We start from the raw sequence: 57,671 nt of genomic DNA on the forward strand, positions 1-57,671 counted from the left end.
ATGCATCCAAATAACAACAGGTAAACTGTCTGTTGGTTTAATGTTTTCTGGTGTGTAAACATCTAATTTAAGGGTGTCTAATCCTTTTGTTGCGTATGTAAAAGTTTTCATGTTTTGAGCTGGACTTATAAAATAGGTTAATACAAGAACTAGTATGTATAGGTTTTTCATAAAACGTATTAAATTCTAAATTTAGTCAAATAACAGATTTTTATGTTAATTATTTTAATTTAGCAATAAATATATTTTTCTATGGATTATTTTGTGATTGCATCAACATTAGTGCTTATTTCTGCCATTTTTGGGTATATAAATGTGCGGTTTTTAAAAATGCCTAATACTATAGGCTTAATGTTAATTACCATTGTATTTACTTTAGGAGTGTTTGCACTAAGTTATTTTGACGATACCCTATTAAATGCAGAAAAATTTATAATCAAACAGATAGATTTTAAAAGCATTTTATTAGACGTTATGCTAAGTTTTTTACTGTTTGCAGGTGCTTTACATACTAATTTTGAGCAACTTAAAGTACAACGTTGGCCAGTGTTTGCGTTTGCGACTTTTGGTGTCTTAATCTCGACATTTTTAGTTGGAGGTGCTATGTTTGTTGCACTACCAATTATAGGTTTACATATAGATTTTATATACTGTTTATTGTTTGGTGCATTAATTTCGCCAACAGATCCAATTGCTGTTTTAGGGATACTAAAAAAAGCAGGTGTACCTAAAAAATTAGAAACCAAAATTGTTGGAGAATCCCTTTTTAACGATGGTGTTGGTGTTGTTATATTTTTAACCATTTTTAAAATTGCTGATTTGGGTATTGACAACGTTAGCGCTATAGAAGTTGTGGAGCTGTTTGGTGTTGAGGTGCTTGGTGGGATTGCATTGGGTTTAGTTTTGGGTTGGATTACGTATAGATTAATGAAGTCTATTGACGATTATGATATTGAAGTTATTATAACCTTAGCTGCTGTAATGGGAGGAACTGTTTTGGCACAAAAGCTACATATATCAGCACCTTTAGCAATGGTTACTGCAGGTTTGGTAGTTGGAAATGATACCGTTAGAGATAATGCTATGTCAAAAACAACTGAAACTTATGTCGATAAGTTTTGGGAGTTGTTGGATATTCTTTTAAATACCATTCTGTTTGTTTTAATAGGAATGGAGATGTTAGTGTTAACCTTTAAATTTGAGTATTTAACTGCCGGTTTATTAGCAATTCCTTTAGTTTTAGTGTGCAGATATATTTCGTTATTGGTCCCAATAAAATTCTTTGAAAACAAGTTAGACTTTGTTCCAAAAACTAACCTAATTATGACTTGGGGTGGATTACGTGGCGGAATATCTATAGCGTTGGCATTAGGCCTTACAGAAGTTATGGAGCGTGATTTAATTTTGGTAATTACTTATGTTGTGGTTGTCTTTTCTATATTAATACAAGGAATGACCGTTGGTAAATTGGTTAAAAAATTAGAAATTAAATAGGCTTTATGCAAAACTGGATTAGTCTATTATCTGATTTTAAGGCAAAACAACAACCCATTGCTTTTATTACTGTTTCCAAATGTCTGGGGTCAACACCTTGCGTTGTTGGTTCTAGAATGATAGTGACTAAAGACAAACAGATTTACGGAACTATAGGAGGAGGGAAGCTAGAGTTTAAAGCTATTGACGAAGCAATAATTGCTATTAATGATAACAGAATTATAGCGTCCAGTTACACTTTAGGACCAGAGTTTGAGCAATGCTGTGGCGGGAAAGTCGAATTTATTATAGAACCTATGAATCAATCGCCAGAGTTATTTTTATTCGGAGCAGGACATATTGGAGTAGAAATCTGCAAACTTTTAGTAGACACGCCTTTTAAAGTTAATCTTATAGATTCTCGAGACGACTGGTTTTCTAATCTAGAGTTAGATGCTAGTATCGCAACACATCAAACTACCGAAACTGATTTTAAAACGTTTAAGGATGTTGTAAAATGGGGTAGTAACAGCTACGTTTTAGTGTTAACACATAATCATGCAATTGACTTTGATATTATAGCAATGGCGTTACAAAATCAAACTAAGTTTTTGGGGTTGATTGGCAGTAAAACTAAAAAAGTCAGATTTAACAATATGCTTATTAAAGAGATGGTTATTCCTGAAGGTATGACTAATGTAGTTTGTCCTATTGGTTTAGATATTGGAGGTGATACACCAAAAGAAATAGCTATAAGCGTTGTTGCTCAATTATTACAAGTACATTATAAATCTATACTTAAATAGTAATAAGAACTGTCATTCTTAGCAAGGCGAAGAATCTTTAAATGAAAAAAAACAAATCAATCATAGATAAATTAACTGCGCTTTGGGCTTTAAACGAGTCCGGTTTAGGTGGTTTTTTACATGTGTTTAATTCGCCATTCACAGGTTTGATAGTTGGTGGTGTTTCAATATTACTAATTAGTTTAATTGCTTTTTATGCTAAAAACAAATGGCAAACTATTTTAAAAGCATTGGTTATTGTCTTGATTATTAAAATGGCAGTAAGTCCATATTCTCCATTCGGAGCTTATGTTGCAGTCAGTTTTCAAGCGCTTTTTGGTGCGTTTTTATTTTCTAACTTTTCTTGGAAAGGTTTTGTGCTATTGGTTTTAGGGATGGTGACTTTTTTAGAGTCCGCATTGCAAAAACTAATAGTGCTAACAGTGGTTTATGGTACTGGTCTATGGGAAGCTATTAATATTTATGGCTCTTGGGTTCAGAAAAAGTTATACTTTGTGTCGGAAACCTCTACCACTTCTTTTTTAGTGACGTTATATCTTGTAGTATATGTTGTTTGTGGACTATTAGCGGGTGTCTTTGTTAAAAGTATTATTAAGATAATAGCAAGAAAACCTGAAGTTGATTTTTATTTAGAAACAATGCCAAAAGAATCAGAAAGCACTAAAAGAAAAGTACCCTTTAAAACCAAAGTTATTTGGGTTTGGTTAATTACGGTTGCCATAATTGTTTTAGGGTTTTCAATATTTGGAGGTGCTCTTTTTGGGTGGCAAAAGGCTATTTATATCGTATTCCGTAGTTTTCTTATTTTAATGCTTTGGTATCTAGTAATTGGTCCTTTTTTATTAAGATTGGTTCAGAAATACTTAAGTAAAAAGGAATCTAAGTACCAGCAGGATATTACCAATGCCATGGATTTGTTCCCTTATTTTAGGCAGATTATTTCCTATACTTGGAAACAAACGCAGCATTTAAAAGGATTCAATCGATTTAAGTTTTTTATGGCGAATAGCATTTCTAATTGTATTCATTTTAAAACGCCTTCGGAATGATTTATATCCTCACGGGAGTAATACGATCAGGGAAGACTACAGCGCTGTTACATTGGTCTAAAAACAGGAGTAATGTTGATGGGTTATTGTGTCCCGACGATGCTAATGGAAAACGTTATTTTCTGAAATTAAAAAGTAAAACTATTTTTAAGCTTGAAGCTGAAGCTGAAGCTGAAAATGAAATTAAAGCTATTGTTGCAATAGGGAATTTTAAATTTTTGCGATCGGCTTTTAATGAAGCTAATCACTATTTGATTTTAGAAGCTTCTAAAACAGAACGTCAATATTTTATTATTGATGAAATAGGAAAGTTAGAATTAAAAAATGAAGGCTTGCACGTTTCAACCAAAGCTTTGGTTTCTCAGTTTAAATCTAATGATAACACACATCTTATTTTGGTAGTCAGAGATTATTTGTTGGATGCTGTTTTGAAGCATTATGGTATAACTGAATGTTCTATTCTGACTACAGAGGATTTAGAAAATTTAATCTAACTAAAAATAGTTTCGCCTAAAGCGTAATAAATCGCCATTATTGCTGAGTATATTGCACTTCCAAGAAAACGCCATTTTAACTTAAATCTATTTTGAATCAAGTAATTTGCTAAAAACGAAATAGGAATATTTACCAAAAAGGACCAAAAGGCAGTTTGGATAAGGTTAAATCCAATGTCATTAAATTGAGCAGAAAACAATTTGATAAACAATAAATGTCTTGCAACCCAAAGTGGATTAAAATATGCTATGGCTAAACCTGTTTTAGATAATACAGCGCGTACACCTTTTAAGTCTTTAGTTTTTTTTACTATCCAATCAAAATAGTTAGGGATTTCAAATGCGTAAAAAGTGGCGCCAACAAATGCCATTCCTAGCAGTCTGTGCCAAGAATACTCGTCAACAATTAAAGCTGCTATTGTGTCTCCAGCACTATAAATTAGTGCACCCTTTAAGATGTTTTGTGTTTTGTAATGTAGTGCGATAAGGCGTTTATTTTAAATCGGATTGTAGTAAGCAATAAATTTCGCTATCCAAAAATTGACCATTGTAATAAAAATTTTCTCTAAATAGAGCTTCTAATTTAAAGCCAAATTTAAGTAGTAGTGTTTTTGAATTGACATTTTCAAGATTAACATTGGCTGAAAAACTGTGAAGATTTAAATCTTTAAAACCAAAATTAATTAGTGTGGTTAAGGCTTCTGTCATATAGCCTTTACCCCAAAAATCAGGATGTAAAATATAACCAATTTCTCCTCTCGAGTTTTGTTTGTCGATGTGGTGAATTGCGAAATCACCAATAATAGTATTGTTTTCTTTTTCAATAATTGCCCAAGTTATTCCTTTTCCTTCTTTAAAAGCTTTTATGTAGCCTTCAATTCTTTGTTCAGTATCTTCAATACGTTTTGGTATTGTTGTGTCCATGTATTTAGAGATCGCTTTATTGCTTCTTAGATTTAAAAGCGTTTGCGCATCTTTTTTTGTGTAAGCTTTAAACAATAGGCGTTCGCTTTCTAGTTCGGGGAAAACATCGAAAACGGACTTATTTATATTTGTTTCTTCAATCATTTAGGCTTTTCTATACAGACTCATTAATACCTTTTCAGGAGTCATTGGCGCGTTAAATTGCATGTTGTAGTTTGGATTAAACGCTTTTATAGCATTCTGAAGTGCAAAATAAGCACCAATCCCATACATTAAAGGAGGCTCTCCAACAGCTTTAGATTTTAATATAGCCATGTCGTTTCCTTCAGTTTCTACAGGAATCACTTCTACTGTTTTGGGTACAGAAAAAATATCTGGAACTTTATAGGTAGAAAGTGCATTTGATAATAATCTTCCATCTTTATTATAAGCAATCTCTTCCATGGTCATCCAGCCAATTCCTTGTATTAAAGCACCTTCTACTTGACCTAAATCAATACCTTCACTCATGCTTTTTCCGTAATCGTGTACAATTTTTACACTATCAAATTCGTAAGTGCCACGCATGCAATCTATAGTGGTAGTTGTTATTGCGGTTCCGTAAACGTGATAAGCAAAAGGATGTCCTTTTTCCTTGGTTTTATCAAAGTGAATTTCTGGAGTCGCATAATGTGCGTTTTCAGTTAAAGCAACACGTTTTAACATGGCTTTGCTGACTAGCTCTGTCCAAGTTAAAGCTGATTTTTTGTTGTTGATATAAACAGATTCTTCTTTTAGAGTAATGTCTTTTACTGAAGCTTTTAAGTCTTCCGAAGCCACAATTTTTAATCTTTCAACTAAAGCATTACACGCCATTAAGGTTGCTTTTCCGTTTAAATCTGCGGTAGAACTTGCAGCAGATGGCGACGTATTGGCAACACGCGTTGTATTGGTTGTTTCTATTTTAATTTTTTCAATAGGAATAGAAAACACATCCGCAGCAATTTGCATCATTTTGGTGTTAACACCTTGGCCCATTTCCACAGCAGCAGTACTAATACCAACGCTTCCGTCTAAATAAATATGAACCAAAGCACGTGCATGATTCATTGGTGTGTTTGTAAACGAAATACCAAAAGTAATGGGCATAAACGCTATTCCTTTTTTGAAACTTGTATTGTTTTTATTAAACGTTTCGACCGCTTGCTCTAAAGCTTCAATATTAAATATGTTTTTAGCAGAATGCCATGTGTTTTTGGCTTCTACTTTTTTAGCGATTTGTCCATAAGAAAACGTGTCGTTTTCATCTAACAAATTCGCTTCTTGAATTGTTCGTGTTGGTACACCAATTTCATGAGCAGCTTTTGCAATAGCAGATTCGATTACAAACATACCTTGTGGACCTCCAAATCCTCTAAACGCTGTGTTTGGCGGTAAGTTGGTTTTACAACTCAACACTTTTGTTGTTACATTAGGTATGTAATAACTGTTGGTTGCATGAAATAAAGTACGCTCAGCAATTGCAGGAGATAAATCTGCTGCTGCACCAGAGTTTTGCAAAAACTCGGTTTGATACGCTATAATTTTTAAGTCTTTTGAAAGTCCAATTTTATATGTGCTTTCATAAGGATGGCGTTTTCCGGTCATGCGTAAATCATCATGACGATTTAGTATCAGTTTTACGGATTGATTTAAGTGGTGTGCAGCCAAAGCAGCCATTACAGCCCAAGGCGTTGCTTGATCTTCTTTACCACCAAATCCGCCTCCAAGTCGTGTTACATCAACTTCAATTTTATGCATTGCAATGCCCAAAACTTTAGCAATAGTTTTTTGCACAGCTGTCGGTCCTTGCGTGGAGGAAGTTACTTTTATATTTCCGTTTTCTTGTGGTTCTGCGTAAGCACCTTGTGCTTCAATATATAAATGCTCTTGTCCGTTAGAAAATGTTTCGCCTTCAAAAACATAGTCACAATCTACAAATGCTTTTTCAGTATCACCTAAACTAAAAGAGCGTGGTGCATTAATAAAACTGCCTTTTGCTTTAGCTTCTTTAGCAGTTGTAATTACTGATAAGTCTTCAATTTCAATATCAATTAAATCACGTGCTTTTCTTGCAATAAATTCTGATTCTGCAACAATTAAGGCTATTGGCATGCCCCAAAAGTGGACTTCATCCTCTGCAAATAAGGGCTCGTCAGGAATAATACCACCAATTTCATTTTCACCAGGAACATCTTTATATGTAAAAATACGTTGTACGCCTTCTAGAGCTTCTGCTTTAGAATAATCAATACTTTTTATTTTTCCATGTGCTTTTGGCGAGTCAAACACGACCGCATGAAATGTCCCTTGTCTAATATTAACATCGTCAACATACAATGATTCTCCACGGACATGCGTGTAAGAGTCTAAGTTTTTGATGCTTTGTTTTAATGATTTTGAAACAGCATCTAATTTAGTGTCTAATACTTTATTTGGCTTGTTTTTATGCATGTTGTACAAAATCGTTTAAGGTGAATTGCTTCGGGAATAACGTTGTAAAATGAGCAAAAAATAATTGTCGTCCTAACAAACGTTTGTAGTCAGTTGTCCCACGAACATCACTAATTGGACTGATTTCATTTTGAAGTATTTGGTTAGCTTCAATTATAGTGTCTAAAGTCAAAGGTTTATCAACTAAAAAGGCTGAGGTCTCATGCAAATATTTTGGAATTGCAGCAACACCTCCAATGGAAACATGCGCTTCCGATATCGTTTTGTTTTCGATTGAAAGATGTATTGCAGAATTGACACTAGCAATATCTAAATGTGTCCGTTTGCACACTTTTTCAAAATTGAAAAATGACTGTTCTGTTGGTAATTTAAATTGAATGCTCTTTAAAAGTTCACCGTCTTTTAAATCGTAAGTTTTGTACCCTTTGTAAAAGTTTTTAAGAGCAATTGTGCGTTCTTTTTCTGCGGAATTTAATATTGTAATATTACTATTAAGCGACAGGAAAAAGATAGTCATGTCCCCAATTGGCGAAGCGTTTACTAAGTTTCCTCCAAGCGAAGCCATGTTTCTAATTTGTTCTGAAGAGACTAGCTTTAAGTGGTTTCTTAAGTTTGGTAAAATACTATTTAACTCCGTATGATTCCATAAATCTGAAACCGTTGCATTGGTTCCGATCGTGCAAATACCATTTTCAATGTTAATGCCTTTTAAATACTCCTTTTCGGCAATTAGATGTACAGCGTTATCTGCTAAATGATCCGCTTGTTGGACGTATAAATCCGTGCCTCCAGAAACATATTTCCCTTTGGGTTGATTTAAATCTTTAGCTTCAATGTCTTTTAATCGTTGTGGGATGTTTTTAAAATATTCAGGAATAAATTGATTTTCAATTAACCAATTAAATGTGGTGTTTGTATTGTTGTCTAGTTTTTTGACAACTTGATGCGCTGCTTTTTCAATTGCTTTGTATCCTGTACATCTGCAAATATTTCCGCTTATTGCGTCAATTGCATTAGTATAATTTTTATCCGAATGTGATAATGCAAATCCTGTTAAGGCAACTACAAAACCAGGCGTGCAAAATCCGCATTGTGTGGCGTAATTTGCTTTCATGGCTTCTTGAGTTGTGGTTAATTTGTCTTTAAGATTTGTGCCTTCAACTGTAAGAATGTGTTTGCCATGTGCATTTCCTAAAGGTGAAATACATGAGGTAATACTTTGGTATTCTATAGTGTCACCATGACGTGTTCCTACTAAAAGGGTGCAGGCGCCACAATCTCCTTCGCGACAACCAATCTTTGTTCCTGTTAAGCGTTGTTGATAACGCACAAAATCCAATAAAGTGGTTCCGGAATGTTCCGAGGTATTTATGGTTTTGTTATTTAGGATGAAGGTTATCATGAGGTTTGTTTTAATTGATTTTTAATTATAAATGAATTAAAAATGTAATGAGGTCGTCACTTCGAGTGAAATTCCCTTTTTGGAATTTTGTATCGAGAAGCCCTTTTTTGAAAATATTCTCGATACATTTCGACAAAAAGTCGAAACACTCGAACTGACGTCATTGTTTATTTAGTATTCAGTTTTATCCATTTTCTTAGTCCATTCTTGAAAAGGCTCTAATGCAATGTCGCGTGCTAATTGCTCAAACGGGATACTTCTTTCTGCGTATGGTAATGGGATTTCTTTGTAAATAAATTCATCATCAAAACCAATATTTGCAGCATCTACTTGATTACTTCCGTAATATACTTTGTCTGGTCTAGCCCAATAAATTGCACCTAAACACATTGGGCAAGGTTCGCAAGAGGTGTATATTTCGCAACCATCTAATTGAAACGAGTCTAAATTTTTACAAGCATCTCTAATAGCGGTCACTTCTGCATGTGCAGTTGGGTCGTTAGTAGAGGTTACTTTATTGTTTCCGCGTCCTACAATTTTTCCATCCTTAACAATAACACAACCAAATGGTCCGCCTTCATTGTTGTTCATTCCTTTTAAAGCTGCGTTAACAGCTTCTTTCATAAATTGATCTTTATTACTCATAATTTAATTTTTAAGTTGAAAAATGTAGCATTAGCTAATATACTACTTTTTTATAGTGAATTATTAATCTTTGATTTAGTTCTTTAAACCAAAAAACCCGATTCAGATGAATCGGGTTTTTTCTGGTGGTGCCTCCAGGAATCGAACCAGGGACACAAGGATTTTCAGTCCTTTGCTCTACCAACTGAGCTAAGGCACCAGTAGCAATAAATTGCGAGTGCAAATATAGTTTCAATTTTAGAACTACCAAACAAAAAATCAAAAAAATTACAATGTTTTTTTACTTTTGTGTTTGAAGGAGACTTATTTGTCTCAATTTCAATATTATAATATTATTAATACTTTTTAATCTAATGGTTTTGTAGATTTACCATTTTTAAATGTAGAATGAATTTAGTAATAGATGTAGGAAATACCCGATCTAAACTAGCTGTATTTGATAAAAACAACATTATAACTGTTGTTATTGTTGAGCAGTCAGAAGTTTTAGATGGTATAAAAGAATTAAGGAAATCTTATAGTCAATTGCATTTAGCAATTGTATCATCGGTTGGTGTTTTAGTTCAAGCTGTTGTTGATTATTTGAGCCTACATTTTAATTTATTGGTATTAAGTCATGAAACGCCTTTACCATTTAATAATTTGTATGCGACTCCAAAAACATTAGGCATTGATAGAATAGCATTAGTTTGTGCCTCTGTACAACAATTTTCTAATAAAAATGTTTTAATAATTGATGCAGGAACGTGTATTACGTATGATTTTATAACTAATACAAATGATTATTTGGGAGGTTCAATTTCTCCGGGAATAAGAATGCGTTATAAAGCATTACATAATCAAACCGCTAAATTACCATTGTTAGAAACACAGTTTCCGGAACATTTTATAGGAAACTCTACAATAAACGCAATAAATAGCGGAATTGTTTATGGTGTTTTAAGTGAAATAGATGGAATAATAGAACGTTATAGTGCTGATTATTCAGATTTAACAATAATTTTAACAGGAGGAGATACTAATTTTTTGTCTAAACAATTAAAAAGTAGCATATTTGCCAACTCAAATTTTCTTTTAGAAGGTTTGAATTTCATATTACAATACAACACAAACGGATGATAAAAAAACTTGTATTAGTTTTTATTGCAGTTTTTGCAATTCAAAGTTACGGACAGGAGGGAACAGCTTCACCATATTCTTTTTATGGAATAGGAAGCTTAAAATTTAAAGGATCGGTTGAAAATCGTAGCATGGGAGGGTTAGGTGTTTACAAAGATAGTATTCATATTAATTTTTCAAATCCAGCAACTTATGGTGGTAACAATCTTGCAACTTTTAATAACGAAACAAGACCAGTAAAATTTACAGTTGGAGGAAGTCATACAACTACTGATCTAAAATCTGATAATGGAAGTGATAGTGCTACAAGTACTACTTTTGATTATTTAGCTTTAGCTTTTCCTGTAGGAAAATTTGGTTTTGGTTTTGGGCTACTACCTTACTCCTCTGTTGGGTATGAGTTAGAAACTCGTAATGCTAATGATATGGTTGATTACAGATATGCAGGAGAAGGAGGATTAAATAAAGCTTTTTTAGCTTTAGGATATCAAGTTAATAAAAGTCTTAGTGTAGGTGTACAGATGGATTATGATTTTGGAAACATCCAGAATAATACAATTAATGTTTTGTATAACGATGCTGATGAGCCATTACAATATTACTCAGAAGAGAGTAATAGATCAGATTTAAGTGGTTTAAATTTTAATTTAGGGGTACATTATCAAAAAATGATTTCGCCTAAATTAGAGTATCAAGGATCGATGACTTATACACCAGAGATTAAATTGACGTCTCAAAACCAACGCTCAATATCTACAATTGATGTCTCTTCTGGTTTAACAAATCAAATTGAGGTAGACTTATCTGCAACTAATTTAAAAGAAACAGAATTAACTTTGCCTTCTAAATTTACTATTGGATCTGGTATTGGTCAGCCTAGAAAGTGGTTTGCTGGTTTAGAATATACTTCACAAAATACAAGCGAATTTTTTAATCCTTTGTATGATAATGTTGGAGCAACGTTTGAAGATGCATCAAAATTATCCTTAGGAGGATTTTATATTCCTGAGTACAATTCGTTTTCAAGCGGTTGGAAAAGAGTTACTTATCGTGCAGGTATGCGTTTTGAAAATACAGGGTTAATTATAAATGATGAGTCGATAAAAGAGTTTGGCATGTCTTTTGGAGTAGGAATACCAGTTGGAGTTTGGTTCTCTAATGCTAATTTAGGAGTAGAGTTTGGACAAAGAGGTACAACCACTGCTAATTTAGTAAAAGAAAACTTTGTTAACTTCCAATTAAGTTTATCACTAAATGATAGATGGTTTAATAAAAAGAAATATAACTAACAGCATAAAATTAAAGATTATGAAAACTAAAATCACTTTATTAATAGCCCTGTTTTTGGGTCTGTCAGTCGGATTTGCTCAAGATGAGCAAGAATGTATGACTAAATTGTCCTTAATGACTGAAGCTTCAAAAGCTAAAAATTATGAAGCTGCTTACCCATATTTTATGGAGTTAAGAAAAGACTGTCCAAAATATAACAAAGCGATTTACGTGTATGGAGAAAAAATACTAAGTCACTACATAAAAAAATCTACTGGAGCAGAAAAATTAGGTTATGTAAATGATTTAATTTTAATGTTTGATGAAAGAATGGCAAACTTTGCAAGTATTTCTCCTGTTGGAGAGTACCAATCAGAGCAATGTCAACTTAAGTATGATAACAAAGAAGCTTTAGGTTTAACAGATCAAGATGTTTTTGATTGTTTTGATGCTGCTTATAAAGCAGATAAGGATAGCTTTAAAAGTGCTAAGAGTTTATATGTTTACTTTAAGTTAATGGTTAGCTTATATGATTCTGGAAACAAAACTGCACAAGACTTATTTGATAAGTATGATGATGTTGCCGAAAAAATTGAAGAAGAAACTGCATTTAACGCAAAAAAACTTAATGAGTTAATCAATAAGGAAGACTCTGGTGTGGCTTTAACTAAAAAGGATGGTCAATGGAAAACATATTATAGCGCAATGGTTGATGCTTTTGATAATGTACAACTTGGTGTTGATAAAGAATTAGGAGATATAGCTAACTGTGAAAACTTAATTCCGTTATACCAAAAAAATTATGAAGCAAACAAAACTAATGCAGTTTGGTTACAACGTGCAATGAACAAGTTATATGAAAAAGGATGTAAAGAAGATCCAATGTTTGTAACCATTGTAAAGCAAAAAAATACAATACAACCAGATGCTAGTACATCTTACTACTTATATGTTATTACAGGAGAGCAAAAGTATTTAGACCAAACTATGGACCTAGAAACAGATCCATTTAAAAAGGCTAAATTATATTACAAAGCTGCTTCTGACTTTAAAAAGAGTGGAAGTTATGGTAAGGCAAGACAATATTACCAAGAGTCTTTAAACCTTAACCCATCTAACAAAAATCCTCACTTACAGATAGCATCAATGTATGCAAGTAGTGCAAACAGTTGTGGTGATACAAACTTTAACAAAAGAGCTGTGTTCTGGTTAGCTGCTAACGAAGCTGCTAAAGCTGGAGGAGCAGGATCTAAATATGTAGAAAGCTATAACGCTAAAGCACCTACCAAATCAGAAATATTTGCTGAAGGTAATGCTGGTCAAAGTATTAAAATTGGATGTTGGATAGGTAGAAGTGTAACAGTACCAAACCTATAATGCTAAACATTAAATTACATATAATAAAAAACTCAGTCATAGCATTAGCTATGACTTTGTTTTTTGCATGTAAAAACAATTTAGACGATGTAAAAAAAATGGGTATGTCTGCTAATGATCCAGTAGGTGTCTCAGACAGTATTAATGTTAAATATACAGACTCAGGTCGTCTAGCTGCAAATTTGGTTAGTCCTAAAATGTATGATTTTAGCAATAGGGCTTTTGCTTACTCTGAGTTTCCGGAAGGTGTTGTTTTGCATTTGTATGATAAAAACCGAGCTAAGACTACCATTATATCAGATTACGCAATACTTTATGACAACACCAATCTTATTGATTTAAGAGGTCATGTTATTGCAGCTACTTCAACAAATGACACCTTGTTTGCAGAGCAACTATATTACGATCAAAGTAAGCAATGGTTATTTACTAATCTGCCAGCAACATACAGAGCCAAAGGGTATGTAACTAGCGGAATGGGATTTGATTCGGACAGAGACTTTAAAAAAGCTGAAGTTTTGGGTGTTACAGGTCAATTTGCTGTTCAAGAATAATATTTCCTTTCTAATAAAAAGAATACTTTTTTAGTATCTTTACTTATCAATTTATATTTAAATGAAAACTTTTAAATTTTTTCAATACGCTTATTTAGTATTTGCAGTACTTTTTCTTTACGATGCAATTGCAAGTTGGGGAGAAACCAGAGCATATATGTCTCTTTTATTAGGTATAACAGCAGTGTTTATGTTCTTTTTCAAAAAAAGATTTAATAAAAAGTTCGAAAATCAAGATCGTAAGTAGATGCTTAGCTCTATACTTATAATTGTTGCGTGCTTATTATTATCAGCTTTTTTTTCAGGAATGGAGATCGCATATGTATCGTCCAATAAAATCCATATTGAAATAGAAAAAAAGCAAGATGGTTTTTTAGCTAAAATTTTATCTAAAATAACAGCTAAACCATCAAAATTTATTGCAACAATGCTTATAGGTAACAACATAGCATTGGTTATTTATGGTTTTTTTATGGGTGATTTGCTTATGGGTTGGTTTCAAAGTATGTTGCCAACAGACAATGCATTTGCCTCTTACATGTTAGTAGATTTAAGTTTATTATCTCAAACCATATTATCCACTTTATTAATTTTATTTACTGCCGAGTTTTTACCAAAAGTATTTTTTCAGATATATTCTAATACGCTATTAAAAGTATTAGCCTTTCCAGCTTATATTTTTTATGTGATGTTTAGTTGGGTGTCCGACTTTGTTATTTGGATCAGTGATGTGGTTTTAAAAAAATTCTTTAAAACAGAAGGCGACCAAGTACAATTAGCCTTTACAAAAGTTGAGTTAGGTCACTATATTAGTGAGCAGATGGAAAGCATCGAAGAACATGAAGATATAGATTCCGAAATTCAAATTTTTCAAAATGCTTTAGAGTTTTCAGAAGTTAAAGCAAGAGAGGTTATGGTGCCTCGTACAGAGATTATAGCCTTAGAGCTTCAAGATACAATCCAAGACCTTAGCGCATTGTTTACTGAGACAGGATGTTCTAAAATATTGATATATAAAGAAACTATAGACGATGTTTTAGGCTATGTACATTCTTTTGACTTATTTAAAAAACCAAAAAATATTGGCTCTATGATTATGCCAATAGAGTTAGTTCCTGAAACTATGTTAGTTAAAGATATACTTAACGTTTTAATTAAAAAACGTAAAAGTATAGCTGTAGTAGTGGACGAGTATGGTGGGACTTCTGGGATAATGACAGTGGAGGATATTGTTGAAGAGTTGTTTGGAGAAATAGAAGATGAGCATGATACTATTGATTTAATTGAAGAACAAAAGGATGCAACAACCTATGTTTTTTCAGCAAGGATAGAAGTTGATTATCTAAACGAAACGTACAAGTTAAATTTACCAGTAGGAGAAAACTACGAAACCTTAGGAGGTCTAATTGTAGATCATACCGAGGAAATTCCGCAGCAAAATGAAATTGTTTCGACAGAAAAATTCAACTTTAAAATCTTAGAAGTTTCAAACACCAAAATAGACTTGGTAGAACTTCAAATTAAAGAAGAAGACTAATATTTTAAGATAAATACTAACTATTTTACTAACAGTATTTTTAATTAATATATTTATTATAATAAAGTGCTTTTATTATTGAATAGAAAATGGTATTTTCGCCCACTATATTTCACAAAATTTATCACAAAAAATGGCAATTTTAAATAAAATTAGACAAAAAACGGTTGTATTAATCTTAGTTATTGCATTAGCGTTATTCGCTTTTATTTTATCAAGTTTATTTGATAATAAAGATGCATTGTTTTCTAAATCTCCAGATGTTGTAGCAACAATCAATGGTCAAGACATTTCAAGAGAAGAGTTTTCTAACCTTGTAGAGTTTCAACAAAGACAAATGGGCCCAAATGCAACAACTAGTCAAGTCATGAATAGTGTGTTTGAGACTAAAGTGAGAGAAGCGGTAATGAACGGTCAAATTGAAAAATTAGGAATGACTGTTGAGTCTGAGCAAATGCGTGACTTAATCAAAACGTCTTACGGAACAGACCCAACATTTTTAAATGAAGATGGTGTTTTTGATGATTCTAAATTAAAGTTGTTTATAGATAATTTAAAAAGCTCTTCAGCTGAAGCTTACCAAAATTGGTTATCAACAGAGCAATCTTTAGCTACAAATGCTTTACAATCTAACTACTTTAACATGGTTAAAGCTGGTACTACTGCAACATTAGCAGAAGGGCAGTTAGAGCATAAGTTAGAAGGAGAAAAAGTTGATATCAATTATGTACAAGTACCTTACACATCTATTCCAGATACAGAAGTTAACGTATCGCAATCAGATATTAAAAACTACATAAACAAAAATCAAAAAGCTTATCAAACTGAAGCTAATAGAAATTTTCAATATGTGTTTTTTAAAGAAGTTGCCTCTTTAGAAGATGAAAACGAAATTAAAAATGAACTAAACGGTTTACTTAAAGATAAAGAAGTTTATAACGAAGCGACTAAAGCTACAGATAACAAATTAGGTTTTGTTAATACTAAAGATGTAGAAGGTTTTGTAAACAGTAACTCTGATGATTTAAAGTTTGTAGACAAATACCAATACAAATCTAGCTTACCAGCAACAATTGCAGACACAATCTTTAATTTAGAAGCTGGAAAAACTTACGGTCCATATAAAGACGGTAACTATTATAAAGTAACTAAAGTTTTAGATTATAAAAAATTAGCAGATTCAATCGAGTCTAGCCATATTGTAATTCCTTTTGTTGGAACAACAAGAGCAGCAGCTGATGTTACTAGAACTAAAGAAGAAGCTAAAGCAATGATCGATAGTATCTTTCCTTTAGTAAAAAATGATAAAACTAAATTTGCAGAAGTAGCAAATGAAATTAACTCTGACGGAACTAAAGGTAAAGACGGAAGTATTGGTTGGACAAGATTAACAACTTACAATCCTGCAAGTTTTGATCCTGATTTTGCTAACTTCTTATTTTTTAATGAAACTGGAAGTATAGACGTTGTTTTAACAAAGTTTGGTTACCATATTATTAGAGTAGACGATAAGAAAAATGTTGAAACTGCTGCTAAATTAGCAACAATTGCTAGAAAAATAGAGCCTTCTTCCAAAACAGAAGACAAAATATTTGCTGATGCATCTAATTTTGAATTAGCAATTGCTAAAGGAAACTTTGCAGAAGTAGCTAAAAATGCAAACTACGAAGTACGTCCAATGACAGCTAACGAGTTAGACGAAAGTATTCCTGGATTAGGAAATCAACGTCAAATTGTACGTTGGGCTTTTGAAGATGCAACTGCAGTTGGAGACTATAAGCGTTTTGATAACGTACCAGGAGGAATTGTAATTGCACAATTAACTGGTAAGCAAGAGAAAGGATTAATGAGTGTTGAAGATGCTTCAGTTACTGCATTACCAGCAATTAGAAAAGAGAAAAAAGCTAAAATGATAATGGACAGAGTTAACGCTTCAACATTAGCAGATTTTGCTGCAGCAGAAAGCCAAACGGTTAAATCATCTTCAGCAATAAACATGAAAAACCCAACAATTGCAGGAGCAGGAAAAGAGCCAATGGTTGTAGGAACAGCTTTTGGATTAAAAGAAGGTGTAGCTTCTAAATTAATAAAAGGAAACACAGGTGTGTTTATGGTACAGGTTACTAAAAAGACACCAGCTGTAGAATTAGAAAACTATTTACCATTTGCTAATCAAGTAAGTGCACAAAAGTTAAGTGCAGTACAAACTAGATTATACAGTGCTTTAAAAGAGTCAGCAGAGATTGAAGATTTTAGAGCTAAAACAGTACAATAAACAACTATAGTTTACATATAAAAAAAGCCTCTTAAATTATTAAGAGGCTTTTTTTATGCCCTATTTTTATAAGACCATGTCTTTATATTTTAATATAGTATTAAAACCTTTAGCTTTAAAATAGTCAGTTGGATTAGTTGTACTTGCGACTAAAATAAAATCGCCTCCCCAAGCACCTAAACTTTTAATACTACCATCAAAATCGCTAAAAAGGGTATCCTTAACTTTAGTTTGATTTGTTATAGTACTTATAATGGTTTCGTGCTGTTCTATTAAACTTTTTAAGTCTTCTAGTGTTTCGCTTTTAATAACATTACCTGTTATTGCATTAATAGCTTTTATTGTATTTGCTAAGTCGTGTTTGTTAGCTTTATAATGTGCAATACCGTCACGACTATTTTGCTTTTTATTTAAATGAATAAAATATAGGTTTTCAAAATAGTCAGGTTTAAAGTCTAATGTATTTATTACAGGTAGGTTGTTTGTTAATTGATAAACTATAGCTTTACTATTTTTTGCACAAGCAATATCATAACCACTACCTCCAAAAGTTAAGTTTAATAATTGGTATGGATCTACGTTAGCCCATTGTGCTAAATTATTTATTAAAGTAGACGATGTGCCCAATCCCCAATTTTTAGGAAACTCAAGCATTGTAGTTATTTTAAAACCTGTTTTACAAGTCAAAAATTCAGGGTTTAACTTCTTTATAGCCTTTAGGATTTGAATTAGCCTATCAGAGATAGGATTACGAGATAAGTATCCATTGTTAATTTCCTTTAAACTAAATAGATCCTCAAACCATATAGCGTTGTTATGGTCTAAGCTGGTCCATATAATTTGTGGTTGTTTTATTGGCTCTACTGTTAATTGCTGTCCAAACTTAGTAGGTACTGCTAACGCTTTAGCGCCATCAAGTACAACATACTCTGCAGTAAGTAATAATTTTCCGTGACTATAAAAGGTTTGCATTATTGTCTTAGTTTTTCAATAGCTTCTACAACAGCACTATGTGTAACTACGTTAGTTTTAAAGTGATTTACAACCTGTTCTTTTTCAGAAGGTGTTGCTTCAAATTGATTTAATATATTCATTAAATGCATCTTCATGTGTCCTTCTTGTATACCAGTTGTGGTTAAACTTCTTAAAGCAGCAAAATTTTGTGCTAATCCAGCAACAGCGACAATTTGCATTAATTGCTTTGCATTAGGTTGGTCTAAGATTTGTAATGCCAATTTTACTAAAGGATGTAAGCTTGTTAAGCCACCAACAGTGCCTAAAGCTAAGGGTATTTCCATCCAAAAAGTAAAGATGCCATCTTCAATTTTAGCATGCGTTAAGCTGCTATATTTTCCATCTTTTGCAGCATAGGCATGTACACCAGCTTCTACAGCTCTAAAATCATTTCCTGTAGCTAACACCACAGCGTCAATCCCATTCATGATACCTTTATTGTGTGTGACAGCTCTGTAAGGTTCAATTTCAGCTATGTTTACAGCTTGAACAAATTTCTCAGCAAATGTATGTGGATTAATATCTTTTTCGGCTAAAGCTTCAACTTTACAGCTTACTTCAGCTCTAACTAAGCACTCAGGTACGTAATTAGATAAAATACTCATGACAATATTTATAGGCTGTTGTAAGTGATGCTCAGCTTCATTTTTAAATGTTTTAGCAAATTGTTCTAAACAAGAGTTTATAAAATTTGCTCCCATTGCATCTAAGGTTTCAAAAGTAGCATGCAGCTGATAGTAATTATCTAAATCGCTGGTTTTATCTCTTAATTCAATATCTAAAATACCACCACCACGTTTTTCCATATTTTTAGTAATGGATTTGGTGTCAGTTATAAGTTGCTGTTTTATAGTGTCAAAATAGTTTTTTAAATCACTATAACTTCCGGAATATGTAAAGTGGACTTGACCAATTTTAGTAGTAGATAAAACGGATGCTTTAAATCCACCTCTAGTTTGCCAAAATTTTGCAGATTTACTAGCAGCAGCAACTACAGAGCTTTCTTCAATTGTCATTGGTATGGTGTAAATCTTGTCATTAATAACAAAATTTGGTGCAATTCCAAAGGGTAAAAAATAATTAGTTATTGTGTTTTCTATAAACTCGTCATGCAACTGTTGTAGCTTTTGATCGCTATTCCAATATTGCTTTAGGATGGTCTCAGCATCTTTATAGGCTGACAGGTGATTTTTAATTAGCCAATTAATCTTTTCAGCTTTTGATAATTTAGAAAATCCAGAAACGAGTGTGCTCATGTTATTATTTTTGAAATGCAAAGATACTATATACACTTTCAAATTATAGTAGTACGTGTAATATTGCTGATTTATCTGTTAATGTTGGCGGTTTTTTGGGTATTTTTTAGTAAACTTGACATCCTATTATTAAATAATTAATATTAAATGAAGATTTTAAGAATCCTTTCTCTATTCTGCTTTTTAGCAACTACATTTTTAACTGCTCAAAATAAGGAATTTATACTTGATGAAATATGGAGTGGTACCTTTAGAACAGAAGGTTTAGACGCCTTACACTCCATGAACAACGGTCAACAATATTCGGTTTTAAACTTTGATCGCGCAAGTGGAGCAACCACAATTGATATCTACGATTACAAGACGCTAGAAAAGGTTAAGACCTTAGTTAGCTCTAAGGATTTAGATTTAAAATATTTTTCTGATTATACATTTAGCAAAGATGAAAACAAAATACTTTTAGCTTTTGAAGAAGAATCTATTTTTAGACGTTCTTCATTAGGTAAATATGTGGTGTATGATGTATCAGAAAAGTCTATCCATAGTGTCGCAAACCATAAAATACAAGAACCAACTTTTTCTCCAGACGGTAAAAAAGTAGCTTACGGTTATCAAAATAATTTATACGTTAAAAACTTAAAAACTAATGACGTTACACAATTAACTTTTGATGGCGAAAAAAATAAAATTATTAATGGTATTACGGATTGGGTTTATGAGGAAGAATTTGGTTTTGTTAGAGCATTTGATTGGAATGCAGATAGTAACAAAATAGCATTTATAAGATTTGACGAAAGTGATGTACCTGAGTTTTCTATGGACGTTTACGGTAAGGATTTATATCAAACACAAACCGTTTTTAAATATCCAAAAGCAGGAGAACGTAATGCTGTAGTGTCCTTACATCTTTATGATTTAGATAAAAATAAATTAGAAGAAGTAAAAGTGAATAAAACTTACAACGACTTTTATATACCTAGAATTAAATGGTCTCATGACGCTAATATGTTAAGTGCTATTTATATGAATCGTCATCAAAACGAATTAGATTTATGGATGATAGATGCTAGTCAAAACGAAGCGTATTTGGTTGTTGAAGAAAAGGATAAAGCTTATATAGATATTACAGACAATCTAACGTTTTTAAAGGATAAGACTTTTATTTGGACTAGCGAAAAAGATGGTTACAACCATGTGTATCATTATAGCAAAAAAGGAAAGTTAATTAACCAAATTACTAAAGGTAATTGGGAAGTGACAGAGTATTATGGTTATGATAGTACTTCAGATCGTATTTTTTATCAGTCAGTAGAAAACGGTAGTATTAACAGAGACGTTTATTCTATTAAATTAAACGGAACTCAAAAAAGAAGATTAACACAAAACGAAGGAACAAACAATGCAGACTTTAGTGCTAACTTCACATACTTTATCAATACTTTTTCAAGTGCAACAACACCATATTTATACACTTTAAATGATGCTAGTACAGGAAAAGTTTTAAAAACCATAAAAGATAATAATGATTTAAAGGAAACTTTAAAGGCTTATACAATATCTGATAAAGAGTTTTCTACTATTTCTGTAAACGGAAATGACTTAAACATGTGGATGGTTAAGCCAGCCAATTTTGATGCTAGCAAACAATATCCATTATTTATGTTTCAATATTCAGGTCCAGGATCTCAACAAGTGGCTAATAAATGGCATAGCGCAAATGACTATTGGTATCAAATGTTGGCGCAACAAGGTTATATTATAGCTTGCGTTGATGGAAGAGGAACAGGTTTAAAAGGTGCAGATTTTAAAAAAGTAACTCAAAATGAATTAGGTAAATTTGAAGTTGAAGATCAAATTGAAGCAGCAAAATTATTAGGAGCACGACCATACATTGATTCTAGCAGAATGGGAATTTGGGGATGGTCCTATGGTGGATTTATGTCAAGTAATGCGTTATTTAAAGGAAACGATGTGTTTAAAATGGCAATAGCAGTCGCACCTGTAACAAGTTGGAGGTTTTACGACTCTATTTATACAGAGCGTTATATGACTACACCACAAGAAAACGCTAGTGGTTACGATAATAACTCACCAATAAATCATGTAGATAAATTAGAAGGAGACTTTTTATTGATACATGGTACAGGAGACGATAACGTACACGTACAAAATACAATGCGTATGGTTGAGGCTTTAGTACAAGCTAATAAGCAGTTTGAATGGATGATATATCCAGACAAAAATCATGGTATTTATGGAGGTAATACAAGATTGCATTTATATACAAAAATGACAAACTTTATCAATCGCACTTTAGGCGATAAACTTTAATTAAACTAACTAATATTATAACTTATGGAATTTAAATTTGGAGGTTCAGAAACCAATCAAAAGACCGTTTTAGGTCATCCGTCTGGATTATTTGTACTCTTTTTTACTGAAATGTGGGAACGATTCTCCTATTATGGGATGCGTGCTTTACTAGTACTGTTTTTAACAAAGTCAATCCTTGAAGGAGGATGGGGTTGGGAGCGTGAAGATGCAACCTTAATGTATGGATGGTATATTGGATTGGTTTATTTAACACCAATAATTGGTGGTTATTTAGCTGATAAATTTTTAGGTTTTAGAAAGTCCGTTGTTATAGGTGCTTTAATAATGACTTTAGGACATGCTGCTATGGCTTTAGAGGGATTAACAGATATGTTTTTTTACATTGGATTAGTCTTTCTTATTTTAGGAAACGGTTTATTTAAGCCAAATATTTCTTCAATTGTTGGTCAATTATATAAAGGTCAAGGAAAAGAGAAAGATGCTGGTTACACCATTTTTTACATGGGAATTAATGCAGGTGCATTTTTAGGTATTCTTTTATGTGGTTACATAGGTGAGAAAATAGGATGGCATTATGGATTTGGATTAGCTGGTGTATTTATGTTTTTTGGAATGTTACAATTTTACTTTGCACAAAAAATATTTGGTAACATTGGATTATCTCCAAATAATAGTGACGACTTTGACGATACATTAGAACATTCAATGGAAGCGATTGGAGATGATGTAGAAAATGTTATTGACGATGCTAAGTCGTCTAAGGTTACAAAAGATCGTTTGACTGTAATTGGTATTTTTGCTTTGTTTACAGTATTCTTTTGGTGGGCATTTGAGCAAGCAGGTGGATCTATGACCATTTTTGCAGCAGATTATACAGATCGTGCTTTAAGTGGAGAGTCTGCAACGGTTTTTAATATTGTTAATTCAATTATTACATTAGTCCCTTTATTTGTTTTAACATGGGTTTTAGGAATGCTATTTAAGCAAACTTTTAAAAAGTATGCCTTATCAAATTTTTTCTTAGGATTTAGTTTTTTAATTATTTGGGTGATTGTTATTTGGATGTTATATAGAGAGTTTACATCTGAAGCTACTGAAGTTGCAGCATCATGGTTCTCTGTATTAAATTCATTATTCATTATATTATTTGCACCAGTATTTTCTAAAATATGGGAAAGCAAATACAACCCATCAGGACCAATCAAATTTGCTTTAGGGTTAATTCTTGTAGGAGTAGGTTTTGCTGCATTAGCATATGGAGCTTCAGGAATTCCAGATGGCGCAAAGTCAGCTTCAGTTAGTATGATTTGGTTAATTATTGCTTTCTTATTGCATACTTTAGGAGAGCTTTGTGTATCTCCAGTGGGATTAAGTTATGTTAGTAAATTAGCTCCTGTAAAACTAGTAAGTATGATGTTTGGTATTTGGTTTATTGCAAACTTCTTGGCTGGAGTAATTGGAGGTTGGACAGCAAGTTACATGGATCCAATTATGGAAGATCACGGATTATCTACATTCTTCTTAATCTTTACTTTAATTCCAATAGGAGCAGGTGTAATTATGCTTTTATTAAATGGTAAGATTAAGCGTATGATGCATGGTGTACAATAATTAACACTTAATATATTATTAAAATAAACGCCTCATATTTGAGGCGTTTTATTTTTTTGTAAATTTGGAACACTATTTGCGACTATAAAAAATATAAAATAGATTTAATGAAAAACATATTTTTAGCCCTAACACTGTTGTTTACAGTTAGCAGTTTTGCACAAGACAAAATTAACTGGGTAACACTTGAAGAAGCTGTTGAGCTTCAAAAAAAAGAACCTAGAAAAATAATGATGGATGCTTACACAGCTTGGTGTGGTCCATGTAAACTTTTGGATGCTAGAACTTTTACTAATAAAGACCTAATTGCTTATGTAAATAAGTATTATTATGCTGTGAAGTTTAATGCTGAGGGAAATGAAGAAATTACCTTTAAAGGAAAAACATATAAAAACCCGAGTTACAATCCTGCTAAAGCTAAAACTAGAAATTCTAGTCACGAGCTTTCACGTGGTTTAGGGATTAGAGCTTATCCAACGTTGCTATTTTTTGATGAAGATGCACAGCTAATATCTCCAATTACAGGATATCAAACACCACAAGCTTTAGAGTTGTATTTAAAAATGTTTCAGTCTAATAAACATAAAGACATGAAAACTCAAGCAGATTTTGATGCCTATTACAAAGCCTTTAAAGCAACCTTTAAAAACGATTAAACCGTTTAATAGTTTATAATATAAGCTCCTGTTTTACCTGTATAGTAAAACGGGAGTTTTTGTTTTAAACAAGTGGCTTCCCATCGGTTAACATACGATCTATAATTATTTCCATCTGCTATTATAACCTTTGGTTTTAAGCTGTCAATTAATCGCTCTAGGTTTAATTTTGGAGATTGTGTTAATACAACATAATCTATTGTTATTCCTTTTACATTAAATACGGACAAACTATCAACAACTAATACATGTTTGTTGTCCAGTTTGTATAGGTTAGTTACAGGTTTTGAAGCTGATGTTTGTAATGCGTTTTTGACTGCATAGCTTCTAATTATAGAATTTGTTTCTGCTGTTTTTAATGTAGAAAAGGTCGCTAATTGATTGTTGTGTTTTTTACCTAATAGTGTGTTTCTACTTTTATGAAATACAATAAATTCATTGCTTTTATTATTAAATTGGACAATGGTATAGGATAATTGTAAAACCAAGACCGAAATTAAGGTTAGTTGTAACCACCTATAATTCTTATTATGGTAAAGTGCATAAAGGCAAAATATGAAGATGTAGGATACAATGACTTGAGCAACGGTAAACGGAATATCAATTATTAAAAAATCTTCCTGACTAGAAATCCATCCAAAAAAGGAATTCATCCAATTGATAACCATTCCAAAAGCATCTGACAACAAAGTTTTAGGTAAACCAAATAGTGCTAATGTAATTACTAGTAAACCAAGACCTAAAATGATACTTAAAAACGGAATTACAATAAGATTGGATAACCAAAATAAACTAGGGAATTGATGGAAATAATATAGACTTATAGGGATAATTCCAAATTGAGCAGAAACAGTTACTGTTAGCGTTTGCCATAACAGCGTTACAATTTTGTATTTAGGTGTCCAAAGTTTTTCTAATATAGGCTGAAAACTAACGATTGCTATTACTGCAGCATAACTTAACTGAAAACCTACATCAAATAAAAAATTAGGTTTAATTAATAGTAAAATAAAAACAGAAACAGCTAAGGTGTTATAGATGTTTGTCGGACGTTTTAAGTTAATACCTATAGCAACAATACTAAACATGGTTGTTGCTCTTATAATAGATGCAGAGCCACCTGCAATTAAAGCATAGGTCCATAATAAAATAACGAGTATTATGGTTTTATAAAACTTCCCGTTTTTTAAACGTTCTACAGGTTTGAATACCAAATTTAGTATTAACAATATTATACCAACATGTAACCCAGAAACTGCCAATATGTGTATGGCACCTGCATTAGTGTAATTGTCATAAACTGCTTTTGTTATATTTTGTCTTTGCCCTAATATTAAGGCATTAATAATGGAGAGTTGGTCATTTGTATATTGATACTTTTCTAATTTGCTATTTATGTGATTTCTTAATTTAGCTGCATATCCAAATAGGGTATGTGTTTTGTTTTGAAGCTGCAGTATATTGGTGTGATCAGTATATAGCTGAAAGTGTACTTGCTGTTTTTCTAAATAATTTTTATAACTAAATTGATCTGGATTTAAAGGCTTTTTAACGTCTACTAATGGTATAGTAGTCGTGTAAATAGCATCTATTGGTAATATAGATTGTAAACTGTCTTTTTTAACGTTTAGTAATGCTTTACCTATAACGTTATTGTTATTTATTTGAAGCAAGTCAATATAATAACGCTGACTATAAGCATTAGGTTTTAATAATTCTCTAATCCTAAAAGTTGTAGTAGTAGTGGTGGTATCTTTATTTATATAATTGCTAAAGTGATTGGTTTTATTTAAATCTTCGTTACTATTAGATATAAAAAGACCAAATGCAACAAAAGTTAAGTAGATAATAGTACCAAAAAGATAAATGTGGTTACTTTTCTTTTTGAAAATAAAATATAAAATAACGGAAAGCGCTGTAAGACTTATAGTTATAAACCAGCTATAAAGTACCGAAATACTTAGTGTCTTAGAAAGTACTATACCAAGTATTAAGCAAATTGTAAATTTTATAATTGAAAAATGAAGCAATTTCATACTTCAATATAGTCAATTTCTTACAATAATCGTCGTGCTTGGACAAAAGCAAAGTACCAATAGCGTTCAGATAAAAGGGATGTCATTACACCTTTACTTGTACTTGCATGAATAAATTCTACACGTCCTAATCTAGATGACGTTACTAAACCAACATGGTTAACGGTTCTGCTGTTTCGTTTTGTGGCAAAAAACAGTAAGTCACCTTCTCTAACTTCTTTAACATCTATCCACTCGCCATGAGTAGCCATAGCGCTTGAAGATCTTGGTAAACTAATATCTTCAGATTGAAATGCTGTATAGATTAATCCAGAGCAATCCATACCTTTTTTTGTAGTACCACCATATTTGTATCTAACACCTTCATAACTTTGTGCATTATTAATAATGCTTGCAATTAGTGGATTGTTAACAGCTATTGCTTCTACAGATTGATTATCTTCAGATTGATCATCAGTAGCTATGTCTCTAGTAGATTTTGTGCTGGTTTTTCTAGCAGGACCACGTCTAGCAGGTTTATTGTTGGTTTGGCTAATGACTTCAGATTCAGATTTGGTAGTGACAACGCGCTTGCTTTTACTGCTTCCGCAAGACATTAATGTTGCTAATATTAAAAGTAGGACAATTTTATTCATTTAATAATTAATCGTGTATGTAATTGTATATCAGTTTAGCTGTGTTTTCACTAGCACCTTTTCCACCTAATTTTTTTTCTAAGTCATAATAACTCATAAAATATTTAGTGCGTTCATAGCTATCTAGTATAGTATCTAACTCTTTTTTTAGACGTTTAGTGTTAAAGTCACCCTGAATTAATTCGGTTACAACCTCTTTATCCAATATTAAGTTTACTAAGCTAATATAATCTAGGTTCACTACTCGTTTACCAATTTGGTAAGATACCCAACTCCCTTTGTAGCAAACTACCTGAGGCACTTTAAACAAAGCGGTTTCTAAAGTTGCTGTTCCAGAGGTCACTAAAGCAGCAGTTGCAAGACTTAGTAAATCGTAAGTTTTGTTGCTTATAAAATTAACATTACTTTGCTTTATAAAGATTTTATAAAAGTCGTAATCCTGACTTGGTGCACCTGCAATTACAAATTGGTAGTCTGGGTAGTCATCTACAACACTAAGCATTACGGATAACATTTTTGTTATTTCTTGCTTTCTACTTCCTGGTAATAGGGCAATAATTGGTTTTTCGCTTAAACCATGTGTTTTTCTAAACGTTTTATCGTCCACTTGTGTTCTGTCTGCAATAGCATCAATTAATGGATGTCCGACAAAATGCACAGGATAATTATGTTTGTTTTCGTAAAAGTCTTTTTCAAATGGTAGGATCACATACATTTGGTCTACATCATGTTTGATAGCTTTAATACGACCTTCTTTCCAAGCCCAAATTTGAGGAGAAATATAATAATGTGTTTTAAAATTTTTAGTCTTAGCCCATTTTGCAATACGTAGATTAAATCCAGGATAGTCAATAAAAATAATCACGTCAGGATTATAGGTTGCAATATCTGTTTTACAAAACGATAAGTTTTTGGCAATAGTCCTTAAATTCATGATTACTTCAGAAAATCCCATAAAAGCTAAAGCTTTATAGTGTTTTACCAATGTACCACCAACAGCCTGCATTAAGTCGCCTCCCCAAAACCTAAAATCAGCTAATGCATCTTGTTTTTGCAACGCTTTCATTAGGTTAGAGCCATGTAAATCGCCAGAGGCTTCGCCAGAAATAATGTAATATTTCAATTTATAATCTATTTATTATAATGATTAATCCAATAATTAGTGTGGCTATTAGCACACCTTTTGCCATATCATCCTTTTTTCTGTTTAAAAACAGAAAAAACAAACCTAAGTTAAGCAATGCGCCTAAGCTAACTATTTTGTCAACAAATTTAAAATGAACAGCTTTTTTTAAAGTCTCTTCAACACCATACCTAGAAAAAAAGGCGATGTACAGTAGTACACCAATTCCTGTAGAAATTACACCTAAGATAAAGCCTAAAATAATCTGTTTTTTATTATTCAAATTGCCACGTATTTAGTTCTTGCATGTAATGGTGCGCAGTTAAATCGTATTGTACAGGTACAACAGAGATGTAACCTTTAGATAGTGCATATTCATCTGTATCAGTGCCTTTATCGTAATTTACAAATTCACCAGTTAGCCAATAGTAATCTCTACCTTGAGGTGTTTGTCTTTTGTCAAACTTTTCTTTCCAATTAGCTCTTGCTTGTCTACAAACTTTAATGCCTTTTAATTCTTTCTCTTTTAAAGCAGGCATGTTTACATTTAGTATCATACCATCAGCAATACCATGTTGTAAAGCATTTTCAGCTATTTGTTTAATGTATTTTTTAGAAGCTTCAAAATCTGCATCCCATTTATAATCCAACAAAGAAAATCCAATTGCAGGTATGCCTTCAATTCCAGCTTCAATAGCAGCACTCATAGTTCCAGAATATATCACATTGATGGAACTGTTGGAGCCATGATTAATACCAGATACGCACAAATCTGGACGTCTGTCTAAAACCTCGTTAATTGCAATTTTAACACAATCTGCAGGTGTCCCAGAACAGCTGTATTTTAAAGTTTTGTCTCCTTTTTTAGAGACTTTATCTAAGTGTAGTACATTGTTTAATGTAATAGCATGACCCATTCCGCTTTGCGGACTATCTGGTGCTACTACAACGACGTCGCCTAAGGTTTCCATAACTTCAATTAAAGCTAAAATTCCTGGTGCAGTTATGCCATCATCATTAGTCACTAAAATTAGTGGTTTTTTACTCATAGTAGTCTATTAAATTACTTAGCTAAAATACATAATTTCTCCCGTATCTACTCAATTTATTCAGTTTAACAAAAAATTAGGTGGTTTAGATTTTATTGGCATGGTTTTTTCTTTACTTTAGTAGAAATTTCTCGAAAAAATTTAAACAGAACACATGAAAAGGAAATATAATATAATATTGCTAGTACTATTATTAGCATTTGGTTCTTGTAGTTTTACCACTAAAGTTGATGACGATCCAGATAAAGACAAACTTTTAATACAAATCATAACTTTAGCTTTAGACCAGTTGCATTTTGAACCAAAAGAATTAAATGATGCTTTTTCTGCAGAAATTTATTCGGATTATTTAGAGTTGGTTGACCCATTAAAACGTTACTTCTTGCAGTCAGATATTGACGATTTTAAGAGGTTTGAAACTGAAATTGATGATCAGTTAAGAGCTTATGATATTTCCTTTTTTAGTTTGGTTTATGAGCGTTTAGTGCAACGTCAAGAAGAAGCTAAGTCTTATTATAAAGATATTTTAGCAAAGCCTTTTGATTTTAATCAAGACGAAGATTATAATACAGATTATAAAAACTTACCATACGCTAAAAACAAAAAAGGATTAAAAGAGCGCTGGAGACAACAGTTAAAATTTAATACGCTTTCTAGTTATGATGCTTTAATGGATGAGCAAAATGATACAGCTAAAGTAAATGAAGACGAGGAAGGTACTGAAGCTATTGAAAAAGAGCCTGTAGTTAAAAAAACTATTACAGAAATTGAAGCAGAAGCTAGAGCTGAAACGTCTAAAGCTTTAGATAATTATTTTACAGACTATATCGAAGATATGGATCGTGAGGACTGGTTTGGTATGTATGTTAACACGATTGTAGAAGAGTTTGATCCACATACCTCTTACTTAGCACCAACAGATAAAGATAGATTTGATCAACAAATGTCTGGTAAACTGGAAGGTATTGGAGCACGTTTGCAGAAAAAAATGGACTATATCAAAATTGTAGAGCTTATCTCTGGTGGACCAGCTTGGAGAGATGGAGAGATAGAAGTTGGTGATGTTATAATGAAAGTGCGTCAGGACAAAGAAAAAGAAGCAATAAGCGTAGTTGGAATGCGTATCGATGATGCTATTAAATTAATTAAAGGACCAAAAGGGACTAAGGTTATTTTAACCATGAAAAAAGTGGATGGTACTATCCAAGATATTGCGGTAACTAGAGATTTAGTAGAGCTGGAAGAGACTTATGCTAAGTCTTCAATAGTTAAAAAAGATAATAAAAATTACGGAATAATAAATCTACCTAAATTTTATGTAGATTTTGAAGATTACAATAATCGTAATGCTGCAACAGATATTAAATTAGAAATTGAGCGTTTAAAAGAAGCAGGTATTGAAGGTCTTGTTTTAGACTTACGTAATAATGGTGGAGGATCTTTAAGAACCGTTGTAGATATGGCTGGTTTATTTATTAAAGATGGACCAATTGTACAAGTTAGATCAACCGACGAGCCAAAAGAGGTGTTACGAGATACCGATAAATCTATTGTTTGGGATGGACCATTAGTAATTATGGTTAACGAGTTGTCTGCATCTGCATCAGAGATTTTAGCTGCAGCAATGCAAGATTACAAACGTGCTATTATTATTGGTAGTAAGCAAACTTATGGTAAAGGAACAGTACAAAATGTATTAGACTTAAACCGTATGGTTCGTAATAGTTCTCACGGAGATTTAGGAGCCTTAAAATTAACACGTCAAAAGTTTTACCGTATTAATGGTGGATCAACGCAGTTAGAAGGTGTAAAAAGTGATGTTGTTGTTCCGGATCGTTATAGCTTTATTGATATAGGAGAGCGTGATCAAGAAAATCCATTAGCTTGGGATAAAATCACACCTGTAGATTTTGAAGTTTGGAACAGCTATTTTGACTACGATCGTACCATTGCTAATAGTAAAGAGCGTATGGCTAATAACGAACAATTAAAGTTAATTGAAAATAGTGCTAAATGGGCTAAGACTAAAATGGATGATAATAGCTACTCGCTTAATTACGAAAAATATAGAGCAGAATTAAAGTTAAATGAAGAAGAAGCTAAGCAGTTTGATGCGATTTCAGATTATAAAACTAATTTAACATTTGAGTCGTTACCATACGAGCAAAAAATGTTTGAGCAAGACACAACCTTACGTGATAAACGTAACAGATGGCATGAAAATTTAAGTAAAGATGTTTATGTTGAAGAAGCGCTTAACGTGTTAAACGACCTAAAAATGACTTACGAAATTAAAAAAGTAGCCACGATAAAAAATTAGTAGTTTTGTCATTCCTTTGATTTGTATATTTAGCATTGCAAAACCTAGGAATTGATAATTATAAAATGACAACAAAAACATACTCCTTATCACAATTAGCGCTTCAAAAGTTTAAAAAAAACTTTTGGGGCGTTTTTAGTTTGTGTTTTGTGGCATTAGTTGGTTTAGTATCTGTGTTTGCGTATTTATTTGCACCAGACAATTCTCAAAATGCCAATCAAATGCATGTGTCAATACATTCTAAACCTCCTGGATTTAGTGTTAAGATGTTGACCATCCCTTCCCAAATTAAAAATGAGCAATCACTTTTTCAAAAAGTGTTCTTCGGAATAAAAAATACAGATACCGAAATTCCTATTTCAAGTTATTCAATAGATAATAATCAATTAACGTACACCGAGTTTGCTTCTGATGGATTAGAAGGTGTTACAAAAACAATCGATGCCTCTTTTATTACTCAAAACTCAGCCTCTCAATATATTAAAAATGTGACCTTCCATCTAGGAACCGATAAATATGGACGTGATTTATTAAGTCGTTTATTGGTTGGAGCGCGTATTTCTTTTTTTATTGGTTTTGTAGCAGTATTTATATCGTTAGTTATTGGGATATTTATGGGTAGTGTTGCTGGATATTATGGAGGTAAAGTAGACGCTTTAATCATGTGGATTATAAATGTAACCTGGTCTATACCAACGTTATTGTTGGTTATAGCTATTACCTTAGCTTTAGGTAAAGGGTTTTGGCAAGTATTTATAGCAGTAGGTTTAACCATGTGGGTTGAAGTGGCTAGAGTCGTTAGAGGACAACTTATTAGTGCAAAACAAATGCAATATGTGACAGCAGCTAGAGCTTTAGGATTTAACGATTTTAGGATAATAACAAAACATATATTACCTAACATTATGGCTCCTGTGATTGTAATATGTGCAGCCAATTTTGCTGCAGCAATATTAATAGAGTCTGGACTTAGTTTTCTTGGTATTGGTGCACAACCACCTATGGCAAGTTGGGGAGCAATGATTAAGGATCATTACAACTATATTATTTTAGGTAAACCTTACCTAGCTATTTTACCAGGTTTATGCATCATGCTTTTAGTAATGGCTTTTATGCTAATTGGTAATGCATTACGCGATGCGTTAGATGTTAAAGTTTAGGCTTCTAAATTAACTATTCCCTTTAAAATAAATACATCACAGTCTTTTTTTATATACTTTTGCAACGTTATGCAAGAATTAAAATTATCAGATTGGTTACCTACCACTAACAAAGAGGTTAAGATACGTGGTTGGCAAGAGCTAGACGTCATACTTTTTAGTGGAGACGCCTACGTGGATCATCCGACGTTTGGTCCAGCAGTTATTGGACGTTTGCTAGAAAGTTTTGGCTTACGTGTCGCTATTGTACCACAACCTAATGTTAACGATAATCTTCAGGACTTTGTAAAATTAGGTAAACCAAGATTATTTTTTGGAGTTACAGGTGGTTGTATGGATCCCATGATTAGCAATTATAATGCTAATAAAAAGAAACGTGATAAGGATGCCTATACGCCAAATGGTGACATTGGATTTAGACCTGATTATGCATCGTCTGTATATTCTAAGATTTTAAAAGAAAAATGGCCAGACACTCCAGTTTTAATTGGTGGTATTGAAGGATCTTTACGTCGTGTAACACACTACGATTATTGGAGTGATCAATTAATGCCAACAATTTTAGAAACCTCTAAAGCAGATATGTTGGTGTACGGAATGGGAGAACAACCTTTACGTGAAATCATACGTTTGTTAGAAAAAGGCGTACCATTTAGTAGTATTAATACAGTTAATCAAACCGCTGTATTAATGAATAAAGACGAAAAAATACCTAAGAACAGTAATTGGGAAGATATTGAAATTGCTTCGCATGAAACCTGTTTAAAGGATAAGAAAAAATATGCCTCTAATTTTAAGGTCATCGAGCAAGAGTCCAATAAATTAGCTGCAAGACGAATTTTCCAAAAAGTAGGGGATAAGGTGTTAATGATTAATCCACCATATCCAACAATGACCGAAGCAGAAATTGATGCGTCATTTGATTTACCATACACACGATTACCACATCCAAAGTATGATAAACGTGGACCAATTCCTGCGTTCGAGATGATTAAGTTTTCCATCAACATTCACAGAGGTTGTTTTGGTGGTTGTAGTTTTTGTACCATATCTGCGCACCAAGGAAAATTTATTGCCTCACGTAGTAAGGAATCTATTTTAAAAGAAGTTGATACTGTTGCAAATATGCCTGATTTTAAAGGGTATTTAAGTGATATTGGTGGACCAAGTGCCAATATGTATCAAATGAAGGGTAAAGTTCAGTCTATTTGCGATAAATGCGTCGCACCAAGTTGTATTTCGCCAGTAATATGTAGTAATTTAGATACGTCTCATAAACCGTTAACCGAATTGTACCAAGCGGTTGATAGTCATCCAAAAGTTAAAAAATCGTTTATAGGTTCTGGAATCCGACACGATATGTTAGTCCCAGAATTTAATAAAAATGCAGATCCAAAAGAGTTAGATGCCTATACAGAAGAAGTCATGACTAAGCACGTCTCTGGACGACTTAAAGTGGCTCCAGAGCATACTAGTGATCCTGTATTAAAATTAATGCGTAAACCGTCGTTTAAGTACTTCCATAAGTTTAAAGAGCGTTTTGATAAGATTAATATTGCTAAAGGATTAAAACTACAGTTAATACCTTACTTTATTTCTAATCATCCTGCTTGTGAGGTTGAAGATATGGCTAATCTAGCTGCCGAAACCAAAGACATGGGATTCCAGTTAGAGCAAGTACAAGGGTTTACACCAACACCAATGACTGTGGCTACTGTAATTTATTATAGTGGTTACCATCCATACACGCTTAAAAAAGTAAATACACCAATTACTAGAAAAGAGAAAGACGAACAACACCGTTTTTTCTTTTGGTATAAAGACGAAAACAAAGCGTGGATCAAAAAGACCTTAAACAAATTAGGACGTCAAGACTTATTAGACGTGCTGTTACCTGGTAAAGAGGAGAAATGGCGAAAAAACAAACCTAAAGGTGAAGCTAAAAACACCTTTAATGACGCTGTTCCGTTTAATCAACGTAAGAATAAGGCTAAGTTTAAAAGCAAAAACAAACGTCGTTAAAAATTAGTAATCTATTAACTTTTTTTTGGTGTAGAATTTTTTCAAGATGTTTTAATTGTAGTATATTATAACTATGAAAAAACAACTACAAATAATTAATGGGATTGCTTTTGTCTGCGTGATTATAATGAACTATTTATCCAATACTGGTTTATTAAATAACACAACCATTGGCGAAGTCTCTAAACAATACAATACCTTATTTACACCAGCAGGATACGCATTTTCCATTTGGGGAATCATCTATTTGCTTTTAACAGGATTTATTGTTTATCAAGGACGTAGTTTGTTTGTCAAGGTCAGAAATGACGACTTTGTACTAACAACAGGTTGGTGGTTTGCTATTTCATGTATTGCTAATTGTGCTTGGATCGTCACCTGGATTTATGGTTATACTGTATTATCCTCAGTATTTATTTTTATAATACTTTTCGCATTATTACAAATAGTCCTTAAAAATAAAATGGAACTGTTTGATGCACCAATCTCTGTTATCGTGTTTTTGTGGTGGCCATTTGTTATCTATAGTGGTTGGATTACAGTAGCTAGTATTGCCAATGTCTCAGCAGTTTTAGTAAAATATAATTGGGATGGTTTTGGGTTATCACCAACCGTTTGGACCTTACTATTAATTGGGATAGCCACAGTAATAAACTTAATAGTTACCTGGACACGTAACATGCGCGAATTTGCACTAGTTGGAGCTTGGGCTTTAATTGCTATTTACGTAGCTAATAACAACGCAAATACTACTGTAGCCTACACTGCATTAGTTGCAGCTTTAATTTTAATTGTAAGCAGCGCTGCACATGGCTTTAAAAACCGAAAAACAAATCCTGCTATTAAGTGTATGGAATATTTTGAGGGTAGGAAAAGTTAGGGGTGAATTATATTTTATATTTCATCAACTCAGATATGGTTGTAGTGTAAGGTTTAGCAGAAGCGTTACCTGAATTGTAATTTTTTAATTTTCTGAAGTCCCATTTATTATTTCCAAATTCTTCTAAATCTACTTTTTCTAACTCTATAATTAAATAGTAATCTTGTGATGGATTAGCATATCCTTTTTTAATTAAATTGCCTTTTGAAAACACTTTTGGTCCTTTACTAACAATTTTCCATAAGTTACCCGATGACTTGTCTTTATGTGTATGGAGTAATAAATATTTAGCTGAAACAGTTTCTTTATCTAAAACTAAAGAGCCATTTCCAGAACCCATTCTGAAATTATATAACCCTTTTTTAGAAATCCAATTATATTGGCTTTCATTGTTATAAAAACCAACCAATACATTAGTGTCGTCAGGTATTAATTTTTGTCGTTTATCTGTATCTAAATACTCTGGAATTGGTTCTAAAATTTCGTTAGGTTTATCGTTTTTATAAATAGTGTAGCTTTTGTGAGCAATATTTTCTCGTTGTGAAGCAGAATTTAAAAAGTGATTTAATACCTCTTTGATAAAGTTTTCTAAGTAAATAGTTTCGTTTTCATTTTCTGAAGGTTTTATAGGGAAGGCTCCTAAACCTGGTAATACTTCATGAAAACCTCTAATGGGTTTATTTGTTTCTCCAGGATATAAAACATAAGCTCCACTTGTTCTTCTAATGGCATCTTTATAAGCATGCATTTTTAATAAATCTGCATTTTTATAGATTCCTTTTAAGTTTTCTTTTTTTTCATTATTTAAACTTTCTTCATTTGTTTCTGTTCCTAATATTTGATTAATATTTGCAATCTTATATTTGGCATCAAAATGAATATGCACAATCTGGTCTTTGGCTTCAGCTTCAGTTTCTTTTAGTTTTGTTGGCCAAATAGATAATGTGTAATCTGGTCTTAGTGTAGTTGTCCAACTTCCAGTTTTAGAAATATCTTCTGTACCACCTGTAAAGCTTCTGTTATAATTAAATCTAATATTTAAATGTCTATTTGCTTTTGTGTAAGTGCCTTTTAGTGCTGTAACTTTTCCTTGTTTAAGTTGTAAGCTTAAGTTATCTTTTGATGGAACAATAAGTTTTTCTAATTCCTTTGGTTCAATATCAAAAACTTGTTTTAAAACTTCTAATAATTTAAAAAATAACCAATATTCGTATAAAGTAGCAATGTCTTTTTTTCCACCACTATAGACTTCGTCTCCGCCATTCCAAACCAATTTAGCTGCTAAATCAAATTTTAACCAAACTTTTAATATTTCTCTATAACCTTCCTTTTTTTGAAGTGTTGGACTGTTAAGTTTTAAAGTGGTTGGTCTAGAAACTTGCTTAAATAAGTCATGTTGAAGATGAGTTTCTAATTTTTCCAATACAATATCTGCTTCTTCTTTAAGTCTAATTCCTGCATTTGGATGATTTGCAATATCCATACAGAATTTTAAAAATGTTTCTAAAGCATGTTTTATAAAACGATTTTCTGAAGTGTCAACACTCTCAAATTTTCTGTATGATTCTATTTTTGTTGCAACAGATTGTATTCCTTGTTTATATAAAGGATGTGAATTATTTAATTTTAATCTGTTATCAGAATTTATTAATGACCTTAATTCTGAGTTTTTAAATCGCTTTATTTTTCTTGCATCTGTTAGTTCTGATTCTTCTGTCCAATTTGTAGTTGGACTAGTTACAATACGTTGTATAGCATCTTCAAAATCTTCAGAATTGATAATTGAACTTACAAATGCGAAACGTTGATATAATGTTTTGTTATCTGTGTTAAAATCAGTTTCGAAAGAATGACTAACTGGAGAGTTGGCTTGAATTATTAAATCTGTACATTTTGAAGTAATATCATTTAGCATGTACTGATAATCTTTTCTATATGAAGCTTTTTTAGATTGTACCTCTAATTTTAAGTTCCATTTTTTATCTTGATTATCAACGCTAAAAATTTGTAAGGTTAAAGTTCCAACAAAAATATTAGGAGCTATTATACCAATATGCTCTTTTCTTTTTCTGCTTTGTACAATATTAGTTTGGTCACTACAGATTAAGCGATACTTTTCAGGACTAGTATTGTCAGAGAATTCAAAATCGTAATAAGAACCTTCTTTTAATTGGTAAGTAGCTTCATGCTCATAAAAATTGGTCGTATCAACTTCTATATCACCTTTGTGTTTGGTGTCGATATATAGATGTAAACCATCTTCAATATGAGATAAATCAATTTTTATGGATTGTTCTTTCACCATGTTTTAAGCTTCAGCATAACTAGCAAAACCATTATCGATTGCACCTTTGTACATTCTTGTTATTTTTTCTAATGATAAAGGATATAAAACATCAGCATTGTTATTATAAACAATTGTTTCTGTATTGTTTAAAAATGCTTTGCTGGCGTCAACATCTTTTCCTACACATAAAGAGGCTAACGTTTCTAAAACTGGAAATAATTTACGTCTAGATCCATGAAGTTTAGGCAATAGTTTTTGCATAATAGCAATGTCTATTTTCGTGGTTTCTTGCATGTCAATATCCAAAGTAGTCAACTGGTTGTAAAGTCTATGTATTTCTGTTGCTGTACGATAACCAAATTCAGCTCCTGTTTTTTTCAATTCTTCGAAAAACAAAACTAATTTTTCGTTTAATATTTTAGTGTCTATTTCTGGGAATGCTTTGTTAGTTGTTATTGAAACAAAATGTTCTCCCATTGAAGCGCCTTTATTATCAAGGTTCGTAAAATCAATCTCTTTAGGTTCTTTCAAAAATTCTGCAATGTCAGTTTTATTAACTCTAAATTCAATAACATTAGCTCTATCTAAAACTTTAGGACTAAACATATATGTTGTTTCGTCTATGTTAACGGTTCCAATAATAAATAAGTTACTTGGCCAACTTATATGAGAAGGCACTCCATTTTTTAGGCCTTCAGAATGCAATTTAAGTTTATCTTTAGACTCCATAACACTTAAAAAATCTGCAAAGTAACGTTCTACGTGACTCAGATTCATTTCATCTAAAAGCAAGAAATATGGTTTATTGTTATTTTCTTCTTTGTTAGCTTCAATAAGTAATTTTAAAGCACCATTTTCAGGTAATATATATTGTTCGTCATTTAGTGCGTTAGAGTAGCCTAATAAAGGCTCTCTGTTAGTCCAATCTGCTCCAACAGGTACAATACAATATTGAGACTCATCTTTTGCAATCCATCGTGCAAAAGCTTGTGCTAATTTAGTTTTACCAGAACCAGATAAACCACTTAATAATACAAATGGTTTTGTTGCTAATGAGGCAATGTATCTTGTGATTAACTGAGAATTATAAGTTAAACCCGAAGACTTGCAATTTTCTTCAAAACTCTCTAAATCAAATCTCATAGAGTTATTATTTTTTTCTGGTGTAGATTCATTACTTCCTAACGTAGAATATTTTTCAATGATTTCATCTAAATCATCATTTAGTATTTTCTCATTTGGTAGCTTACTAACATCATAAACTCTAAACACATAAGAATCACCATATCTTTCTGGCTTTTCAAAATTGTTTTCTTCAAAGTATCTTGATATACTTTGTGCTTTATTAATATTCCATTCTACAATAGGTTTATTAGTCTCACTCCTTCCATAAGCAAGTATTAATTTATTTATATTCTTATAAAATAAATAAACAGGATAAATTCCGTCACTTGTGGTGAAAGGCTCTTTTAAAAAAGATATCCAAGGTATTTTTGCGGAATTTCCTTGACCAAAACTTACTCTTACTTTAGTTTCCTTGTAGGCTTTTTGATAATGTTTTGTTTTTAAATTATCAGTTTTTGCTTGTTCTAAAAAAGATAATAATTGCTCTGAATATCTTGATTCATTACTCATTTTGTTGTTTTTTCTGTCCTCGTTCCATTCCCAAGCCTTATAAGATAATTCATAAAAGGGAACATTGGTTTTTCTTTTTATAGCCTTTAATAAAGTTATATATTCTGAATATGTATTGAACCGAGGATTTAAGCCAAGCTCTAATTCAATAAATGGTTTGGTAGGTCCATTTATTGGTAAATATTTTTCAGGTTTAATATAAAAGAGCGCTTCAGTCAATTTAGTTTTTCCAATACTACTAATTTTTAAAACATCTGAAAAATCTAAATCCGTGATTTTGTCGTTTAAAGCTTTTTTGAAAAAGCCCCATAATCTAGATATTTCATTATTGACTCTATCATATTTATATGGAAATAGCCATACTTTTTGAGCTTGGGCAGAAGGTATTCCTTTTTCATCATTTGGAATTTGAGCTCCAATGTTTTTTGCTATTGCCTGAAGAAAATAAAGCCTTCTTTGCTCTCCATATTTATATATATAACAATAAAAAGTAAATGGGTCAATTTCATTTAATTCGATATCATGCGATTCAGACCCAATTTTTGCTTTGTCATTGAAAGGAGTAATTCCAACAGATTTTAATAATTCTATTAAAACTGATTGATTATTTTCTTTTGTGCTAAGATATTTTGTTATTTCATTATGGGTTTTTACCCAAGTAAAATTATTTTCATTCATTTTTATTAAAACTAATTCGTTTAAATAGAATCCTAATGCGCCTCCAACCAATTCAAACCAGTATCCACTTCAACATCTAAAGGCACTTCCATTTTAAAAGCACCTTCCATTTCGGTTTTAATTAAGGTTTTCATTTCTTCAAGTTCAGGTTTGTAAACATCAAACACCAATTCATCATGTACTTGTAGTAGCATTTTGGTTTTATAATTACCAGCTTCTAGTTTGTTATAAATGTTAATCATGGCAATTTTAATAATGTCTGCAGCACTACCTTGGATTGGTGCATTAACCGCATTACGCTCTGCTGCACCACGTACCACAGCATTACGACTATTTATATCTTTTAAGTAACGTCTACGATCTAAAATAGTTTTTACATAACCATGATCACGTGCAAAATCTACTTGAGCACTCATGTATTTTTTAAGCTTAGGGTAGGTTTCGTAGTAGGTATCAATAAGTTCTTTGGCTTCACCACGCGATAAATCGGTTTGGTTACTCAATCCAAAAGCAGACACACCATAGATAATCCCAAAGTTTACGGTTTTAGCATTACTACGTTGCTCGCGTGTGACTTCGTTTAAAGGCACATTAAAGACTTTTGATGCAGTGGAAGCGTGAATGTCCTCTCCATTTTTAAAGGCTTCAATCATGGTTTCTTCCTCGCTTAACGCAGCAATAATACGTAGTTCTATTTGGCTATAATCCGCAGCTAAAAGTGTATAATCTTCATTACGTGGTACAAACGCTTTACGGACTTGACGTCCACGTTCTGTACGTATCGGAATATTCTGTAAGTTTGGATTATTACTACTTAATCGTCCTGTAGCAGCAACGGTTTGCATATAATCTGTATGTACACGACCTGTTGCAGGCTCGACCTGAAGTGGTAACGCATCCACATAGGTGCTTTTAAGTTTTGCTAAACCACGATAATCTAAAATATTGCGAATAATTTCGTGGTCCTTAGCTAGGTAAGACAGTATGTCTTCTCCTGTTGCATATTGACCTGTTTTTGTCTTTTTAGGTTTATCAACCAATTTTAGTTTTTCAAATAAAATAATACCTAATTGTTTTGGTGAAGCAATATTAAATTCTTCTCCAGCAACCTCATATATTTTACGTTCTAAGGTGTTGATATCGTTATTTAATTCGTCTGATAGGCTATTTAAAAAGTCAACATCCAAATTAATACCTTCTAACTCCATTGCAGCCAATACACGTAATAAAGGCACCTCAATATCGTCAAATAATTTTTGGGTGTTAGCTTCGCCTAATTCCTTTTCAAAATGTTCTTTTAATTGTAGCGTGATATCAGCATCTTCAACCGCATATTCCGTTTGTTTTTCCAACGGAACATCACGCATGGATAATTGGTTTTTTCCCTTTTTACCAATCAATTCTGTGATAGTAATTGGTGTATAGTTTAAATACGTTTCTGCCAAAACATCCATATTATGACGCATGTCAGGATTAATTAAATAATGCGCTAACATGGTGTCAAATAATGGACCTTTGACTTGTACATTGTATTTGGCTAGTACCTTAATATCGTATTTTAAATTTTGTCCAATTTTCTGAATGGTCTCACTTTCAAAAAATGGTCTAAGCGTTTCGATTAGTGCTTGTGCTTCGGTTTTGTTATCCGGAAAGGGAAGGTAAAAGCCTTTACCAATTTCCCATGAAAATGAAATCCCAACCAACTCTGCAGTTAATGGGTTTAAACCTGTGGTTTCGGTATCAAAACACACAGACGTCTGATTCATTAAGTTTTTGATAAATAATGTAGTCGCCATTCCTGAGGCTACACTTTGGTAAAAATGTGCAGTAGTTTCGGCAGTTTTTCGTGCTAAGCTATCTGTGTCAGATGTCGCTGTTGCGGAATTTGGGTCGCCTCCAAATAAATTAAATTGACCAGCTCCAGCACTTTCAGCCTCTTTAGGCGTCACTTTTGGTGCTGCTTTTTCCGAAGGGTTGTCGTTAGCAAGCGATGTGGCTTCTGCACCAGAAGTAAAGGTTTTTGTGAAATTATCTATTAGACGTCTAAATTCTAATTCCTGAAAAATGGCAGTAACTTTAGGAATATCTGGAGCGTCTAACTCAAAATCTTTAGCGTTAAATGTCACAGGAACGTCTAACATGATAGTTGCTAGTTTTTTAGAAAGTAAACCTAACTCTTGGTTGGCTTCAATCTTTTCTTTCATTTTACCTTTAAGCTCGTGTGTGTTGGCAAAAAGGTTTTCCATGCTACCGTATTGTGCTAAAAACTTTTTAGCGGTTTTTTCTCCAACACCAGGTAAACCAGGAATATTATCACTGGCATCTCCCATCATTCCTAAAAAGTCAATGACTTGTAAAGGGTCTGTTACTTCAAATTTTTTCTGTACTTCTGGGATTCCCCAAGTTTCATAACCACCTCCAAACACAGGTCTGTACATAAAAATGTTTTCACTAACTAATTGCGCAAAATCTTTATCAGGTGTTACCATAAAGGTTTGGTAGCCTTCTTTTTCGGCTTGTTTAGCTAAAGTCCCTATAACATCATCCGCTTCATAACCAGCTTTAACCATAATTGGAATATGCATGGCTTTTAAAATCTCCATGATGTAGGGTACAGCAGTTTTAATACCTTCAGGCGTTTCGTCACGATTGGCTTTATAGGCTTCAAACATTTCGACTCTGTCAGCACTTCCACCTTTATCAAAACATACTGCTAAATGGTCAGGACGCTCACGCTTAATAACATCTAATAACGAGTTCATAAAACCCATAATAGCAGAGGTGTCTTCTCCTTTAGAGTTTATTCGTGGGTTTTTTATAAAGGCGTAATAACCTCTAAAAATTAAAGCGTAGGCATCGACTAAAAAGACGCGTTTATTGTCTGACATAATAGTAATTTTGATAGAATACCAAAACTACAAAACTTAACGCAGGTTTGCTTTAAAATTTGATAACTTCTGTACTTAAAACAGTAAATTATTGATTAAGCTTTTAAGAATGCTTTAGATAAGATTCTTTCGTTTTTACCATGCTGATATTTCATGTACGCAAATCCAGGATGAATACAATACGAACCTGTTTGACCTGCTTTGTTGATTGCAATGTAGGCTACCTGAAAATCTTTGTGGTTTTTATTTTTATTGACTATACGGTTTATGGCTTCTTCACAAGCTTGTTGCGGATGCATTCCGTTGCGCATCAGCTCTACGATTAAAAAGCTTCCTACGGTTTTTAAAACTTCTTCACCTAAACCAGTTGCAGCAGCACCACCAACTTGATTGTCAACAAATAATCCAGAGCCTATGATTGGCGAGTCGCCAACGCGTCCTTTCATTTTATAAGATAATCCAGAGGTTGTACAGGCACCTGCAATGTCACCATCTTTATCCAAGCATAACATACCAATGGTATCATGATTTTCTATGTTGATAATAGGCTTATATTTTGATGTTTTTTTCCAGGCTTCCCATGCTTTTTTTGAGGCTTCTGTAAGTAGGTTTTCTTTTTTAAAGCCTTGTGTGTAGGCAAAATCTTCGGCGCCTTTTGCAGCTAGTATAACATGAGGTGTTTCTGTCATTACTTTTTTAGCTAGAAGTGCTACATTGGTAATGTTTTGGACACAAACAACAGCACCACAATCTCCAGAACTGTCCATAACGCAAGCGTCTAGCGTTACTTGGCCATCTCTGTCTGGTGCACCACCTTTACCAACGGTTGTATTGGTTAGGTTTTCTTCCTCAATAGCGACACCAGCAATAGCAGCATCTAAAGCTTTTACACCTTTTTCCAGCGTTTGACCTGCTTTTGCATTGGCATCTACAAATCCCCAAGTGCAAATGGATACAGGAAAACTTGTGTTGTCAATTATGGTTGTAGTGTTTTCTTTTTGTTGCGTAGCATCAGTTAACGTTTTTTCGGTTTTGGCACAAGCCAATACTGAACTTCCTGCTGCTAGACCAATACTGGTTAATGATGCGTTTTTTAAAAACTTTCTTCTATCCATATTATGTAATTAATACGTTACACCTTGTTTGTCCAAAATGGATTTAGTCCTAAAAGTATAAAATAATAAATAACCAAAGCATAGTACAGCTATAATGTAAGACGATTGTATACCAAAGACATCTGCTAATTTACCTTGTAAAGGCGGAATAATTGCTCCACCTAAAATCATCATTATTAAAAATGCAGATCCTTGAGACGTGTATTTGCCTAAACCTGCAATACTTAAAGTAAATATACAAGGCCACATAATTGAGCAGAACAATCCACCAGATAAAAAAGCAAATAATGCGACGTTACCAGAAGTTAATAGTCCGATTACCATAGCTAAAACACCTAATAAACTAAATGTTTTTAATGTTGTAACTGGATTGTCTTTAGCATAAAAGAAACCTCCAATTTGTACTGCAACGCATATGGCGAAAAATAAGATTTGATTAGACGAGTATTTTCCAAAATTGACCAATAATATTACTCCAAAAGCAACGTAAGGCACTATAATTAATAGCCATTTTTTTAGGCCTTTACTTGGGTTAAAAACTGTAATAGCTCCAACCCAACGACCAACCATTAATCCTCCCCAATACAGTGAAATATAAGGTGCGATTTGTGCATCGTTTAGGATTGGTAAGCCTAATTCGTTTAGGTTTGTTCCGTCTACAGCTTTTTTTAGTAGTTCACCTAAATTACTACCAACAGTAACCTCTACACCAACGTATGTAAAAATAGCAAGCATCCCTAAAACTAATTGAGGATACTTCATTGCTCCCCAACCTTCTGATTTTTTAGAAGAACTAGAATAAGCAAATACTAAACATCCAACAACAGCAGCTAATGCGATAATTAAAAAGACTAAGCGTTTATTTTCTAAAGCTTCTGAAGCAACTTCATTACTTGTATAAGTACTAAAAATGTAACCAAAACAACCAATGATTATTAAGGTTAACACGATTAACAAGTTTTTGGCTTTATTAGCTGGCTCAAAAGCAGTTTCAGATTTTAAAGCAGGTAATTTTTTTGAGAAATAAAATAATGCTGCTGCTAATAAAAATAAGACACCAACACCTAAATATAGCATTTGTACAGTGTTAAGTGTAATCTCGTTATTTTTAATCATAGCAGCCAACTCGTCACCAGATAAAGGTGTAGAACCAAAAATGATAAATGCAACTACAATAGGTCCAATGGTAGTACCAAAAGAGTTGATTCCGCCAGCAAGATTTAGTCTGTGTGAGCCAGTTTTAGGGTCTCCTAATGCAATAGCAAATGGGTTAGCAGTGGTTTGTTGTAATGAAAAACCAAGTCCAACAATAAAAAGTGCAATTAATACAAAATAAAAAATACTAGTTTGTCCTTGTTCTGCACCAGCTGTTGCAGGATACATAACAAAAGCGCCAATTGCAGAAAGGAGTAATCCATAAATAATTCCGTTTTTATAACCCCAAGCATTTAAGATGTCTTTTTTAATTGTGCTGGATATTATAAACAATAGTAAGGCGCCAATGTAATAAGCACCATAAAAAGCAAAATCGACTAATTGCGATTGAAATTGATCGATATCAAAATAGGTTTTACAAAAAGGGATAAACACACTGTTTGAAGCAGCTATAAATCCCCAAAAAAAGAAGACAGTAACTAAGGTTGTTAAAGCAGATTTGTTATTTTGGTTTTCCATTGGTTGGTTTTTAATTTGTCCTAAATATAGTTATTAATGTTATTTGATAGTGATTTCGTCCACAAAAAGCCAACTTCTGCCATCATGTTTGTAACCTAAATGCCATTCTGGAAGTTTGCCTAGTTTTTTTGCTATGATTTTTATGTAACGATATGGTTTTGGTACTTGTTTGAAAAATACCTTTTTGATTTCTGTGTCCTCAGATGGTTGTGTGCTATTAACAGATTTAGTGGCATCAATTGGTTTAAAATTAATACCATCTGTCGAGCCAAAACAACTAACTTGGGTTGGATAAAATATCCACGATCTTTGTTCTTGTAAAAAATTTAATGTTACAAGATTTACTTGTTTTGCGCTACCTAAATCAACGGTTGCTATTAAGTCTTTGTCTTGATAACCTTGCCAAGTTCCGGTTCTAAAATCTTGTGTTCCGTATATACCATCTATTAACGCGTTGTTTCCGCCACCATTATATTGATTTGCATATTCGGTTTCTAGCTTAATTGAAATATTTGGATCTATTTTATAAAATTGGGTTTGGATAGTGGCACTTTTAATTCCGTTTTTTTCTGAATAGACTTGTAACAATGTAGCTTTAGAGACAGTAAAGGGTTGTTGGTATGGTTTAAAACTTTGATTATCTAGGCTGTAGTAAGTTGCAACTTGTTTGTCTACATTATCTAAAACAACTTCAGTTTCGCCTTTAAAGGCTATATCACCTTTTGCAATAAATGGAGCAGGAGTGATGAGATGTTCTGTAATTTCGGTTTTTGGAACTTGGTTGTCTTTTGTAGCCCAAGTAGAGGGTTGGTTTGTCATTTTAAAATGAAGTGTACCACCATTGATAATATCTGAATGATTGATAAAAGACTGATTTAGCGGACTGCCATTTAATTCTGCGGAAGCGATATAAAAATTTTTAGAACTTAAATTATCTGTCGAAATTGTAAACTGTTTACCGTTTTCTAGATTAATGGTTGCTTTTTCAAAAAGCGGTGTACCAATAATATAATTGTTACTACCAGGCGTTACTGGGTAAAAACCTAGGCTACTAAAAATGTACCAAGCACTCATTTGACCACAATCTTCGTTACCAGAGATTCCGTCAGGATTATTTTTGTATAATTCTGTTAAAATTTGATAGACTTTTTCTTGAGTCTTGTGTGGTTTATTTACAAAATTATAAAGATAAGCCATGTGGTGACTAGGCTCGTTGCCATGTGCATATTGCCCAATTAAGCCTGTAATATCCACTTGATGTCGTCCAGAGGTTTGGTCTTTTGCAACAAATAGTTTGTCTAAATTAGCGTCTAGTTTGTCTTTTCCGCCTAGAAGTGTCGTAAAACCAGAGATGTCTTGTGGTACGTAAAAACTGTATTGCCAAGCATTAGCCTCAGTGTAATTAAAATTGACTTCGTAAGGATCAAAAGGTGCAAACCAAGTGTTTCTGTAACGTCCTCTCATAAACTGCGTTTCGGGATCAAAACTGTTTTTATAATATTGTGCTCTCTCCGAATACGTTTTATAATCGTCTAGCTTGCCTAAACTTTTTGCCATTTGAGCAATAGTCCAATCGTCATAAGCATATTCCAAGGTTTTAGAAACAGATTCGCTTTCTTCTTCCACAGGAATAAAACCGAATTGCTTATAGCTTTTTAGGCCTAATTTATCTCTTGTTGCACTATGCTTCATTGCCTCAAAAGCTTTGTCGATATCATAATTTTTTATGCCTTTTAAGTAGGCATCTGCAATTACTGGTACTGCATGGTAGCCAATCATACAGCCTGTGTAATTGGCACTTAAATCCCAAATTGGCATAATGCCACCTTCGTTATATTTAGCAATAAAGGTGTTTATAAAATCGTTGGTTTTGTCTTGATTTATGATGGTGTATAATGGGTGTGCTGCACGATAGGTGTCCCAAAGCGAGAAGACTGTATAATAGTCGAAAGCTTTGGTTGTGTGAATTTTTAGGTCCATACCACGATAACGACCATCGACATCTTGATACAAATTAGGTGCTAAAGCCACATGATACATTGAGGTGTAAAAGTTGGTTTTGTTATCAATATTTTTATCTTGGATTACAATTTTTTGTAATTGTTTTTCCCAAATATCTTGAGCTGTATTTTTTACCTCTTCAAATGTATGTTCTCCTATTTCTTCTTTAAGGTTTTTTCTTGCACCAGCTTCGTCGACAGCGCTAATGCCTATTTTAACGTAAACAGGTTCGTTGTTTGGATTAATAAATTTAAAAGCATTTTTGTATTCACCATTGTTAGGTGATGTTTTTTTGAATTCTTTTTCAAATGGATGAGAAAATTTAATATAATAATGAAGCATTTGTTTAGCAGCCCAAGCTTTTGAATATCTATAGCCAACTACTTCGGTTTCTGAAATGTGTCTGATAACTCCAGAAAGTAGTTCGTCACGATGTTCTAAATCTATAATTACAACTTGATTTTCAGCAGACGGAAATTGATATTTATGAATCCCACTTCGTTTAGAAACCGTTAATTCTACATCAATATTTGTACTATCTAAATGTACTTTGTAATAACCAGGTTGAGCGACTTCATTATCATGAGAAAAATGAGCACGATAACCAGGTTTTCCATCTGCTCCATTATTAAAATTAACCTTATTGGTTGGCATGATTAAAATATCTCCATAGTCCGAAACACCAGTTCCGCTTAAATGTGTATGCGAAAAGCCATAGATATAACTATCACTATAGTGGTATCCAGAACAACCATCCCAACCTTCTAGTCTAGTGTCAGGACTAAGTTGCATCATTCCAAAAGGCATAGTAGCTCCTGGATACGTATGACCATGACCTCCTGAACCAATTAAAGGATTGACATAGGCTATTAAAGGTTTTTCTGTGGTTGTTGGCTTTTTATTTTTGGTTTTGTCATTACAGCTAGAAATGAATAAACATAGGATCAAAAACGCGGTTAGTTTTAGTTTCATTAGAAAGAATAGCTTTTATAAGCATCTAATATAATTAAAAATGAAGCTTCAAAAAATTCTATGACCAGTACTTGTGTTTAATATATAAACAGATTTAGATTTAAAGGCTTCATTAGTTTTAATTAAATCAGAAAACAAAAAATATTAAATCAGCTTATAATCATAAAAAGGACTTAGCATAAAGAATTAAAAATCAAAACGTTTAACAAATTGCTAAGATAATTGAGTGTCATATTAGTTAAATTTGTAGTCTAAACTAAGTTATGACACGTCTAATTATTATTTCACTTTTATATATATTATTAACTGTTTATGGTTTTCAGGCTATTAAAACAGTATTTAAATCAAGTTGGGTACATTATTTGTTTTTTGCAATAGCACTTGTTGTTGCCTTAAATATGGTGTATCAATTTGCGTCACCATCCGAAGGTAGAGTGATATCAGGAGGTAGAGGTTATGCTATTGGTTTTTTGTTATCCTTTATGGCTTTTAATTTAGTGCTTGTTCCTATATTAATAGGAGAGGACATTATTAGATCATTTATAAGCCTATATGATAAATATTTTATTACTAAAGAATCCTTTTATCTACCCTCTAGACGTAAATTTATAAGCCAAATTGGATTAGGTCTGGCAGCAATACCATTTGCCTCGTTGCTTTATGGTATGTATCAAGGACGATACAATTATAAGGTTTTAAAATACACATTACATTTTGAAGATTTACCAGACGCGTTTGATGGCTATAAAATGACACATATTAGCGATATCCATTCTGGAAGTTTTGATAATAAAGAAAAAATTAATTACGCTGTTGATTTAGTAAACAAGCAACAAGGAGACGTTATATTGTTTACAGGAGATTTGGTTAATAATAAAGCATCCGAAATGTATGATTGGAAAGACACCTTTTCCAAACTGACAGCAAAAGATGGTGTGTTTTCTGTATTAGGGAATCATGATTATGGTGATTACGTAGATTGGGCAACAGAGCAAGATAAACATGATAATTTAAATGAATTAATAGCTATCCAGAAAGAGATTGGTTTTGATTTATTATTAAATGAGAGTCGTTACATTGAAAAAGATGGACAAAAATTAGCATTAGTAGGTGTAGAAAATTGGGGAATAGGTGGTTTTAAAAAAGCTGGAGACTTGGATAAAGCGTCATTTAATATTGACTCAAATGATTTTAAGGTATTGCTATCGCATGACCCTTCACATTGGGCAGAACAGGTAATAGACCATAGTAATCACTATCATTTAACGTTAAGTGGGCATACACATGGCATGCAGTTTGGAATAGAAATTCCGGGTTGGATTAAATGGAGTCCTGTTAAATGGCGTTATAAACATTGGGCAGGAATCTATAAAGAAAAAGGTCAATACATTAACGTTAACAGAGGTTTTGGTTATTTAGCTTACCCTGGACGTGTAGGAATTTGGCCAGAAATAACAGTCATAGAACTTAAAAAAGGGACGCAAATTGCTTAATTACAACTAAATGTTATATTTTAGTGACTAGTTTGAACTAAACTGAAAATCAAATGTCAAAATTTGGAGAATTAATAGATGTCGAAATTCCTGTATTGTTAGACTTTTTTACAGAATGGAATGAGCCATCAAAAGCCATGCATGCAGTTTTACGCGATGTAGCTGCAGCACTTGGTGATAAGGCAAAAGTAATAAAGATAGATGTTGACAAAAATCAAGAACTATCTGAAGCCTTACGTGTCAAAGGATTGCCAACTTTAATTATCTATAAAAATGGAGAAATGAAATGGCGTCAAAGTGGCGAACAAGATGCTAATACTTTAATAAGTATTGTACAGCAGTTTGTTTAAAGCGCTTTAAACTGATAGCCTTTATTGCTAAAATACTCTAAAACTTTAGGTAGTGCGTATTGCATGTTTTTTGAAGCTTTTATGCTATCATGAAATACGATAATACTTCCCGAAGCACTATTTTTTATAACATTTTGTAAGCATTGTTCTGGTGTAACTTTGACTTCCCAGTCATAAGATATAACGCTCCACATAACTATTTTATAACCTCTTTTAATTAATTGATTGGCTTGTTTGCGTTTGATTTTCCCAAAAGGAGGTCTAAACAGATGTTTGTTGTCTGGATCAATTAATTGTTGCGCTTTTTCAGCATTTTCTACATAACTATAAGTATCTGTATGCCATCCTTTAAGATGGTTAAAGGTATGATTGCCTATTGTGTGATCATCATTTAGAACAGATTTAAAAATATCTGGATACTTTATTATATTATCTCCAATGCAAAAAAATGTTGCTTTCGCATTGTATTTTTTTAGAAGATCTAAAGTCCATTGTGTGATTTTAGGTGTAGGACCATCATCAAAAGTTAAATAAATAGTCTTAGTCAAAGACGCCTTTTGCCAAATATACTTTGGAAAAAGGCGTTGTATTAATTTTGGTGTTTTTGCAGGAAAAACAGGCATCTATTCGCTTTTTAAAACAGTATCTAATTGCTGTAAAAAATCTTTGTCTGTTGGTGCAGGATTAGTTTCTGGCTCAGGCTCGCTATCATAATATTGTTTAAACAATTCTAGATAGTTAGTAAAAGTCATAGATTCTTTTTTGGCAAATTCTCTGTCATATTCAACTAAAACATCTACTAAAGCTTTGTAGCGCTCAATATCTGTAAGTATTTCAGTAAAGTTGTTATCTTGATTATCTCTAGTTAAGGAGCTGTAGTATTTTAAGTTTTCTTGATATTTGGTAGCAACCTCTGTAAATAGTTGTCTAGCTTTATCTTGATTGTCAACTTCATAGTAGGCGCTAATATAAGGCTCTAATAAGGTGTAATGACCATACTTATTAACAGGCATGTTCTTCATAGCTATGTCTGCTATTTCTTCAGCTTTATCCAATTGATTTTCATTAATTAAATTTTCAATTAATCTTGCTAAGTTTCCTCTGTAAGTAATTGAGTTTCTTCTAGTTTCTGGATCATGGTAAATTTGATCACTTCCACTATTTCCCCAATCCCAATTAACAACCTTATTATACATAAACTCTGTATCCAAGCGTCCCATATCAAAAGGATTTGCTCTAGCTACAGGTGTTTTTATAGGGACTAGTTTATAGACCATACCATCAAGTTGTAAGTAATCTTTCATCCAAATGTAGTCATCGTTTCCAAAAGCTCCACCTGTAAAGTATATAGGTCGTTCCCAATTGTTGCTAGCAACAATATCAAGCATTAATAGACGGTTTTTTGTTATGGCATTGTCAGTTATTGTTATGTCAACATAGTCTTCTATTAAGTCGCTATCTTTTGCTTTTACAATACCATTAGCCAAAACAGATTGTTTGTCTACTGGTACTCTGATATTTTCGACAGGAAAATAGTTAGCATTTAAAAATTGCTGAGGATATTGTGTGTAATCTTCTCCTTCTTGTTGTAAAGCATATTTAAGTTTTGTCTTTGGATCATCACTAGTTATAAAATTCATAAATGTAGCAATGTCTAAAGTGTCTTTAGATCGTAAACGTTTCATTAAATATTCTCTTGTTCCATGCTTATATTTATCGTGGGTTAAGCTAGAAGGAATAGGATCACTCTTATAAGCTTTACGCTTCATTTGATCAATATACCAATCTGTTTGGAATAAACTAGTGTTTACTACACGCACATCTGTACGATAGTTTTCAATCTCTTGTGCATACCATAAGGCAAATGTATCATTGTCACCAATGGAGAATAATATACTATTTTCTCCACAAGAATCTAAATATTTTTTAGCCATAGCTAAAGCTGTATACTTACCTGATCTATCATGGTCATCCCAGTTTTGAGACGCCATTATTACAGGTACTAATAGTAAGCACGCTAAAGTAATAGTTGGAGCTAATACTTTGTTTGATACGTATTTTTTTAATAAATCAAAAATAGCATAGACACCAAGTCCAATCCATATTGCAAATACATAAAACGATCCTACGACTGAGTAATCACGTTCTCTAGGCTCAAAAGGTCTAACGTTGGTGTATACTTGTATTGCTAATCCTGTAAATAAGAAAAATACCAAGGTAACCCAAAATAATTTTTTGTCTTTATTGAATAAGAAAAATAAGCCTATTAATCCTAAAATTAATGGGAAGAAAAAATACGTATTGCGACCTTTATTATCGGCAACATCACTTGGTAGATTGTCTTGAGATTGTCCTAAATGCCACTCATCAATAAATTTAACACCACTAATCCAATTACCATGTTGGTCGTAGCGACCTTGTAAGTCATCTTGTCTACCAGTAAAATTCCACATAAAATATCTCCAATACATGTAACCTAGTTGGTATTCAAATAGGTATGAGATATTACTAGCTAGTGATGGTTTTTCAATATTGATAAATTGTCCAAATTGTTTTAAAAAGTTATGATAATCTTCATAATCAATTGCACCTTTAGCAACATCACTTTTAAAGTCAATCATAGATTGTACTAATCGATCTTCCCCTTGGTATTCTGGTTTAAGACTAAATTCCAAAAAGCCAGTAAATAGCATGTAGTTTTCAGCATTTTCTCCACTCCACATTCTTGGTAAAATAGCAGCTTGTTTAGAGTTAAAGTTTTGTTTAGCACGTTTATAATCGTTAACAATAATGTATTTGCCTGCTGTTTCGTCTTTTTCGTATTTAGGTTTGTCATCTACATACGGTTCGTTTTCATCTAAACCAGTGTATTGGTCAGTAAATAATGGTCCGTAAAATAAATGTGTTTCTGGATACTGTTCTAGATTATAATAAGCCAAAAGTTCTCTAGCACTAGAAGGGTTGTTTTCATTAATAACAACATTTGCGTTTGCTCTAATAGGTAACATTAACCAAGTTGAAGAGCCTATTAATACAAATAGTAAGCATATAATACCTGTATTTATATGATATAATTTTTTAGCTCGCGTATATTTTAGTCCGTAGTAAAATGCTGCAATAAGTAATATTCCTGCTATTATTGAGCCGGAATTAAAAGGCAATCCTATTTGATTAACAAAAAATAATTCTAACGCACTAAAGTATCTTAATACATTTGGAAACATTAATTTAAATACAAATAACAATACAGCAACCGATACAATATTGGCTATTATAAAGTTTTTAATTGTTATTGTTTTATAGTTTTTGAAATAATAGATTAAGCCAATTGCAGGAATGGTTAATAATCCCATAAAGTGAATTCCGAAAGAAAGACCTACGACAAAGGCTATTAGTATTAGCCAGCGATTACCTCTAGGTTTATGCATGTCTTTTTCCCAGCGTAAACCTAAATAAAACATGACAGTCATTATTAAAGTAGCCATAGCATAAACTTCAGTTTCTACAGCGTTAAACCAAAATGAATCTGTGAAGGCAAATGCTAAACTTCCTACAAAAGCACTACCTAAAATGGCAAATTGTTGTCCTTTTTCAAGTTTTTCTGGTTGTCCAATTATTTTTTCTAATAATAAAATAATTGTCCAGAACATAAATAAAATAGCAAAAGCACTGGATACAGCGCTCATCATATTCATTAAATAACCAATTTGTGAAGGGTCTAAAGCAAACACTGAAAACACAGCTCCAAACATTTGAAATAGTGGTGCTCCTGGTGGATGTCCAACCTGTAATTTTGAAGAGGTTAAGATATATTCTCCAGCATCCCAATAACTTACGGTTGGTTCCACAGTAAGCGTGTAAGTGATAAGAGCAATTAAAAAAGCGAACCAACTAAGTATTAAGTTCCATTTTTTAAAGTTAAAAGTCATCATAAATTATAGGTTTATTATGTGTTGCGAATTTAGTAATTATTATCAAACAGACACGGTTTTTAAGTTAACGTTAAGTTTTAATTTAAATTTTTTTTAAAAAATGTTTGCGTGAATAAATAATTGTATTAAATTTGCATCCTCATTACGAGATTGGCCTATGGTGTAACTGGTAACACGTTGGTTTTTGGTACCAAAGAGTCTAGGTTCGAAACCTAGTGGGCCAACAAAAAAAAGCTTCCTTTTTTAGGAAGCTTTTTTATTTTAATACCTTTTGCTTATATCTTAAAAGTAATGACTGGTCGTTTAGCATGATTGACTAAATCTTCGCTAATGCTACCGTTTAAAAAGTGAGCAATGCCTTGTCGTCCGTGTGTGCTAATTCCTATTAAATCGGCATCTATTATTCTAGAAAAATGTAATATACCTTTTTCAATTGTTTCGTCGTTATATATGTTTATCGTGTAATTATCAAAAGTTGAATTGGCTATAAAATCTCTCATTCTAACTTTGGAGGCTGCTGTTGTTGTAAAGTTACTTGGTGTATTAACATTAAGTAAGTGGATTTTCGCCTCAAAAAGGTTAGCTAGTTTTACTGCTTGTACATAAGTTTCTTTGTTGTCATTTTTAAAATCTGAAGCAAACACAAAATCTTTTATATCAAAATTGTCATGTTCGTTTTTAATAACCAGAACAGGTGTGTTGGAGGTTCTAACAACTTTTTCTGTGGTAGATCCAATAAAAAGTTCTTTAAGTCCTTCTGCACCATGAGATCCCATGACAATTAAATCGACATCATGATTTTTACAGGTTTCAAGAATACCCTTAGAAATTTCGTTAAAATCTACTGCTTCATGAACCGTTATGCCTTTTAAATAGTCTTTATCAAGTATTTTTTCAAATTCTTTACGTGCTAATTTCATAAAAAAAACAGCCTCAGGTAAATCAGCAGGTGTGCCACCATTAGTGCTTAATTGGTTTAAAGGAAGCTCTAACATATGTAATAATATTAATTCGCAATTATGTTTTTTTGCTAATTGAGCAGCAACTTTAACTGCATTTTCTGCTTCAGTAGAGAAGTCAGTTGGGACTAGTAGTTTTTTCATAATGTTGATTTAGATGGTTAATAAAGAACTTATTATAAAGTTAGTAATAAAAAATGACTTTTAAAAAGTTATGAAAATCAATAAAATTATGTATCTTTGCAGCGTTGCAAGAGAAAAACTGAAATTGAGGGGACTAAAAGTCCCCTCTTTTTATACTTAAAAATGTTTATAAATACAGTCAAAAGTTTACTAGAGGAAGCCTTAACAGAGCGCAAAGATTTATTTTTAATAGATTTTAGTGTTAATGGAGAGAATGCTATTAATATTATTATTGATGGTGATCAAGGTGTTAAAGTTGAAGATTGCATGTTTGTTAGTCGCGCTATCGAACATAATATTGATAGAGAAGAACATGACTTTGCATTAGAGGTTATGTCGTCTGGTGCAGCTGCTCCTTTAACATTGCCAAGACAATATCCAAAACATGTTGGAAGAACTTTAGGTGTTAAAACAAGTACTGGAAATATTGAAGGTGTTTTAACCGAAGCTAATGAGGATGAAATTACTTTAGAATGGAAGGCTAGAGAGCCAAAACCAGTAGGTAAGGGTAAGGTTACAGTAAACAAAAAAGAAAATATTGCTTACAAAGATATTGTAGAAGCAAAAGTTATAATAAAATTTTAATTCAAATAGAGTTATGGAAAATATAGCGTTAATTGAATCTTTTTCAGAATTCAAAGACGATAAATTAATAGATCGTGTCACCTTAATGGCTATTTTGGAAGATGTATTTAGAAATGCATTGAAGAAAAAATTTGGAGATGACGATAATTTTGATATTATTATAAACCCAGATAAAGGAGATTTAGAGATTTGGAGAAATCGTGTTGTTGTTGCAGATGGTGAAGTTGAAGAACCTAATCAAGAAATCTCGTTAACAGCAGCAAGAAAAATCGAACCAGATTTTGAAGTTGGAGAGGATGTGTCTGAAGAGGTTAAATTAATAGATTTAGGTCGTCGTGCAATTTTAGCATTGCGTCAAAATTTAATTTCTAAAATTCATGAACACGATAATACTAACGTATTTAAGCAGTTCCAAGAATTAGTTGGAGATTTATATACAGCAGAAGTACATCATATTCGTCACAGAGCTGTAATTTTGTTAGATGATGAAGGAAACGAAATCATATTACCAAAAGATAAGCAAATCCCTTCTGACTTTTTTAGAAAAGGAGATAATGTAAAAGGTGTTATTGATAGTGTTGAGCTTAAAGGTAATAAGCCAACAATTATAATGTCTAGAACATCACCAAAGTTCTTAGAAAAACTTTTTGAATCAGAAATACCAGAAGTATTTGATGGTTTAATTACAATTAAAAATGTAGTTCGTATTCCTGGAGAAAAAGCTAAAGTAGCGGTTGACTCTTACGACGATAGAATTGATCCTGTTGGAGCTTGTGTCGGAATGAAAGGATCACGTATACATGGTATTGTTCGTGAATTAGGTAATGAAAACATTGATGTGATCAATTACACTAACAACTTACAATTGTATATTACCAGAGCTTTAAGTCCTGCAAGAGTAACTTCAATCAAGATTGATGAAGAAAACAAACGTGCAGAAGCAATCTTAAAGCCAGAAGAAGTAAGTAAAGCAATTGGTAGAGGTGGACATAACATTAGATTAGCTGGTCAATTAACAGGTTACGAAATTGACGTGTTAAGAGAAGGAGCTGAGGAAGATGTAGAGTTAAGAGAATTCTCTGATGAAATAGAGGATTGGATTATCAAAGAATTTAGTAAAGCAGGTCTAGATACAGCAAAAAGTATTTTGGAGCAAGATGTGGCAGATCTAGTCAAAAGAACTGACTTAGAAGAAGAAACAATTTTAGATGTTATTAGAATTCTTAAGGAAGAGTTCGAAGATTAACATATATTTGAAAAAAAGAAATTAGGTTAAAGGCAATTTATGGCTGAAACAATTAGATTAAATAAGGTATTACGTGAGCTTAACATCTCTCTTGATCGCGCTGTAGAATTTTTAGATTCTAAGGGTGTAGAGGTTGAGAAGCGTCCGACTACCAAAATTTCAGAGGAAACGTACAGTATTC

The 57,671-nt window shown here is 32.5% G+C and carries 45 protein-coding genes and 2 tRNA genes (2 of these 47 running past the window's edge); 24 read left to right on the plus strand and 23 right to left on the minus strand.

The window, feature by feature from the left end; all coding sequences use genetic code 11:
• Nucleotides 1-111, minus strand: partial view of an alpha/beta hydrolase gene (locus V6251_RS06990; RefSeq protein WP_341587571.1) — the beginning only. Its footprint begins 726 nt before the window's first position; the window shows 111 of its 837 coding nt (coding positions 1-111); the start codon lies at nt 109-111; its stop codon lies beyond the left edge, outside the window.
• A gap of 141 nt (nt 112-252) precedes the next feature.
• Here V6251_RS06990 and V6251_RS06995 point away from each other — a divergent pair, with 141 nt between their 5' ends.
• From V6251_RS06995 to V6251_RS07010, 4 genes are read left to right on the plus strand one after another with little or no spacing between them, the layout of a single operon-like run.
• The gene (locus V6251_RS06995; RefSeq protein WP_341587572.1) at nt 253-1,494 is read left to right on the plus strand and encodes a cation:proton antiporter; all 1,242 of its coding nucleotides are present in this window, start codon (nt 253-255) and stop codon (nt 1,492-1,494) included.
• A gap of 5 nt (nt 1,495-1,499) precedes the next feature.
• The gene (xdhC, locus tag V6251_RS07000; RefSeq protein WP_341587573.1) at nt 1,500-2,279 is read left to right on the plus strand and encodes a xanthine dehydrogenase accessory protein XdhC; all 780 of its coding nucleotides are present in this window, start codon (nt 1,500-1,502) and stop codon (nt 2,277-2,279) included.
• 41 nt (nt 2,280-2,320) lie between these two features.
• Entirely contained in the window at nt 2,321-3,328 is a 1,008-nt protein-coding gene (locus tag V6251_RS07005; RefSeq protein WP_341587574.1) for a hypothetical protein, read from the plus strand.
• Complete coding sequence (locus V6251_RS07010; protein ID WP_341587575.1) at nt 3,325-3,822, plus strand: nucleoside-triphosphatase; 498 nt, start codon at nt 3,325-3,327, stop codon at nt 3,820-3,822. The genes V6251_RS07005 and V6251_RS07010 overlap by 4 nt, the downstream gene beginning before the upstream one ends.
• Here V6251_RS07010 and V6251_RS07015 read toward each other — a convergent pair.
• From V6251_RS07015 to V6251_RS07040, 6 genes are all read right to left on the minus strand, one after another.
• A complete protein-coding gene (locus V6251_RS07015) occupies nt 3,819-4,193 on the minus strand; it encodes a hypothetical protein (RefSeq protein ID WP_341587576.1) in 375 nt (124 codons plus the stop codon). The two genes, V6251_RS07010 and V6251_RS07015, sit on opposite strands and share 4 nt — an antisense overlap.
• 121 nt (nt 4,194-4,314) lie before the next feature.
• Nucleotides 4,315-4,890 (minus strand): GNAT family N-acetyltransferase, encoded by a 576-nt coding sequence (locus V6251_RS07020; protein WP_281847293.1) that lies wholly within the window; start codon nt 4,888-4,890, stop codon nt 4,315-4,317.
• Entirely contained in the window at nt 4,891-7,218 is a 2,328-nt protein-coding gene (locus tag V6251_RS07025) for a xanthine dehydrogenase molybdopterin binding subunit (RefSeq protein ID WP_341587577.1), read from the minus strand. It abuts the gene before it with no gap.
• A complete protein-coding gene (locus V6251_RS07030) occupies nt 7,211-8,620 on the minus strand; it encodes an FAD binding domain-containing protein (protein ID WP_341587578.1) in 1,410 nt (469 codons plus the stop codon). Before V6251_RS07030 ends, V6251_RS07025 begins: the two co-directional genes overlap by 8 nt.
• 171 nt (nt 8,621-8,791) lie before the next feature.
• Nucleotides 8,792-9,265, minus strand: coding sequence for a nucleoside deaminase (locus tag V6251_RS07035; protein ID WP_341587579.1), 474 nt, complete (start codon nt 9,263-9,265; stop codon nt 8,792-8,794).
• Between the two features lie 123 nt (nt 9,266-9,388).
• Nucleotides 9,389-9,464, minus strand: a tRNA-Phe gene (locus V6251_RS07040).
• 188 nt (nt 9,465-9,652) lie between these two features.
• Here V6251_RS07040 and V6251_RS07045 point away from each other — a divergent pair.
• The 7 genes from V6251_RS07045 (at nt 9,653) to V6251_RS07075 (ending at nt 17,396) form a co-directional block, all read left to right on the plus strand.
• Nucleotides 9,653-10,384 (plus strand): type III pantothenate kinase, encoded by a 732-nt coding sequence (locus tag V6251_RS07045; RefSeq protein WP_341587580.1) that lies wholly within the window; start codon nt 9,653-9,655, stop codon nt 10,382-10,384.
• A complete protein-coding gene (locus V6251_RS07050) occupies nt 10,381-11,673 on the plus strand; it encodes a hypothetical protein (protein WP_341587581.1) in 1,293 nt (430 codons plus the stop codon). The genes V6251_RS07045 and V6251_RS07050 overlap by 4 nt, the downstream gene beginning before the upstream one ends.
• 19 nt (nt 11,674-11,692) lie before the next feature.
• A complete protein-coding gene (locus V6251_RS07055; RefSeq protein WP_341587582.1) occupies nt 11,693-13,030 on the plus strand; it encodes a hypothetical protein in 1,338 nt (445 codons plus the stop codon).
• Nucleotides 13,030-13,584, plus strand: a complete 555-nt coding sequence (gene lptC / locus V6251_RS07060; RefSeq protein ID WP_341587583.1) for an LPS export ABC transporter periplasmic protein LptC — start codon at nt 13,030-13,032, stop codon at nt 13,582-13,584. The genes V6251_RS07055 and lptC overlap by 1 nt, the downstream gene beginning before the upstream one ends.
• Nucleotides 13,585-13,645: 61 nt before the next feature.
• Nucleotides 13,646-13,831 carry a hypothetical protein gene (locus tag V6251_RS07065; RefSeq protein ID WP_341587584.1) on the plus strand — a complete coding sequence of 62 codons (186 nt, stop codon included), beginning with the start codon at nt 13,646-13,648 and terminating at the stop codon, nt 13,829-13,831.
• Nucleotides 13,832-15,121 (plus strand): hemolysin family protein, encoded by a 1,290-nt coding sequence (locus V6251_RS07070; RefSeq protein ID WP_341587585.1) that lies wholly within the window; start codon nt 13,832-13,834, stop codon nt 15,119-15,121.
• Between the two features lie 133 nt (nt 15,122-15,254).
• Complete coding sequence (locus V6251_RS07075; protein ID WP_292947782.1) at nt 15,255-17,396, plus strand: peptidylprolyl isomerase; 2,142 nt, start codon at nt 15,255-15,257, stop codon at nt 17,394-17,396.
• Between the two features lie 66 nt (nt 17,397-17,462).
• On the opposite strand, the gene V6251_RS07080 is transcribed toward V6251_RS07075, so the two are convergent.
• Nucleotides 17,463-18,368: a GYDIA family GHMP kinase gene (locus V6251_RS07080; RefSeq protein ID WP_341587586.1), complete on the minus strand. Its 906-nt coding sequence runs from the start codon at nt 18,366-18,368 to the stop codon at nt 17,463-17,465.
• The gene (locus tag V6251_RS07085; protein WP_341587587.1) at nt 18,368-19,666 is read right to left on the minus strand and encodes a hydroxymethylglutaryl-CoA reductase, degradative; all 1,299 of its coding nucleotides are present in this window, start codon (nt 19,664-19,666) and stop codon (nt 18,368-18,370) included. Before V6251_RS07085 ends, V6251_RS07080 begins: the two co-directional genes overlap by 1 nt.
• Nucleotides 19,667-19,813: 147 nt before the next feature.
• Here V6251_RS07085 and V6251_RS07090 point away from each other — a divergent pair, with 147 nt between their 5' ends.
• From V6251_RS07090 to V6251_RS07100, 3 genes are all read left to right on the plus strand, one after another.
• The gene (locus V6251_RS07090) at nt 19,814-21,997 is read left to right on the plus strand and encodes a S9 family peptidase (RefSeq protein WP_341587588.1); all 2,184 of its coding nucleotides are present in this window, start codon (nt 19,814-19,816) and stop codon (nt 21,995-21,997) included.
• A gap of 24 nt (nt 21,998-22,021) precedes the next feature.
• The gene (locus V6251_RS07095) at nt 22,022-23,611 is read left to right on the plus strand and encodes a peptide MFS transporter (RefSeq protein WP_341587589.1); all 1,590 of its coding nucleotides are present in this window, start codon (nt 22,022-22,024) and stop codon (nt 23,609-23,611) included.
• Between the two features lie 107 nt (nt 23,612-23,718).
• Nucleotides 23,719-24,267 carry a thioredoxin family protein gene (locus V6251_RS07100; protein ID WP_339808748.1) on the plus strand — a complete coding sequence of 183 codons (549 nt, stop codon included), beginning with the start codon at nt 23,719-23,721 and terminating at the stop codon, nt 24,265-24,267.
• A 5-nt stretch (nt 24,268-24,272) separates the two neighbouring features.
• Here V6251_RS07100 and V6251_RS07105 read toward each other — a convergent pair whose 3' ends face one another.
• Genes V6251_RS07105 through surE form a run of 5 tightly spaced genes read right to left on the minus strand, consistent with a single transcriptional unit; the run spans nt 24,273 to nt 29,110 of the window.
• Nucleotides 24,273-26,303, minus strand: coding sequence for a ComEC/Rec2 family competence protein (locus tag V6251_RS07105; RefSeq protein WP_341587590.1), 2,031 nt, complete (start codon nt 26,301-26,303; stop codon nt 24,273-24,275).
• 20 nt (nt 26,304-26,323) lie between these two features.
• Nucleotides 26,324-26,938 carry a C40 family peptidase gene (locus V6251_RS07110; protein ID WP_341587591.1) on the minus strand — a complete coding sequence of 205 codons (615 nt, stop codon included), beginning with the start codon at nt 26,936-26,938 and terminating at the stop codon, nt 26,324-26,326.
• 7 nt (nt 26,939-26,945) lie between these two features.
• Entirely contained in the window at nt 26,946-28,061 is a 1,116-nt protein-coding gene (gene lpxB, locus V6251_RS07115; RefSeq protein ID WP_341587592.1) for a lipid-A-disaccharide synthase, read from the minus strand.
• A gap of 1 nt (nt 28,062) precedes the next feature.
• Nucleotides 28,063-28,344 (minus strand): hypothetical protein, encoded by a 282-nt coding sequence (locus V6251_RS07120; RefSeq protein WP_028283359.1) that lies wholly within the window; start codon nt 28,342-28,344, stop codon nt 28,063-28,065.
• A complete protein-coding gene (surE, locus tag V6251_RS07125) occupies nt 28,337-29,110 on the minus strand; it encodes a 5'/3'-nucleotidase SurE (RefSeq protein ID WP_341587593.1) in 774 nt (257 codons plus the stop codon). The genes V6251_RS07120 and surE overlap by 8 nt, the downstream gene beginning before the upstream one ends.
• Nucleotides 29,111-29,264: 154 nt before the next feature.
• Between surE and V6251_RS07130 the strand changes: the two genes are divergently transcribed.
• The 4 genes from V6251_RS07130 to V6251_RS07145 all read left to right on the plus strand — a co-directional run bounded on the left by V6251_RS07130 (nt 29,265) and on the right by V6251_RS07145 (nt 35,492).
• Entirely contained in the window at nt 29,265-31,430 is a 2,166-nt protein-coding gene (locus V6251_RS07130) for a carboxy terminal-processing peptidase (protein WP_341587594.1), read from the plus strand.
• Nucleotides 31,431-31,495: 65 nt separating this feature from the next.
• The gene (locus tag V6251_RS07135) at nt 31,496-32,590 is read left to right on the plus strand and encodes an ABC transporter permease (RefSeq protein WP_341587595.1); all 1,095 of its coding nucleotides are present in this window, start codon (nt 31,496-31,498) and stop codon (nt 32,588-32,590) included.
• Between the two features lie 69 nt (nt 32,591-32,659).
• Entirely contained in the window at nt 32,660-34,612 is a 1,953-nt protein-coding gene (locus V6251_RS07140) for a YgiQ family radical SAM protein (protein ID WP_145003719.1), read from the plus strand.
• 73 nt (nt 34,613-34,685) lie between these two features.
• Nucleotides 34,686-35,492: a tryptophan-rich sensory protein gene (locus V6251_RS07145; RefSeq protein WP_341587596.1), complete on the plus strand. Its 807-nt coding sequence runs from the start codon at nt 34,686-34,688 to the stop codon at nt 35,490-35,492.
• A gap of 7 nt (nt 35,493-35,499) precedes the next feature.
• Here V6251_RS07145 and V6251_RS07150 read toward each other — a convergent pair whose 3' ends face one another.
• From V6251_RS07150 to V6251_RS07175, 6 genes are all read right to left on the minus strand, one after another.
• Nucleotides 35,500-37,797, minus strand: a complete 2,298-nt coding sequence (locus tag V6251_RS07150; protein ID WP_341587597.1) for a DUF2357 domain-containing protein — start codon at nt 37,795-37,797, stop codon at nt 35,500-35,502.
• Nucleotides 37,798-37,800: 3 nt separating this feature from the next.
• Complete coding sequence (locus V6251_RS07155) at nt 37,801-40,092, minus strand: McrB family protein (protein WP_341587598.1); 2,292 nt, start codon at nt 40,090-40,092, stop codon at nt 37,801-37,803.
• A 32-nt stretch (nt 40,093-40,124) separates the two neighbouring features.
• On the minus strand, nt 40,125-42,980 hold the full coding sequence (gene polA / locus V6251_RS07160; RefSeq protein ID WP_341587599.1) for a DNA polymerase I: 2,856 nt from the start codon (nt 42,978-42,980) through the stop codon (nt 40,125-40,127).
• 95 nt (nt 42,981-43,075) lie between these two features.
• Nucleotides 43,076-44,095: an isoaspartyl peptidase/L-asparaginase family protein gene (locus V6251_RS07165; protein WP_341587600.1), complete on the minus strand. Its 1,020-nt coding sequence runs from the start codon at nt 44,093-44,095 to the stop codon at nt 43,076-43,078.
• A gap of 9 nt (nt 44,096-44,104) precedes the next feature.
• Complete coding sequence (locus V6251_RS07170) at nt 44,105-45,769, minus strand: MFS transporter (protein WP_341587601.1); 1,665 nt, start codon at nt 45,767-45,769, stop codon at nt 44,105-44,107.
• Between the two features lie 39 nt (nt 45,770-45,808).
• Nucleotides 45,809-48,742: a GH92 family glycosyl hydrolase gene (locus V6251_RS07175; RefSeq protein WP_341587602.1), complete on the minus strand. Its 2,934-nt coding sequence runs from the start codon at nt 48,740-48,742 to the stop codon at nt 45,809-45,811.
• A 263-nt stretch (nt 48,743-49,005) separates the two neighbouring features.
• On the opposite strand from V6251_RS07175, the gene V6251_RS07180 reads away from it, so the two are divergent.
• Nucleotides 49,006-50,235, plus strand: a complete 1,230-nt coding sequence (locus V6251_RS07180; RefSeq protein ID WP_341587603.1) for a metallophosphoesterase — start codon at nt 49,006-49,008, stop codon at nt 50,233-50,235.
• A gap of 53 nt (nt 50,236-50,288) precedes the next feature.
• Nucleotides 50,289-50,585 (plus strand): thioredoxin family protein, encoded by a 297-nt coding sequence (locus V6251_RS07185; RefSeq protein ID WP_145003689.1) that lies wholly within the window; start codon nt 50,289-50,291, stop codon nt 50,583-50,585.
• On the opposite strand, the gene V6251_RS07190 is transcribed toward V6251_RS07185, so the two are convergent.
• Nucleotides 50,582-51,208: a polysaccharide deacetylase family protein gene (locus V6251_RS07190; RefSeq protein ID WP_341587604.1), complete on the minus strand. Its 627-nt coding sequence runs from the start codon at nt 51,206-51,208 to the stop codon at nt 50,582-50,584. The two genes, V6251_RS07185 and V6251_RS07190, sit on opposite strands and share 4 nt — an antisense overlap.
• A complete protein-coding gene (locus tag V6251_RS07195) occupies nt 51,209-54,517 on the minus strand; it encodes a glycosyltransferase family 117 protein (protein ID WP_341587605.1) in 3,309 nt (1,102 codons plus the stop codon).
• A 151-nt stretch (nt 54,518-54,668) separates the two neighbouring features.
• Between V6251_RS07195 and V6251_RS07200 the strand changes: the two genes are divergently transcribed.
• Nucleotides 54,669-54,741, plus strand: a tRNA-Gln gene (locus V6251_RS07200).
• Nucleotides 54,742-54,792: 51 nt separating this feature from the next.
• Here V6251_RS07200 and V6251_RS07205 read toward each other — a convergent pair.
• Entirely contained in the window at nt 54,793-55,620 is an 828-nt protein-coding gene (locus V6251_RS07205; protein WP_341587606.1) for a universal stress protein, read from the minus strand.
• 162 nt (nt 55,621-55,782) lie between these two features.
• Between V6251_RS07205 and rimP the strand changes: the two genes are divergently transcribed.
• The 3 genes in view from rimP to infB are tightly spaced (at most 39 nt apart) and all read left to right on the plus strand, a layout consistent with a single transcriptional unit that may run on beyond the window.
• Entirely contained in the window at nt 55,783-56,244 is a 462-nt protein-coding gene (gene rimP / locus V6251_RS07210; RefSeq protein ID WP_145003677.1) for a ribosome assembly cofactor RimP, read from the plus strand.
• Between the two features lie 13 nt (nt 56,245-56,257).
• Entirely contained in the window at nt 56,258-57,490 is a 1,233-nt protein-coding gene (nusA, locus tag V6251_RS07215) for a transcription termination factor NusA (protein WP_145003674.1), read from the plus strand.
• Between the two features lie 39 nt (nt 57,491-57,529).
• A protein-coding gene (infB, locus tag V6251_RS07220) for a translation initiation factor IF-2 (RefSeq protein ID WP_341587607.1) crosses the window boundary here: on the plus strand, nt 57,530-57,671 show its 5' portion. It continues 2,636 nt past the right edge of the window; 142 of the gene's 2,778 nt are visible here — the first part of the coding sequence; it begins with the start codon at nt 57,530-57,532; the stop codon falls past the right edge of the window.

The organism is Olleya sp. Ti.3.14 (assembly GCF_038154885.1).
Classification (GTDB): domain Bacteria; phylum Bacteroidota; class Bacteroidia; order Flavobacteriales; family Flavobacteriaceae; genus Olleya.

Coding starts and splice junctions, on each gene's coding strand:
- V6251_RS07130 (WP_341587594.1), top strand. CDS start 29,265: ATGAAAAGGAAATATAATATAATATTGCTAGTACTATTATTAGCATTT.
- V6251_RS07100 (WP_339808748.1), top strand. CDS start 23,719: ATGAAAAACATATTTTTAGCCCTAACACTGTTGTTTACAGTTAGCAGT.
- V6251_RS07015 (WP_341587576.1), bottom strand. CDS start 4,193: ATGGCATTTGTTGGCGCCACTTTTTACGCATTTGAAATCCCTAACTAT.
- V6251_RS07155 (WP_341587598.1), bottom strand. CDS start 40,092: ATGAATGAAAATAATTTTACTTGGGTAAAAACCCATAATGAAATAACA.
- V6251_RS07195 (WP_341587605.1), bottom strand. CDS start 54,517: ATGATGACTTTTAACTTTAAAAAATGGAACTTAATACTTAGTTGGTTC.
- V6251_RS07140 (WP_145003719.1), top strand. CDS start 32,660: ATGCAAGAATTAAAATTATCAGATTGGTTACCTACCACTAACAAAGAG.
- V6251_RS07005 (WP_341587574.1), top strand. CDS start 2,321: ATGAAAAAAAACAAATCAATCATAGATAAATTAACTGCGCTTTGGGCT.
- V6251_RS07020 (WP_281847293.1), bottom strand. CDS start 4,890: ATGATTGAAGAAACAAATATAAATAAGTCCGTTTTCGATGTTTTCCCC.
- V6251_RS07190 (WP_341587604.1), bottom strand. CDS start 51,208: ATGCCTGTTTTTCCTGCAAAAACACCAAAATTAATACAACGCCTTTTT.
- V6251_RS07090 (WP_341587588.1), top strand. CDS start 19,814: ATGAAGATTTTAAGAATCCTTTCTCTATTCTGCTTTTTAGCAACTACA.
- V6251_RS07135 (WP_341587595.1), top strand. CDS start 31,496: ATGACAACAAAAACATACTCCTTATCACAATTAGCGCTTCAAAAGTTT.
- V6251_RS07075 (WP_292947782.1), top strand. CDS start 15,255: ATGGCAATTTTAAATAAAATTAGACAAAAAACGGTTGTATTAATCTTA.
- V6251_RS06995 (WP_341587572.1), top strand. CDS start 253: ATGGATTATTTTGTGATTGCATCAACATTAGTGCTTATTTCTGCCATT.
- V6251_RS07185 (WP_145003689.1), top strand. CDS start 50,289: ATGTCAAAATTTGGAGAATTAATAGATGTCGAAATTCCTGTATTGTTA.
- V6251_RS07025 (WP_341587577.1), bottom strand. CDS start 7,218: ATGCATAAAAACAAGCCAAATAAAGTATTAGACACTAAATTAGATGCT.
- V6251_RS07030 (WP_341587578.1), bottom strand. CDS start 8,620: ATGATAACCTTCATCCTAAATAACAAAACCATAAATACCTCGGAACAT.
- V6251_RS07205 (WP_341587606.1), bottom strand. CDS start 55,620: ATGAAAAAACTACTAGTCCCAACTGACTTCTCTACTGAAGCAGAAAAT.
- nusA (WP_145003674.1), top strand. CDS start 56,258: ATGGAAAATATAGCGTTAATTGAATCTTTTTCAGAATTCAAAGACGAT.
- lptC (WP_341587583.1), top strand. CDS start 13,030: ATGCTAAACATTAAATTACATATAATAAAAAACTCAGTCATAGCATTA.
- V6251_RS07105 (WP_341587590.1), bottom strand. CDS start 26,303: ATGAAATTGCTTCATTTTTCAATTATAAAATTTACAATTTGCTTAATA.
- V6251_RS07170 (WP_341587601.1), bottom strand. CDS start 45,769: ATGGAAAACCAAAATAACAAATCTGCTTTAACAACCTTAGTTACTGTC.
- V6251_RS07085 (WP_341587587.1), bottom strand. CDS start 19,666: ATGAGCACACTCGTTTCTGGATTTTCTAAATTATCAAAAGCTGAAAAG.
- V6251_RS07045 (WP_341587580.1), top strand. CDS start 9,653: ATGAATTTAGTAATAGATGTAGGAAATACCCGATCTAAACTAGCTGTA.
- rimP (WP_145003677.1), top strand. CDS start 55,783: ATGTTTATAAATACAGTCAAAAGTTTACTAGAGGAAGCCTTAACAGAG.
- V6251_RS07150 (WP_341587597.1), bottom strand. CDS start 37,797: ATGGTGAAAGAACAATCCATAAAAATTGATTTATCTCATATTGAAGAT.
- V6251_RS07110 (WP_341587591.1), bottom strand. CDS start 26,938: ATGAATAAAATTGTCCTACTTTTAATATTAGCAACATTAATGTCTTGC.
- polA (WP_341587599.1), bottom strand. CDS start 42,980: ATGTCAGACAATAAACGCGTCTTTTTAGTCGATGCCTACGCTTTAATT.
- V6251_RS07055 (WP_341587582.1), top strand. CDS start 11,693: ATGAAAACTAAAATCACTTTATTAATAGCCCTGTTTTTGGGTCTGTCA.
- surE (WP_341587593.1), bottom strand. CDS start 29,110: ATGAGTAAAAAACCACTAATTTTAGTGACTAATGATGATGGCATAACT.
- V6251_RS07165 (WP_341587600.1), bottom strand. CDS start 44,095: ATGGATAGAAGAAAGTTTTTAAAAAACGCATCATTAACCAGTATTGGT.
- V6251_RS07080 (WP_341587586.1), bottom strand. CDS start 18,368: ATGCAAACCTTTTATAGTCACGGAAAATTATTACTTACTGCAGAGTAT.
- V6251_RS07095 (WP_341587589.1), top strand. CDS start 22,022: ATGGAATTTAAATTTGGAGGTTCAGAAACCAATCAAAAGACCGTTTTA.
- V6251_RS07145 (WP_341587596.1), top strand. CDS start 34,686: ATGAAAAAACAACTACAAATAATTAATGGGATTGCTTTTGTCTGCGTG.
- V6251_RS07050 (WP_341587581.1), top strand. CDS start 10,381: ATGATAAAAAAACTTGTATTAGTTTTTATTGCAGTTTTTGCAATTCAA.
- xdhC (WP_341587573.1), top strand. CDS start 1,500: ATGCAAAACTGGATTAGTCTATTATCTGATTTTAAGGCAAAACAACAA.
- V6251_RS07035 (WP_341587579.1), bottom strand. CDS start 9,265: ATGAGTAATAAAGATCAATTTATGAAAGAAGCTGTTAACGCAGCTTTA.
- V6251_RS07070 (WP_341587585.1), top strand. CDS start 13,832: ATGCTTAGCTCTATACTTATAATTGTTGCGTGCTTATTATTATCAGCT.
- V6251_RS07175 (WP_341587602.1), bottom strand. CDS start 48,742: ATGAAACTAAAACTAACCGCGTTTTTGATCCTATGTTTATTCATTTCT.
- V6251_RS07065 (WP_341587584.1), top strand. CDS start 13,646: ATGAAAACTTTTAAATTTTTTCAATACGCTTATTTAGTATTTGCAGTA.
- V6251_RS07180 (WP_341587603.1), top strand. CDS start 49,006: ATGACACGTCTAATTATTATTTCACTTTTATATATATTATTAACTGTT.
- V6251_RS07010 (WP_341587575.1), top strand. CDS start 3,325: ATGATTTATATCCTCACGGGAGTAATACGATCAGGGAAGACTACAGCG.